The organism is Nitrospirota bacterium (assembly GCA_040757335.1).
In the GTDB taxonomy this organism is placed as follows: Bacteria; Nitrospirota; Nitrospiria; order 2-01-FULL-66-17; family 2-01-FULL-66-17; genus JBFLXB01.
On sequence record JBFLXB010000031.1, the window covers coordinates 1 to 43953 of the forward strand.

Consider the following 43953-nt stretch of genomic DNA (forward strand, 5'->3'; position numbering starts at 1 on the left):
CTTCTGATCCCTGCTCAAGCCCGTTGGCAGAGCCATGCCCCGCAACAAGCCCTCGATGCCCGACGCGTTCAGTCGGACCTGGCCAACCGCTGTTTTGATCACTTGGTGTTGGCTGTGAAGCGCTCTAAGCGCCTCTTGGCTCGGCGCCCCTTGCTCGATGGCACGCGCCAGCCGATCCACGGCTCGTCGGCCCTCTTCCAGCTCGCGGCTGCTCTGGGCAACCGCCTGCTCTAGGCTCTTGAGTAGGCCGGTAAGTTGCGCCTGGAACGCGTCGCCGTCCCGTGCCGATCGGACCTGCTCTTTGATGAATCTCAGATTCTTTTCAAAGCCCTCCGGCGCGCTCGGGGCTTTGGGCTGAGATGCCGTGGCAGAGGTGACGCGCGCGGTCGGCAGGTCCTGCGCCGCCAGGGCGTAGTTCCACGGCTCGATCGAAAACCACGTGAAGAAGACCAGCACAACAGCCGCGATCGGTCGAAGGCGGCGCAAGAACAAGGGGTGCATGGGGCCCCAAAGGAGTAGCCGGGAATATAAATACCTTACCGGAGAATGTCAATCAGGAATTTCACACGGCCGTTGTCCCCCCGGTCACGACCGGGATACTCATCACTAGCCCTCTTGCCGGACTTCGTGAATCCAATATAAAAGTACAAGGACCGTGCCCGAGCCGCCGTGCATCTCCCCGAACGTCCTGTGGCAGAAATTTGCTGTGGATATTTGAGAGGTTCCTTTGCTGAATCAGGGAGATCGATGTGTCGCAATCCCCTTCAGGGAATCAGCGATTTTAAAACGACGATTAACCGATTCAGTCCGTTAGTATCCTGCGGCGACAAATTTGCCCGACAAATTTGTCGCTACCGACGAATTGCGCGCCTACGATTCAGTCCTATAACCAGAAACGCCATTTTCAGTCCCAGCCATATCACCCTCCCTCCCTAACCGTGCGTCGCTCTTCCCCTCATTCTGACGGCACACATGACTCCTGATCGTGGTTTGAAATGAAAACGCGCCTTGATCAGTACGAATGTTCAACCGGAAGGCACGCCCACCCCACCATCCTAACTGCTCACGAACAGCTCGAACCTCGTTCCATGGGCTTTGGATTCGAGTTAGCAGTTGGATTTGCCCTCGACGCCTTCTGGTCCTTTGGTATACGAGCCCCTCATCACTGAGCGTCAGCGACGTGCTCGTAGCTCTGATCATCACCTCTACATAGAGATAGCCAGCCGCACCCAGCACTATAGCGGCCATCATTCCCAATAGAATCGCTGAATAATTCAGGGTTCCCTTGGCCCAGCCGATCCCGACGAATAGAGTTCCAAAAGGGATGGCGATGCCCAAGATGAACGCGATCGCCCAATGCTTAGCCTCCGAGCGCGCTTCTTCTACGCAGCCCAGGAACGGGCGGAACTCACGACGGTCCATAACGCTGAATATAAACCACACCCGGCCGATTCGGAAGCCGGTGGGCCTGCACAGCGTGACGACCGCCGTTGGGTTCCCGCCTTCTTGCTTGATTAGGACGCGACAGAATCAGCGGCTATACTTCTGAAGGGTGCAGGGGGCTGGCCTTGAGAACACCCTTGTGGGTTGTTCTGATCGGCGTGGTTCAGGGCGCGTTGCTCGCCGAGGGGCAACTGCTGGCGGCTCGCAACGTTTGGCCGGTCGAGACCTTTACTGGCTTGATTATCTGGTTCACCCTCGTCGTCGGTCTTGGCTTTAGTCTGCAACTCCTCATCCGCTTTGTCGCCACGATCCGCTTTTGGCTGGTGTTCGGCACGGTCGCCCTGGTCCTCGGCGGACTGGCTTGGTATACGGGGCAGACCATCCCCTCACCGAAGCACGCCTCGCTCATCCTGAGGCCTTTCGCGTTTACGACCGGTATGGGCCTCTTGATCATCTTGACGGTGGCTCGAGCGAGGCTGGCGAGCGACGGTGTTCCGACCCGGTATCATGACCTCTTCGATCATGCGTTGGAGACCCTGTTCCTCGTGGCTTTGGCCGTCTGGTTTATCGCCACGTATGCGATCGGACTCCTCGTAATTGGCGTGTTTGTCCAAGCATGGCTGGTAGCGACAGGCATTTTGTCGTCCGTTTATATGCCGGTCTTGAAGGCCACGTTCCTATACCCCTTTGCCGGTCTGTTCTCAGGAATGGCGATTGCGCTGGGCCAAAGTTCGACGCACCTGATGCCAACGCTGCGCCATGCCCTGCTCAAGTCGTGTACCTGGAGCCTCCCCGTGCTCGCACTGGCCCAATTCGGCGTCGCGATCACTATGCTGGCGGTTTCTCAAGAATGGATGTTCCTTCCGTCGTCATTCAAATATTCGTCATTCAAATACCTTGTGTTCGTATGGGCAGCAGTGGCTCAGGTACTGACTCTTCTTGCAATCAACGGAGTGTATCAGGGTGGCGAAGCGACTGAGCCTCTGCCGCGCGTCACCCGAGGGTCGACTACGATTGTGATTATTCTGGGCCTCTTAAACTGCATGTTGTATCTGCAATGGCTGACGACCACGATCAGGGGGCCGGAATGGACCCTGGGACCCGCATGGATCAGTGTGTTCGAATTCCTCGTTGCACTCACTCTGACCGGATACCTCATTGCTGCTGTCGAGCGGAATCGACCGTGGATGCGGCTGGTGGCGCCGGTCAACGTTGCCGTGGCCTCGGTGATCGTCGTGCTTGCCGGGCTCATCAACACGCCGGTACTTGACCCCAAACGAATCGTGGTAGCCTACCAGCTCCATCGTGTGCTGGATAGCGCCCGTTTTCAGCCGTCGGTGCTCTTCTGGTCCGGCAGCTACGAGTTCTTCTCCCTGGGACAGGCAGGGCTCGATGCCGTGAGCCGACTGGCACGCGTCGAACAGCATCCGCGAGCCGAAACGATCCGGAGCATCGCGGGGAACGCGCTCAAAAATCTCCAGTGCGGCATGAAGCCGCTCCGCGGGTCCGGCGCGCCGGCCTCCACTCCTGAAGGAAACGGCCGCGTATATCTGGCGGCCCTGGACATAGCCTCGATCCCGCGCGTCGCAGAACTAGCTCGGTATTATCAGCAGGACCTCAACCTCTCGGTCGAGACCCTACTGGATGTTCCTCTGTTCGAAATCGCGGACGAGATAGGCGTCGCGTGGGACGACGATAGCGATCAGCTCGTGGCCGAAGAGGCGGTTACGCTCATGACCAGGCAGTTTGCGGTCGTGGCCGATGATCAGGATTCGATCTTGATCGGCCTGACCGTTCTTGACATGTACATTCGCGACTCCGCGTGGCGCTTCGCCTTTTCCTTCCGAGACCAAGACCGGTTCGCGATCGTCTCAAGCCATCGGATGGATCCCGCCACCTTCAGGGATGCCCCGAATGAGGAACTGTTGGTGCGACGCATTCGCAAGATGATAACGAAAAACATCGGCATGCTCTATTATCGGCTTCCCGAAAGCGAGTACCGGAACAGTGTGATGTGCGGACCAATCACGGATATCGAAGATCTAGATTTGATCGGCGAGCGTTTCTAGCGAGTTCTCAAGCCGAAACCAACGATATCTCCATTCTGATCCTGGGCCTCTCTGTCGCCAAATGACGCCCCGCATCGGGTGCGCGCGCTTCGTCTCTCAGCGGCCAGCGAAACGCACGTTGCATATCCCGACGTGAACCCCCGCACCGTTGACTCTCCGATCCACCATCGCGACAATAGAAAAACCTCCTCCGAACAGTGATACTGGGAGCGTACGGAGTGACGTGCAACAGGGCGCCGGAGGCGCGTTTCATGTCGATCAGAACGCTCGCTGCGATCACGCTGCTGGTCGTCGCGCCGTGGGGATGTGCGGGCGCGCCGGAGCCCGCCCCGGTGACGATTCCCCCTGAACGCGTGGAGCAACTCATTCGGGCGCTGTCGACCCCGGTCGATCGGCCCCCGATGCTGAAGGATCCGGTCGCGCACCCCTACTATCCGAAAGAAGTGATCCCCGACAAACGGCCAGGGCTGGTCCTGCTCAAAATCGACGTCGATGCCCAGGGTCGCGTGACTGCGGTCGAGGTGATCGAGTCCACGGCGTTGATCTTCGAGTCGCAAGCACGGCAGGCCGCTCGCCAATGGTCCTTCGAGCCCGCGCAACGGGACGGCGTGGCCGTGCCCGCCACGATCGTCGTACCTGTGGAGTTTAGCGAGAGAGAGTAAGCGTCTGGCGACTCACGAACGAGCCCTATCGCACGATCAGCGTGCCCTTCATCCCCGACTCATGATGGGACACCGGAACCTCCGCATCGCAGCGGAATCCAAATTCCCCCGCTTTCTTGGGTGTAAAGCGCAGCACCACCGTGGCACCCGGTAACACTTCGAGTTCCTCGACGCCATGAACGAGCGCAATCGTGCCCTTGGTTTCCAGATCCACGGTCACGTCCGACAAGACATCGCTCACGAATTCATGGAGGACCTTGCCCGAGTTGACCAGGTGCAGTTCAACCGGCTTGCCGCTTTGGACCTCGACTCGAGCGGGTTCGTACTTGTATTCAGTCAATGTGATCGTAACTTCCTGCGGAGCCGGCGGCGTGGTTCGCTCATCCGCCAGGGCGACGGCAGGAATGACCGCTGTCAGTACTCCAAACAGAATCCAATACTTCATCGCTTCGCTCCCTTTCCCCACATGTCCAACAACGGCACCCCGATCAACACAATCGCGGTGCCCGTCATCACCACCCAGCTCGTGACCTGCAATAAGGCGAACCCTGGCGCCGCGAACCGAATCAGCCACGGCGAAGCCAAGTCGCTGAACGTGCCCGCAAACGCCAGCGCCACAACGGTTCGTTTGAATGAGCGGCCCACCGAGGTCGCGACAAACAGATGCGTCAACACCAACAACATGATCCCTTCGATAAAGGCGTGAAAGTGCATCTCTTCCAACATCTGTCCCACCGGCCGGGGAAACAGATCCCCGTTGTCTGTACCCCGGTAGTGCTCGACAATCTGCTGATACTGCGGACCAACCCTGGTGAGCGCGATGGCGACGAGCGTGAAATAACCGACCGCCGCAAACACCAGGAAGCCGGTGTAAATCGCTTTGACCTCGAAGGGGCTGTTCCGGATCTGGAAACCGTTGCGGGAGAAGTCCTTCACGACGCGGTGGCCCCTGCCCCGTACACGACCGCGACCAGCGCCAAGGCTTTCTTCACCGCGTAGGTCGTCGATCGAGACGACAGGCTCGCGCCGCTGATTCCGTGCACGTCACGACCCAGTTTGAGCGGCGCGGCCAGGGTCTTGCCGGCAAACTGATCGAGAAAACGTTTGGAACGAATTTCCGATCCCTGCGATTCACGGTAGGTCAACACCTGCACGCCCCGCACAGATCCTTCGGGTGCGACGGCGACCATGAACGTGATCGGCTGTTCTTTGCCGATCACGTTCAACACGGTCGCGTAGCCGATCACCCGTCCCTCCCGCTCGCCGACCCAAAACGTCGCCTCGGTATCGCGAATCCGACCGTCCATGAGCGTTTGCATGCGCGCTCGATGCGCGTCCGTCAGCGCGATGGTCTCATCTCTGAATCGATCGGCGTCCGGCATCAGCACCCGTAGAGCTTCCTCGCGGCTAAGGTAGACCACCGCGAACCCGAGGGAAGGACGGATCGCCATGGCCGCAAACATCGCCAGCAGACCGCCGAGCACCCGCCGCCTGCTCACCAGACCGCGCGTTCGTTGTCCCACCACCAGTCCCTTCCACCCCGGCGTCTCGACCATCGATAACTGCCGGGTGTCGCGGGCCACGATGAGACCTTGAACGCCCGCGCGGGTCAGGCACTCGACGCCGGGCTTCGGTCCCAGAACAAAGGCGGCGGTGGACAGAGCGTCCGCTTCCAACGCGCTCCCTGCCACGACCGATGCGCTCAGCGACGCGTCGGCAGGCCACCCACTCCGCGGGTCGAGGATATGGCCATACGGGGTGCCGCCGAGAATCACCGCCTGCTGATCGTTCGCCGACGTCGCAATGGCGCGGTCGCTGAGCTTGACCACTTCGATGAGCCGGTTGGGATCCCGTGGGTTACGGATCCCCACGCGCCATGCCCCTTTTCCCGGTGGACGACCGAGCGCGTAGGTGGTACTTCCGAAATGGACGAGCGCCGACGAAACGCCGTAAAGGCTGAGCAGGTGGACGACCCGGTCCACCGCGTACCCTTTGCCCATGGCCCCGAATTCGAGTTCAACCCCGGGGCACTGATACGCCACCGTGCCCGCGCGGTGATCAACCACGACACGGGTTGTCCCGGTTTTCGACAACGCCTTGCTGAATTCAGCGGCCGGCGGCGGCCCGTTGCGGTCGTCCTGATTCCGCCAAAGTCTTGTCAGCGGCGCGACCGTTGGATCAACCGCCCCTCCGCTGACTTTCGACAAACGCATCGCTTCGTCAATCAGCCGCAGCACGTCCGGCGACACATGCACCGGTCCGTACCCTGCCTCGCGATTGAGCCGAGAGACGTCGCTTTGCGGGTCGAATATGCTGAGCCGCTGCTCAAGGCGCACCGCCTCGTCAAACGCCGCGTCGAGCACCTCCCGGCCTCGCCGCGCGTCAATCCCGACCAACGTAATCTCCAACACGCACCCCATACAGGGGCGCGCGCCTTTGAGCAGCGGCCCACGCACGTTACGCCTCAGAACTGATACGCCACCCCCAAATTGAACCGGCTGCCGTCGTTGTCGGCGCCGTCTTCCCAGCTCTCCACGTCGCCCTTCACCGCAACATCCGGTATCGGGTAATACGCCAGTCCCGCGGTCATGACCTGGCGGTCATTGGCGGGGTCAGCGGTGAACCCGGCCGGAACCGACTCTTGGGTATTGAAGTCTTCGTAGCGGACAAACACCACGACCGCCTGGTTCGTGTCGGAGGCCACCAGCCTGAGGACGTCGTAGGCGGCTTCAAGGTACCACCCCGTCATCTCCTCTCCGATCGTCTCGGTCGTGAAGGCGCTGATCTGGTCGGCGCCGTCGACCTGGATCATCGTGTACACGCCGCGCAGGTCAAGGCCCGCCATGCGCAGCCGCGCATCAGCCTCCCAAATCCCGACTCCCGCATCCGACAACGCTGGATTCTTCGTGGTATTGGCACCGCCCTGGTAGGCCGAGAGTCCCAACTCCACGCCAGGTAGCCCGACGTATTCCAATCGTCCCACCACCGCGAGATCCTCGGAAGGCTGCTCCGCCACGTGTCCGCGCCCGCCGCGAATCCCGTTCGACGCGGAAAAGCCCTCGGCATTCAAGCCTGAAACGACATACACTCGATATTTGAGCCCCGCCGGAACCGAGCCGAAGAGCCCAACGCCACCCTCCTGCCAGGTGGTCGGGATGATGGTCCGCTGCACGTACGGCCGCTCCACGCTGTAGAACAGCGGCGGTTCATGAAATTCGTTCAGAGGACCGACCGGCATGAGCATGCTGCCGGCGCGCACGTTGAACGCCGGCGTGATGAGAAAATCCAAGTACGCGAATTCGAGTTCGATTTCGGTTGCAGCGTGCTCAAAGTCCACCTCGGTGTGCACGCTGATGCGGTCGTTGAACTGGTAGCTCACCCCCCACACCATCCGGTGCAAATCCATGATCGCCGGATCGGCATCGTCGGGAACGCCCGATCCTTCGGGGCTGTTGAAGTGCAACTCGCCGTACCCGTGAAAGCTCAGTTTGCCCCCGCCGGATCCGCCGTGCGACTCCTCTCCACCGCCCGCTATTTGATCGAGCCGTCCCTCGATCCGATCCAGTCGTTCTGTCACCGACTCCTCCGCCAACGCATTCACCGCCAGCGGCCCTGCAAGCCACACACAGATCCCCAGCGCCATCACCATCCTTCGCATCACGTTCCTCCGTGGGTTAATGGTTCATCGGGCGCTGGGTGCTCGTCGTGCGCGGGGTGCTCGGTACCTGAAGACCGCTGGCCGCTGTGATGTGTGTTTCGCCCCTTCGATATCAGGGCGCCTCTGGATCGCGCGGACGCGGCGCGAACCCCGTGATCTGATCCTGCGGGATCAGCATCGTCCGTTTACAGCGACGGCATTTCAGCTCAAGCGCGCCACCCTTCCAGCGCGCCAGCAAGCCCCCGCACAAGCACCGCACCTCCGTGGCGCGGCCTCTCGCCTCCGGTTGGCGGGGAGTCACCGGAGGCGGCCTCCCCTGCCTGACGCACCCGGGAGCGTCGAGAGGTAATTGATATTGGAATTAGATTTCATTTTCACTCACGAGGGACGCATCATAGTCTGGATCTCGCGAGGTTGTCAAGGGGTTAACGGGTTAGGTTGTTACGGATCGGTCTAGTGGTTGTGGTGGTGCGGGACGGGGTGCGCCCGCCGTCCTTTGTCATGACGGCCGGCCTCGCAGGCTTTGCACAATCCGTATAACTCGAGCTTGTGGAACGTGATCCGGAAATCATGCTCACGAGCCACTTGCTCCTGGAACTCCTCGATCTGAAAATTCTCGAATTCGATGATCCGCCCGCACTGCGTGCAGATCAAATGGTCGTGGTGAGATTTCCAGGCGACGTTGTCATAGATGGTTTTACCTTTTCCGAAGTGTCGTTCCTGGGCGAGTTCCCACTGACACAGCAACTTGAGGGTTCGATACACGGTGATAATGCCGATCGAAGGATCTTTCTTGGCGACCTCGTGGTAGAGGTCCTCGACCGTAATATGGTCCTGGTGCAGAAAAAGTTGCGCGATCAACTCACGCTGGTGAGTCAGTTTGAGCCCGTGTTCGCGAAGCCGTTCGTGCAGCAGATCTCGGGAGCGGGCCTTGATGGTGTTTTTCGCCATGAAATGAAATTTCGTTTAGAGACAACACAATACGACGACCCCGAAGAGTCTGTCAAGGTATTGCGGCCACCAGCACTCGTGCCTTGACTTTCACCAGGGTTTCCTTACAATGGCCGTACTTTTCGGGAAACGACCCCAGGGGTGACGAGGAGATCGCATGGCGTCTGGACGGGAACGAGCAAAAGAATTACGACGGCGTCAGAAGCGCCGCCGGGAACGACTACGCGAGCGGATCAAGACTCTGAAAGCCAAAGCACAATCCCAGGCCGCCAAGAAACCGGTCAAGGCCAAGCCCAAGCGAGAGAAACCCGCTCCGGCCGCAACCACGCCCGAGTCGGCCGCGCCGACCGGTCAGCCAAGCTGACGGCACGCGGTTCGGAAAACCGCGTCAGAGCCGATTGCGGGCTGTGACGATCACGGCTTCAGCGACCTGCCGCATCGGCCGGCGGTTGTTCATGCTCTGCCGTTGGAGGACGCGGAACGCTTCTTCTTCGGTCAGACGGCGATCCCGCATCAGGATTCCTTTGGCCTTCTCGACCAGCTTCCGCAACTCCAGCGCATCGTGCATTTGAGCGCTTTCCTGCATCAATCGCGTGTTCTCGATCGCCACCGCCGCTTGATTCGCGATCGCCTGCAAGAGCTCGATCTCATCCGACAGGAAAACGTGCGGAGCGGCGGTGTAACTGTTGATCACGCCCACCGCGCGGTTCTGGTAGAGCATCGGCACCGAGAGTAGCGACCGCAGCCCCTCGCGGCGTGCAAGGTCGGGATAGGCGTAGCCGGGATCGGCGGTCACGTCGAAGACCGCGATCGGGCGTTTTTCCAATACCGCGCGCCCGCTCACGGCTTCGCCGATCTTGAGTGGTGGTTTGCTCCGGTACGCGTCCGACAGACTCTGCGTCGCCGCGATACGAAGCTCCCGGCGTTCGTCGTCGGTGAGCATAATCGAGCAGATTGCCGACCCCATGGTGCGCGCCGTGATGGTCACGATCAGGTGTAACATCTCCTCGAGGTAGCGCGTCGACGTAATGGTGGTGCTCACCTGGAGCAGCGTTTCAAGCTGGAGCGTCTTGCGCCGCATGGCCTCGTAGAGGCTGGCGTTTTCGATGGCCCCGCCGACCTGATGGCCGATCGCGGTCAGCAGCGCGATTTCCGACCCGCTGTGCCGGTGAGAGCGGCGGTGTTGGACGTTGATCACGCCGATGACTTCGTTCTTGGCGATCACCGGCACGGAGAGAAACGCCTGGTAGCGGTCTTCGGGCAGGTTGTGGAAACACTTGAACCGCGGGTCCTCGCTCGCGTTCTTGTCGATGGCCACGGGCGTGCGCTCGCGCGCCACCCACCCGGTGATCCCCTCTCCCATCTCAAGCTTGATCCGCCCGATCAGGCGCGGGTGGGGCTGCTTGGAGGCCCTGAGCACCAGCTCTCTGCGCGCGCCGTCCACCAGGTAGAGAAAGGCCGCGTCACCACCAGTGACCTCCACGACCAGATCGATGATTTGCCGGAGCACCGCTTCCTGGTCGAGGGTCCCACTGATGGTTTCGCTGATCCGGCGCAACACGTCCAACTCGCGGTTGGTCTCGCGGAGCGCTTTCGCCGTGGAGCGAGGGAGGCGGGATCGCGTGGTCATGGCGCGGGCATTCTAGCAGTCCACACCCAAAGTCTCAAACAGGGCTCACTCCGACGTCACCAGAAGGTCGTATGTCCCCAGCTCCCCGGCCGAGGGAGGGGCATCCGGGGACCGCGTGATCCGGATGATATACGGCGTGCCCATCGTGGCCGTGAAGGTCACGCTGGAGGACAACGTGGTGGCGTCGTTCGGAGGGCAGCTCGCCAGGGCACACGATAGGGAGTACGTCTGACCGTTGAGGTTGTCCGCGGCCGTGCCGTCGTCGGAAAGGCTCAGCACATCCAGGACGGTGTCCGCGGCATTGGAGACGCGGGCATCGCACACCACGGGAAAACCCGTACAGCGAGACGTCGCCACCGTAAACGTCCCAACGGCGGGAGCGGTGAACGCGACATAGTCGATGTCGCCCCCCGGATACAACGAGTGGTGCTGGACGGCCGTCGGGTTGTTCCCCACGAAGAGCTCGATCGGCTTGGCCCGCGACGGGTCGTCATCGTTGCCCCCGGCTTCTTGGTCGTCGGCCCACAGGTCGATACTCCGGGCCTCCAGAATCGGCTGCAGGTCGCCGGGATTTGCCGATTGCCACGCGATCCAAAAGTCCTCGAAGCTCACGGGTGAAGTCGCAAGCCCGCTCACCACGCCCCATACCGCAGGAAGGAGCCCGCTCAGAGAACCGGCGCCCTCGTCCGCATCATCGGCGTCGTGCGCATCCCACAACACCGCGGCGACAGCGAGTTCGTTGGTGTCGTACCGGGTCGCCGTGCCGAACGAAGGGCCTTCGATCTCGAACACCAGGCGGACCCCTGTTCCGCTCGTGTCCACGTGCACGGGATCGTTTCGCACCACGCTGGAGAAGAACGTGGCCCAGCCCTCCGACCATGCCAGACGGAGGTCCAGCGTCTCGTCTCCCAAGACGTGGGGACCTCCGGGCGAATCATCGCGGGAATACACGTCGAGAACGTAGTGGCCGTATTCGTGGAGCAACACGGCGTCGTCAAACTCGTCGGGGTCCGCCGTTGTCCCCAGGACTGTGATGGCTTTGGCCGAGGGGTCGTAGCTAGTACCCGACGAGTTACCGGGGAACCAGAACCATACCAGCGGCGATACCGGTGCGGCGCCGGTGAGGTTCTCGACCACCTCTGCACCGCGAACGCCTTGATCCAGAATATTGAACGCCCCGGCTCCGAGGCCGCTTCGCGCCTCCAGCCCCTGAACCGACTGGATCTCCCCGTCACCCGCATCGTCATAGGCCGAGGAAGCCAAGCCGTACAGAAACGGCTCCGCCGCGGAGCGCTGCACGCTGACCCGGTATCGATCGACTGAGGAAAGGACGCGGAGGTACACACCGACTCGGCCCGGGTTGTTGAACGTGATCTGGAATCGTCCGTCGCCATCCGTCTGTCCTGAAGCCAGCACCGCGCCGGTTTGGCAGCTGATCAGTTCGACGTCGGCGTATCGGATCGGTGTGGGCGTCACGGCGCCGGTCGGCCCCTGCGGCGTGATGACCCGCTTGGAATACGTGGCGAGCCCCTCCGCCACGCCGGCTCCTCCCACCTCGGCGCGTCCCTCGAACATGCCACACGACGTACCCAAACTCCGCGGTGATCCGTCCTGGCAGCCCAACACGGCCAGAGCCAGGAGGGCGCCTCCCACGCGAACCGCGGACACGATGTCAGGCTTTTTGCGAGGCCAGCTCGGGCGTCGGCCAGAACAGAATGCGGTGGCAGTAGGTGCAGGTCAGTAACTTGTCGTTCTTGCGAAGGTCGGCGATGAGTTGCGGAGGGAGCGCTAGTCGGCACCCTTGACACGCGCCGTTCTTCAGGGGAACCACGGCGAGCCCTTTGCGCGTCGTCTTGAGATGGTTGTACGTCTGGCGGTTGGAGGGCGAGAGCTGCGCCGCAACGGCCTTCGCATCGGCCGAGAGACGCTCGGTCTCCACCTCCATCGCCCGCTGCTCGGCCTCGATGCGGGCGCGCTCCTGCTCGTAGTCCCGCTTGCGGGCCGCCAAGGCATCTTCCCGCTCTTTGATGGTGCGCCCAAGCGCCTCGGCACGATCCATCATCTCGATCAGGCGCTCCTCGACCGTCCCCTTTTCCTGCTGAGCCAACTCAATTTCAAACAGATGCGCCTGGTATTCCTTATTGGACTTGATCTCTCCGGATCGCCCCTTGAGCTTTTCGATCCGCTCCTCCCGCTCCTTGAGGTCCTGTTCCTTGTCGCGTCGATCCCGGTTCAGCGTGTCGAGGTCGCCTTTGACCTTTGTCAGTTCCGCGGTCGCGTCTTCGACGGGCTTGGTCGCTGCTTCGATCAGGAGGGGCACCTGACGACGCTTCTCCGCGTTGGCGTCGAGCTGCGTGTCGAGATCCTGGAGTCGGATGAGGAGTGCAAGTTGTTCGTTCAATCAGGTCCTTGGATGGTAGGGGCATTCATGTGAACGCTCCTACAGGCGTCGTGGAGTTGGGCCGACCACTTTCGTCGCGGCCGCATGCGTTGTTCCTGTTGTGGGCCCACCAGGACTCGAACCTGGGACCAACCGGTTATGAGCCGGCAGCTCTGACCAACTGAGCTATGGGCCCCACCGAGCTTGCTGGGCCGAACGTAGGCGCCGTCCTCCCGCGCCGAGGCTCGGTGTCTTTTGCCTCTCATCCCTCCACAAAACTCTTCAGCCGCCGACTGCGACTGGGGTGCCTCAACTTACGCAGCGCTTTCGCCTCGATTTGCCGAATGCGCTCGCGGGTCACCTCGAAGTCCTGGCCCACTTCTTCGAGCGTGTGGTCCGTGGTCTCCCCGATGCCGAATCGCTTCCGCAAGACCTTCGCTTCACGGCTGGTCAAGGTGCCGAGCACGTTGCCGATCTGGCGCTGCAGGTCGTAACGAATCGTGGCTTCGAGCGGCGAGGCCACGCGTTTGTCTTCGATGAAGTCCCCGAGGTGGCTGTCCTCCTCTTCCCCGATGGGCGTTTCGAGCGAAATAGGCTCCTTCGCAATTTTGAGAATCTTGCGGACCTTATCCAGCGACAGATCCATCTTCTCCGCAATCTCTTCAGGGAGCGGTTCGCGGCCGAGTTCCTGGACCAACAACCGAGAGGTGCGGATGAGTTTGTTGATCGTCTCGATCATGTGCACGGGAATCCGGATCGTTCGCGCCTGGTCCGCGATCGCCCGGGTGATCGCCTGTCGAATCCACCACGTCGCGTAGGTGGAGAATTTGTACCCGCGCCGGTACTCGAACTTGTCGACGGCCTTCATCAGGCCGATGTTGCCCTCCTGGATCAGATCGAGAAACTGCAACCCACGGTTGGTGTACTTCTTCGCGATACTGACCACCAGTCGGAGGTTTGCCTCGACGAGTTCACCTTTGGCACGCTTGATCTTCTGGTCGCCGGCCTGAAGATGTCGGATCGCATCTTTGAGCTCGGCCGCCGAGACCGCGGCCTCCATTTCCGTCGTGCGGATCAGACGGAGCGCGTTGCGATAACGCTTCTCCTTCTGCGCGAACTCTTCTTCGCTCATCTCGATCTTCTTGAGTAACGCCTTGAGCGCACGGGGATTGTGTTTCACTCGGCGGAAGATCACCAGCGGTTCTTCCTCCGGCGCTCCCATGCGGAGACGGATCTCCGCCATCTCGCGCTCGGAGCGCGCGACGTCGTCCGCCAGGGCCTTGAGGCGCTTGAGGATTTCATCGAGGAACCGCGGCTGCAGATTCAGGGCCTCCATCTTGACCACCAGGCGGTCCTTGGCCTCCTTCACCGCCTGCCTCATCTTGCGCCGTTTCGCCGCATCGCTCCCCGCCCGCTTCCACCGGATCGCCGTATGATTGAGCTCTCGATACAATCCGCGGATGCCGCTCAACATCTGCAGGACCTTGGCCTTCAGTTCGGTGGTGTCGCGTTCGCCCGCGTCTTGGTCGGCGATGTCCTCGTCGAACGCCACCACCAGGGTTTCAACGCCAATCGTGTCTTGTTTGAGCAGCTCTCCGCTGGCCAGGACTTCCCGCACGGTCATGGGCATGCCGAACACGATCGAACTCACCTCGCGTTTGCCCTCTTCGATCCGTTTGGCGATTTCAATCTCGCCCTCACGGCTCAACAGGTGGACGCTGCCGATCTCCTTGAGATACAGCCTGACGGGGTCATCGGTCCGGTTGAGTATCCCCGGCGTGAGGTCGATTTCTTTTTCCTTCTCCTCGCCTTCTTCCAGGAACTCTTCGCCCACTTCTTCGCTGTCTTCGAGCTCCTCGAGCTCCTCTTCCCCCTCTCCCAGCGGCGGAAAGCGGCCCTCTTCTCCGGAGTCGACCACTTCGATGTCCATCTCGCCGAACATGACCATCAGGTTGTCGATCTGCTCGGAAGACAACACGTCGGCGGGAAGCGCGTTGTTCAATTCGTCATACGTCAGGAATCCCTTTTCCTTACCCAAGGAAATGAGGTTCTTGACTTCGTCGAGTTTCTCGTCTTTTGACATGAACGCTACGCTCCCGCCGCCCGCTTGACGCACCGTCTACGAGGCCGCCGCATGTGAGCCTCGATGTTGTTCGATCTCCATGATCTCTCTCTTGAGTCGGTCGAGTTCACGCTGTAATTGCTCTCGTTCTCCCTGATCGCGGCATTGATCAATCGCTCGGGGCAGTTCCCCCACGCGGCGTTCGTGTTGAGTACGGCGGACTCTCACCACGCAGTCGCGGATCTGCTGATCGGGATCATCTCCATCGAACGGGTAGGTCGCCAGTTTGGCGATCGCGCCCGCCACGTCGTCACGTCCCTCGGCCAGGGCGCGATCGCGAAGGGTGATGGCCAGATCGGCGTCACGCGACCCGATCTCTTCCCGCGCCAACTCGACCACCGACCGCAACGTCTCGTCCGTCAGGGCGTCGCTGGAGATACGGGAAAGCAGCGCCGCGGCCAACCGACCCTGGATCAACGCGGCGGCAACGACCTCCTCCGCGTGCGGCCACGCGCGACGCGCTTTCGAGGCGGGGTGGCGCGCACCTCCGGGCGATGGTTGCGACGTCCCCCCGACGGCCGCGTGCCGTCCGCGTTGCAGCTCCGCGCGCAAGGACGACTCCGCCACCCGGATGCGGTCGGCGAGCCATCTCAGGTGGTGGTCGCGGTCGATCGCGTTGACGAGTTTCGCGATGACGGGCAGCGCGCGCGCTGCCGCGGCCTTCTTCGCCTCCGTCGAGCGATAGTCCCCCGGAGGTACCAGATGGTTCAGCACGAATTCGGTAAGGCTGACGGCCTGCTCCAGCACCGCGCGAAACACGTCGGGTCCGTCTTCGTGAAGCACCCGGTCGGGGTCCTTTCCGGTCGGGAGCGACGCCACGTCCACGCGCAGATCCATGGGGGCGAACAGGTCGACGGTCCGGAGCGCGGCGCGCACGCCGGCGGCGTCCGGATCAAACACCAGGCACACGCGACTGACCAAACGGCGGATCGTCTCCAAGTGCGCGGGGGTCAACGCGGTGCCCAGCGTCGCGACCACGTTGCTGAAACCGGCTTGGTGCGCCGCGATCACGTCGAAATAACCCTCGACCACAACCAGCACCCCGCTCGCCGCCAACGACTGGCGCGCGCGATCCAGCGCGAACAGGTGCCGGCCCTTGGTAAAGATCGGCGTATCCGGTGAATTCAAGTATTTGGGGAGCGCGTCGTCCAGCACCCGTCCCCCGAACGCCACGACCTGACCGTGCGCGTCGCGGATCGGACAGATCAGTCGGTGCCGAAAGCGGTCGTACCACCCGCCCCCCTGGCTCCGCGGAACCGCCAGGCCCGCGTCTTCGAGCTGCGCCGGGGTCCACCCTTTGCTGGTCAAGGCCGTCAACGCGTCATCCCAGGACGACGCCGCATAGCCGAGTCCGAAGGCTTCAAGCGCGTCGGCGGTGACGCGGCGCGATTGGATATAGCGACGGGCGATGTCCCCTTCTCGGCCGGCCAGCCGCCGCCGGAAATGGTCGGCGGCCGCGACGTGGATGTCGTACAACAGTTGGCGGCGTCGGTCGGCCCCCGAGGATTCGCTCGTGGGGAGCGGCACGCCGGCTTTGCGGGCCAGCCACTGAACCGCCTCGGGAAAACTCACCGACTCGCGCTGCATGACGAACGCGAAGAGATCACCGCCGGCCCCGCAGCCGAAACAATGGTACAACTGCTTCGAGGCGCTCACCGTAAACGACGGGCGTTTCTCCGCGTGAAAGGGACAGAGCCCGACGGCGTTTTGGCCGGTACGCTTCAGCGAGACGTGAGTGCCGATGAACTCGACGAGGTCCACTCGCTCGCGGATCGCGCGAAGCACCGCGTCGGAAAACCCTCGCACGGGACGACCTACTCGGCCCGGTCCGGGAACCGCCCGCTCAGCAGCGGGAGGATCGTGAGCTGTCAACGCCATTTAGGCTGACGATGGAAGGCGCTCCAAATATCGTTTGACCGCCGCGTTGACGGTCCCACCCTCCGCGCGTCCCGCGACGCGGGACATGGTCGTTTTCATGACCTTTCCCATGTCTTTGACGCCGGACGCACCGATCTCCGCACCGACCTCGCGCACCAGGTCGTCCAGCTCGTGCTCCGAGAGCGGCGGTGGAAGATAGGACTGGAGGATCGCCACTTCTTCTTCCTCTTTGGCGACGAGATCGGATCGGCCGGCCTTTCGGAATTGCTCGATCGAGTCTCGCCGCTGTTTGATGCCGCCGTGAATGACTTCCAGGACGTCGTGGTCGGTGAGGGGACGGTCCTTACCTCGATCGATTTCCCGGTTCTTCAGGGCGGCGCGGATCATGCGAATGGTGGAGACCTTCGCGGTTTGGCCGCTCCGCATCGCCTCCTTCATCTCTTCCACCAACCGTTCCTGGAGAGCCATTATTCCCCGTTCGCGTGAGGGGGTAAAAAGGTCATTATTATACGGAAACGCTTTCAGAAGGGTCAACCGGGCGGCCACGTCATCGGGCGCCCTCCGAGCAAATGCACGTGAAGGTGGAACACGGTTTGGCCGCCGTCGGGTCCCGTGTTGATCACGGCCCGGTAGCCCGACGACGCGACGCCGGTCTGCATTGCCAACCGGTTCACGCACGCGAAGAGGGACGAGATGATCGAGGCATCCGCGTCCGCGAGCGCTTGCAAGCCGTTGACGTGAGTTTTCGGGATGATCAGGAGGTGGACCGGCGCTTTGGGGGCGATGTCCTGAAACGCGAGCACCTCGTCGGTCTCGTAAACGATCGTGGCCGGAAGCTCCCGGCGGACGATCCTGCAGAACAGACACGAGGATGCGCTCATGCCGTCTCCTATTCAGCGGGAAGGCACTGTGTGGATCAGCGGGATCGAGCTCGCGGGGCTCGCTTCGCTCGGCCCGCCGGGCGCTCGGCACCCGCGCGCCGAGGACGCGCTCCCATCCTGCGCTCCAGTTCTTCATAGATCGCGGCGGGCGGGATATCGTGATAGCCGAGCGCCACCAGCGAATGAAACCACAGATCCGCGGTCTCCCAGACGATCTGGCTGCGCTCCCCGTCTTTGGCGGCCAGCAAGACCTCTCCGGTCTCTTCCGCGACCTTCTTGAGGATCTTGTCAAGGCCCGCGGCGAACAGCGCGGCGACGTACGACCCGTCCACGGGATGGGCCTTCCGGTCGCGGATCACGCCGTACACCCGATCCAGGACCGCCCCGGTCGCTCCGGCGGCGGCGTGGACGAGGCGTCGGCCTTCGGCGCGCCTAAAGAAACACGAGGCCTCGCCGGTGTGACAGGCGGGCCCGACCTGCTCCACCTCCACGATCAGCGCGTCTCCATCGCAGTCGAGTCGCAGCGACACGACCGTCTGCCTGTGCCCGGACGTCGCCCCTTTCTTCCATAACGTGCGGCGCGAGCGACTGTAAAAGTGCGTGAAGCCCGTCTTGAGCGTGAGGGCCAATGCCTCGCGGTTCATGTACGCGAGCATGAGGACCCGACCGGAGCCGTGCTCCTGGACGATCGCCGGCACCAGACCCGCCGCGTCGAACCGCACCGCCCGCTGGAGAGCGGTCGTTGCCCGCTGCTTCGCCACCGCCGCTCCTAGGAAGGACGAACCACCACGCCGCGACCGGCCAAAAACGCCTTGACCTGCTTGATCGTCAACCGACGGTCGTGAAACAGCGACGCCGCCAGGACCGCGTCCGCTCGGCCCACCGCGAGCGCATCGTAGAAATGCTCCAACGTGCCCGCGCCCCCCGAGGCCACCACCGGGACGTTGACCGCCGACGACACCGCGCGCAGCAGCTCGACGTCGTACCCCTGCTGCGTCCCGTCTCGGTCGATGCTCGTGAGCAGCACCTCGCCGGCCCCCAGATCCACGGCGCGTTGCGCCCACTCCACCGCGTTCAAGCCGGCGGGGCGACGCCCGCCGTGGGTCAACACGTCCCATCCTGTTGCGCCCGCGCGCGCGTCGATCGCCACCACGATGCATTGACTGCCGAATCGCTCCGCCGACTCACGGATCAACTCGGGCCTGGCGACCGCAGCGGTATTGATCGAGACCTTATCGGCTCCGGCCAACAACAACGCGCGGATGTCGTCCGTCCCGCGAACGCCTCCCCCCACGGTCAGCGGGATGAACGCGCGCTCCGCGGTGCGGCGGACCACGTCGAGCAAGATCGGTCGCTCATCGGACGACGCCGTGATGTCCAAGAAACACAGCTCGTCCGCTCCCTGGGCGTCGTACCACGCGGCGGCCTCGACGGGATCTCCGCTGTCGCGGAGATCGACGAACCGCACGCCCTTCACGACGCGGCCGTCCTTGACGTCGAGGCACGGAATGATCCGCTTTGCAAACGTGGCCGCTTCGACCGCGCTCACGTCGGCCTCGCCGCGGCGATGGCGTCGCGAAGCGCCAACGTGCCCCGATAAAGCGCCTGTCCCACGATCGCCGATTCCACCCCCTTGATCCCGGCCAGCATCCGGACGTGTTCGATCGTCGCGACCCCGCCCGACGCGATCACGGGTGTGGACACGACGTCGGCCACCGCGGTCAGCGCGTCCAGATTCGGGCCTTCCTGCGTGCCGTCGCGCCGGATGTCGGTATACAGCAGCGCCGCCGCCCCCGCTTGGGAAGCCTCAAGCGCCACATCCAGCGCCGGGCGGTCGGTGGCCTCCACCCATCCGCGGATCGCCACGCGACCGTCCCGTGCGTCGATCGCCACCACCACCTTCCCGGGAAACCGGCGGCAGACCTCCAGCAGGAACGCGCGGTCAAGGGCCGCGCGGGTGCCCACCACAATCCGGTCGGCCCCGGCGGACAAGTAGTCTTCGATCGTTGCCACCTCCCGAACGCCTCCACCCACCTGTACGGGAACCTTCACCGCCGCCAGGATCGCGGCGACCGAGTCGCGGTTTCGGGGCGAACCGGCCGCGGCTCCGTCCAAATCAACGACGTGGAGGCGTTCCGCTCCCTGGGACACCCAGCGTTCGGCCATGGCGGCGGGATCGTCGCCGTACACGGTTTCGGCGTCGAACCGTCCCTGCCAAAGCCTGACGCACCGTCCCCCTCGGATATCAACGGCCGGGATGATGGTCACAACACGGACCTGGCGGCTTCGTCGCGGGAAACCGCGAACCGCCGCAGCAGCGCGAGTCCCAGCGCCTGACTTTTCTCGGGATGGAACTGGCACGCCACGACGTTCCTCCAAGCCAGCACGGACGCAAACCGCACGCCGTACGTGGTCTCTCCCGCGATCACTTGGGGATCATCCGGCACCACGTAGTAGGAATGCACGAAATAGAAATAGCCGTGGTCCGGAATCCCCTCCAGCGGCTCGGTCCGCCTCCGGATCGAGACCGCGTTCCATCCCATGTGCGGCACCTTCAGTCCCGCCATGGCCGGGCTCTCCGGAAAACGCACGACGCGGCCGGGAATCACGTTGAGCCCCCGGTGCCGGCCGAACTCCTCGCTCTCCGTCATGAGCAGTTGCATCCCGAGGCAAATCCCCAAAAACGGAGTCCCGGCGTCGATGACTTCGCGGATCACCGGCTCGAGCCCCAGACGCGTGAGTTGCTCCATCCCGGCGCGAAACGCCCCGACGCCCGGCAGCACCACGCGGTCCGCGCGTCGGATCCGATCGGGATCGCTGGTCACTTCGACCGACGCCCCGAACTGCTCGAACGCCTTCTGGATGCTTCGCAGGTTGACGACCTGATAGTCGATAATGGAGATCATGGGTTCAAGGGTTCATGGGTTCAAGGGTTCAATTGAACATTTGAACCGTTGAACGCTTGAACGTGGCTCTTACTCGATCTTTCCTTTACTCGACGGCACGCCCGCCACGCGGGGATCGATGCGCGTCGCCTGTTCCAGCGCGCGGCCGAACGCCTTGAAACTCGCCTCCAGCATGTGGTGCGCGTTCTTGCCGTAGGGCACCTCCACGTGCACGGTGAGCCCGCCGTGGACCGAAAGCGCCTCGAAAAAGTGCTCGACCAATTCGGTGTCGAACGACTGGACCTTGCGGGTCGCGAGGGGTACCCGGTAGACCAGGTACGGGCGCCCCGAGAGATCCACTGTGACCCGCGCCAGCGTCTCGTCCATCGGCACCGCCGCCGACCCGAAGCGCCTGATCCCGGCCTTGTCCCCCAAGGCCTGTTTCAGGGCCTGCCCGAACACGATACCCAGATCCTCCACGGTGTGGTGATCGTCGACCTCCAGATCGCCCGCAGCCTTCACGTCCAGGTCCAACAGGCCGTGCTTGCCCATCACCGTCAGCATGTGGTCCAGAAACGGAATCGATGTGGCCACGCGGGTCCGCCCCATCCCGTCCACGTCGAGCGTCACGTTCACCGCAGTTTCGGCGGTCTTCCGCGACACCGTGGCCCGACGGATCGGGGCGCGGCGTGCCGACGTACGGGCCCGTCCAGGCCTCACCCGTCCCGCCACGTCCTTAATCCTCCGGGCGCATGCGAATGTCCACGGCCTGCGCGTGCGCTTCGAGGCCCTCGACGCGGGCGATCTGAACCACCTTTTCCGCAAACCGCCGCAATGCATCCTGCGAAAACGCGATCACGCCGCTCTTCTTCGTAAAGTCATCGACCGACAGCGGAGAAAAAAACCGCGCCGTGCCGCCGGTCGGCAACACGTGGTTGGGCCCCGCAAAGTAGTCGCCCAAGGCCTGCGGTGTGTGGTGGCCCAGAAAAACCGATCCCGCGTTCCTGACGTATTTGAGGACCTTGTACGGCCGTTCGATCGACAATTCCAGATGTTCCGGCGCCACGTCATTGGCGATCCCGATCGCGTCCAGGACTTCCGGGACCACCATGGCGACGCCGCGGTGTTTCAGCGACGCTTCGGCGATCTTTCGGCGATCCAGCTTGGCGATCTGGATCGCGATCTCCTTTTGCACCTTCTTGACGAACGAATCCGACGTCGCCGCCAAGATCGTCCACGCGTCTTCGTCGTGCTCGGCCTGCGAGAGGATATCCGCCGCGACGTGCGCGGGGTGAGCGGTTTCGTCCGCAATGATGAAGATTTCGCTCGGGCCCGCCACCATATCAATGTCCACCGTCCCGTACACCAGGCGTTTCGCCGTGGCCACGAACGCGTTGCCTGGGCCCACGATCTTGTCCACGCGCCGGATCGTCTTGGTCCCGTACGCCATCGCGCCGATCGCCTGCACCCCGCCGATCCGATACACCTCGTGAATGCCGACCAGGTCCGCGGCGACCAGCACGTAGGGATTCAGTTCGCCGCGGGGCGTGGGCGTGCACATCACGATCCGCTCGACGCCGGCCACCTTGGCGGGAATGCCGTTCATCAATACCGACGACGGATACGCGGCCTTGCCGCCCGGCACGTACAATCCGGCCGAGGCCAGCGGACGAAGCTGTTGCCCGAGGGTGACGCCCGCCTCTTCGAAGCTCCAGGAATGGGATTGCTGTTTGGAGTGGAACGCGTAGATTCGGTCGGCCGCCATCTTGAGCGCTTCCACGACCTTGGGGTCGGTTTTGGTCAGCGCCGCCGCCCGTTCCTCGATGGTCACCAGAAAGCGTTTCGGCGACATCGCGATGCGGTCGAACTGCTTGGTGTACCGCGAGACGGCGACGTCACCCTTGGCGCGCACGTCGTCCAGAATCGCACGGACCTTGTGCTCGATGCGCCGGTCGTCGGGCTCACCGCGGTTGACGAGCTTCGCGAGCTCCCGGCGCCCCGCTCCGGTCTTGAGTTTGATGACCTTCATCGCCATAACTCGTCCTTTCCGCCTCGGTTGTCCCAGGCCGTCACGCGGGCATTGGGCTGGCTGCCGTGACCCGCTCGACCAGTTCGCTGATTCTGGGGTATTTGACCTTCATGCTGGCTCGATTCACGATCAGCCGCGCGGTGGATCGCACGATTTCCTCAACGATCGTCAGCTCGTTCTCTTCCAACGTCTTGCCCGTGGACACCAAGTCCACGATGCTTTCGGCCAGGCCGATCCGCGGAGCCAACTCCACCGCGCCGGACAGCTTCACGAGCTCGACCGACAGACCGTGCTGCGAAAAGTACCGCTCCGCGATGTTGGGGTACTTGGTGGCCACGCGGCGCTTGCCCGTCCGCAGGCCACCCCGCGAGTCCGCGGGCTTCCGCGGCTCGGCCCACACCACCCGGCACAGGCCGTACCCAAGATCCACGGGCTCGTACACCTCTTTGGGATGCTCGAGCAACACGTCCTTGCCCGCCACGCCCACGTCCGCCGCGCCGTACTCCACATAAGTCGGCACGTCGACCGCACGCACGATCATCACCGACACGCCGTCGTGGTCGGTCCGAAACAACAGCTGTCGCGTTTCGCGCGTGAGCCCCTTGGGACGGATGCCGAGGCCGGCAAACAAGTCGAGCGTCGGTTCGAGCAATCGGCCCTTGGGGAACGCGATGACCAACGGTGCGCGAGTCACGCCGCCTCGCGAATGCGCCGAATCATCGCTCCCACTCGACTGAGTTTCTCCTCCATCCGTTCGTACCCCCGGTCAAGATGGTACACGCGGGAGATCGTCGTCTCGCCCTCCGCCGCAAGCCCGGCCACGACCAGGCACGCACTGGCGCGCAGGTCGGACGCCATCACCGGTGCGCCGCTCAGCCGCGGCACGCCTCGCACCACGGCGTGGTTGCCCTCGACGCGGATCGAGGCGCCCATTCGTTTCAATTCCGCGACGTGCGTCATCCGGTTCTCGAACACGGTTTCGGTCACCACGCTCGCGCCATCGGCCACGCTCAGCACCGCCATCATCTGCGCCTGCATATCCGTCGGAAAACCGGGGTAGGGCGCAGTGGTAAAATCCACCCCGCGCAGCGATCGAGTGCGAACCAGCCGCAGCCCGCTCCCATCGACGCTCACATCCGCGCCGGCCTCGCGAAGTTTGGCGAGCACCGCATCGAGGTGCCCGGCTACGGCGCCCCGGAGCATGACGTCGCCTCCCGTGATCGCAGCCGCCGTCAAATACGTCCCGGTTTCGATTCGGTCCGGCATCACCCGGTACCGACCCCCGCCGAGCGCGGTCACCCCTTCGACGGTGATCACGTCCGTCCCCGCGCCGCTGATCTTGGCCCCGCGGGCGACCAACGCGTCGGCCAAGTCGATTACCTCCGGTTCGCGCGCCGCGTGCTCGATCGTGGTCTTTCCCTCCGCCAGCGTCGCGGCCATGAGCAGGTTTTCGGTTCCCGTCACGGTGGGAAGATCCAGCGCGACGCGGGCGCCGCGAAGTTTCCCGGCCTTGACGCGGATGTACCCGTGTTGGATCGACACCTGGGCGCCCATTCGCTCGAGTGCTTCGAGGTGCAAGTTGACCGGACGCGCGCCGATCGCGCAGCCGCCGGGCAACGACACGCTCGCCTCGCCGCACCGCGCAACCAGCGGGCCCAGCGCCAATATCGACGCGCGCATGGTTTTGACCAGGTCGTACGGCGCGTCGGTCGCCGAGAGCGCGGCAGCCGTCACGCTGACGGTGTCTCCTCCGTCATCGTGTGTCCGCGCCCCGAGATGCCTGAGCAGCGAGAGAATCGTGGACACGTCGCGAAGCCGCGGGACGTTGGAGAACACGCATTCCTCGGCGCTGAGCAGCGCCGACGCCAGCAGCGGCAGCGCCGCGTTCTTGGCGCCGCTGATGGGAATCTCCCCGGCCAGCGGGCGTCCTCCTTGCACCGCGATCACGTCCATGGATTCCCCCCAGCCAACGTCATGATCCGGGCAATGCCGTTGAAGTCCGCATCAACGCGTTCCACGCGAAATCCGTGGCGCTCGGCGATCGCCCGGACCGCGTTCGCCTGCCCGAACCCCAGCTCCAACACGACCCGACCGTGTGGCGACAACACGGGCGACACCTCGGCGATGATCCGGCGGTAAAACCACAGTCCGTCGGACCCGCCGCGCAACGCCGTGTCCGGCTCGAACCGAACCTCGGGCTGCAACGTCTCGTACTCGGCATCCGCCACGTACGGCGGGTTCGACACCATGACGTCGGCCCGTATTGCCTGTTGCGCCAACGGAGTCAGCAGGTCCCCGTGAAGCCACCGCACCCGTGGGGCCAATCCGAGTCGTTCCGCATTCTGGCGCGCCACCTGCAGAGCGGCCCCGGACCGATCTACACCGTACACCACGGCGTCCGGTCGCGCCGACGCGATGGCCAGGGCCAGACAGCCGCTGCCCGTTCCCAGGTCCGCGACCACGGGACGATCCAGCGCTGCGATCGCGCCAAGGACGGCGGCCACCGCGCCTTCGGTCTCGGGCCGCGGGATCAACACGTCCGGCGTGACGACCAGCTCCAATCCGCAAAACGTTTCTCGACCGATGACGTACTGAAGCGGTTCCCGGCGCGCCCGGCGTCGCACGACCGCGAGAAACCGCGCCTGCTCCGCGTCCGTCAACGGCGTCTCGGGCTCGATGTACGCGGCATGCCGCGGGCCGCCGATCACTTCCGCCAGCAACGTCTCGGCCTCCACCCGCGGTACAGCGAGCCCCGCGCGCGCAAGCAGGCCGCTGGCCCAGCGGACGGCGGCCCCTCGCGAGAGGACCTTCAGAGTCGCTGCAGTTGAGCGGTCTGAGTCCATGTTTGGAGCGCGTCGATCAGTTCGTCCAACTCACCGCCGAGCACCTGGTCCAATCGGTGAAGCGTCAGGCCGATGCGGTGGTCCGTCACGCGATTCTGGGGAAAGTTGTAGGTGCGGATCTTCTCGCTTCGTTCGCCGCTCCCCACCTGCGCCTTGCGGTCTTTGGCGATCTGCGCTTCCTGGCGTTCGCGCTCCACCTCCACCAGACGCGACCGCAAGATCCGCATGGCCTTCGCCCGGTTCTTGAGTTGTGATCGTTCGTCCTGGCAACTCACCACGGTCCCGGTTGGAATGTGCGTGATCCTGACCGCCGAATAGGTCGTGTTGACGCTCTGACCGCCGGGCCCCGAGGAGCAAAACGTGTCGACGCGCAGGTCCTTCGGATCGATGTGATAGTCGATTTCCTCGGCTTCGGGGATGACCGCCACCGTCACCGTGGACGTGTGAATCCTCCCGCCGGCCTCGGTGACGGGAACCCGTTGCACGCGGTGCACGCCGCTTTCGAACTTGAGGCGGCTGTAAGCCCCCTTGCCTTCGATCAACAGAATCGCCTCCTTCATGCCGCCGATGCCGGTTTCGCTCGTCGAAACCAGTTCCACCCGCCATCGATGCGCTTCCGCGTACTTCGCGTACATGCGCAACAGTTCCGCTGCAAACAGCGCCGCCTCGCTGCCGCCGGTTCCGGCTCGGATTTCGAGGACGATATTCTTTTCGTCACGCGGATCTTTCGGAAGCAGGGCCAGACGAAGGGCCTCCTGCATCGCGACCTTCTTCGCGGCGAGTGCCCGGACCTCCTCGACGGCCAACTCGCGAAAGGTCGGTTCGGTGCGGGGATCCGCGGCCATACGCTCGGCCTGCTCCAACTCGGCGAGCACCGCGCGATATCCGTGGTACAGGCCCACCACGTCGGACAGTTCGGCCCGCTCCCTCGACAGCCGCTGCACCGCCTGGCGGTCGTTGACCACGGAAGGATCGCCGAGGCTCCGCTCGATCTCGGTAAATCGCGAGGCGAGCGCTTCGAGCCTGCCGATGAGCAGATCAGCTTGTTCAGTCACGGAAGACACGGACGCCCAGAGGCCGCAGGATAGGGGTGCGGCTGTGGTTCGTTACTTCTTGTTGTTGCTGTACTTTTTTCGGAACCGCTCGACGCGGCCTTCGGTATCAACGATCTTTTGCATCCCCGTGAAAAACGGATGGCACACCGCGCAAATCTCCACGCGGATGTCCTTAACAGTGGACCGTGTCCGAAGCATACTTCCGCACGCACAGGTAATGGTGGCTTCCTGGTAGGTGGGATGAATATCAGTTTTCACCGCATCACGCTCCGATCTTTTTGAATTTACGATAGAATCTCACCCTATGGTCCTTATACAAACCGGTGTATTATACCGTGTTGATCCGTCCTTTACAAGGACCCGGCCTAGAATCTTCACCAAATCGCCCCGGCGGCCGCTCCGCACCGCTGCTTGCGGACCTTCTGAGGCGTGTGCTACCCTCCGCCCCAATGTGGCGATGTTTCGTCGCGCTGGCTGCGTGGACGGCCCTACTTTCGGCTTGTACGCGCGGCGAACCCACCGTCGTCGCCATCGCGGTCCACCCGACGAACCCCCAGATCGTGTACGTATCGTCGAGCCAAAAGGGCGTCCTGAAAACCCGGGACGGCGCCGCAACGTGGTCTCCCATCAACGAGGGTCTGGAACACTCCCAGGTGCTGGCGTTTGCCATCGATCCGACGGCTCCATCAACGGTGTACGCTGGGACGTTCGCCAACGCCATTTACAAGAGCAGCGACGGCGGCCAATTGTGGCGGCCGGCCAACGTAGGGATGAAAGAGCACGTCTCAGTGGTTAATGCCTTTGCGATCTATCCACGAGACCCCCAGGAAATCTACGCCGCCACCACGGTGGGCGTGTTCCGGACTAGGGATGGCGGAGCCAGTTGGGTGGAAACGGTCCACGGCATGGAAAGTGTGTATACGGTGGCCATCGCCTTCGATCCCCACACGCCCGATACCCTGTATGCGGGCACGAGCGGCGGAATGTACAAGAGCCGCGACCGGGGCTCCCGGTGGGAGATCATCAACCGAGGACTGATCGCGGGAGAGGTCGGCACCGCCATGGCGTTGGGCGTCAACGCCATCTCCGTCGACCCTGACCAGCCCCAGAGTCTGGTGATCGCAACCGGCAAGGGCATCTTCCTCAGCCGCAACGGCGGAGGCTCGTGGGAATCGCGAGCCACGGGTCAGTCGGTGCCGTTCATGACCGCGCTCCAGCGCGACCCCGCTGATCACGCGCGCTTGTACGCCGGCGGAGACAGCGGCGTGTTCGTCAGCATCGATCGCGGTGAGACGTGGCGGCCGGTGAGCACCGAACCGCGGCCCGGCGTGGTGCGCGCGTTGGCCGTTGATCCATCGACCCCCGGCGTGGTGTACGCGGGCACGCAGCGCGGGTTGTTCAAAAGCACCGACAGCGGCGGGACGTGGGTACGGATCGCAGGTTTGCGGTAGCCCTCACGCTCGCCGCGACCGCCTTCTTCGCCGCCACCGCCCCGGCGCATGGCGAGATCGAACGACCCCACTCCTTCGCCTTCAAGCTGGGCTACCACTTCTATCCCAACAGCAGCTACTTCGACGTCTCCGAGGAAAACTTCATCGGAGGTGCTCAGGACTTGTCCGGACAAAGCCTTGAGCTCTTCGATTACACCTACCAGTGGCCCTCGCGTTGGAGTCTGAACATGTCCCTGCTGGGCGGGTACTACCAAGAGTTCGTCCCGACTCAAACCGCGCAGCAGTCCATCTTCGTGCACACCATGACGGTGACGCCGCTGTACCGACTCACGGGATCCGACGCGATCGGGGCGTGGAAGATCTACGGCGGCGTGGGCCTAGGCCGTTACAACATGAACATCCGATTCGATTTCAGCCAGACCGAGAGTACCGAGGTCCACACGTACACGCTGGGTTACCAGGCGTTGATCGGCGCGGAGTACCGGTACAACGAACAGACCGGATTCTTGATCGAGGGGCAGTTTTCCCGCGCACGGATACGATTCGGATCCGACTTGGGAGACTTGGAGATCGACGTGGGCGGCCTGAACATTTTGACCGGCGTCCGACTCCACTTCTGACCGATGGTTTCCGTCGGTCCACCGACGGCTACAGCGCCTCGGCGTGACCGGCTCCGCGGCGGACTTGCCTGAGCGCCCGTCCCGCGTGCGCCAACGCGTCATCCGACCGCCCGCGGTTCGCGGCTTCGACGACCTGTCTCGCGTGGTCCATGGCGCGGCGCACGTGCTCGGCCGCGTCTCGTGCGTGACGGTTGCCGGGGCGCGGCAGGGCGGCCAATGCGCGCTCGCCGGCGTCCACCACCTGTTCCGCCTCGGCGATCATTCGCCCGAGGTCGCGGCGATCGCCGCTGTCGACCATGGCCCGTGCGGCGGTCATCATCTCGCCGATGGCGCGGTTGACCGCAGCGGAGTCCGTTGCTCCCGCGGATCCGGCGACCGCCGACCAGACCGCGATGGCCGAAGCGACCCCGAGCACGGCCCACGAAATCGTTCTGCCCATGGTCACCGCAAGCCGAAGAAACCTTGCTTCGCCGCAAGGTTGACCCCCACAAAAACCCCGTGCTCGTGCGATCCCGCCATGATCAATCCCGTGTCCGCCACCGCAATCGTTTCGAACGGCACCACCGGGAACGCTCCGTGCGTCGGCCTCCACTCGCGGCCGCCGCGACTCCACCACACCCCGGCGCTGGTTGCCGCCAACAGGACGTCGTCGCGGCCGCCATCATCTCGAGCCAACGCCCGAATCAGGACCGATCGAGGGAGGTCCGCGCCGATCGCCTCCCAGCCCTTAGAGGATCCTCCGTGTCGGTACACGGTTCGGTCGGTCCACGCGTAGAGCGAGCGGCCGGCCGCCACTCCCAGCACCTCCTGCGACGCCGCGGGGGTTCCGAGCGACGTCCACCGATCACCGTCATCGCGCGTGAACACCTCGCGCGCGGTCAGGACCACGATCCGATCGTCCGGAGTCAGCGCCACATCCCGCACCGGTCCGGATGACGGATCAAGCGCCACGGCCACCCACGCCGAGGCTCCGAGCGCCCGCGTAAACAGGCCCGAGGATGTCGCCGCGTACAGGAAATTCGCACCCGCCGCCAGTTCGATCGGAGAGCCGGAGAGTCCTTCGATGTCCGGAACCCAACGGCTCTTGGTCCAATCCGCGCGATAAATCACCTCGGGAGTTGCGGCGTACTGGACCCCCTTGGAGTCGACGACCAACGATCGGATCGTCCTGGAGTCGATTCCGTCGTTAAACGGTCCCCAACTCTGGCCCCCGTCCTTGCTCCGATAGAGGCCGTTGGTGTGTGTCCCGGCGAATAAGCCGCGCCGGGCGTCGGCCGCCAGCGTGTTCACGCCCGGAAACAGCAGGCCTCTGTCGATCGTCCGCCACTTCCCGTTGACGTCGCGAACCGCGACGCCGGCCGACGTGCCGGCATACACCGCCCCGTCGCGAGCCAGCAACAAACTCTGAACGTTCCGGTTCGGCATTCCCTCGCTGATCGACTCCCAGCGGCGTCCGCCGTTGACGCTGTGGAACACGCCATCCCCGGTCCCGGCGTACACGGCGTCCGGGCCCACGGCCAAACCCCGGATCGACAGGTTCGTCAACCCCTCATTGGCCGGGATCCAGTGGCGACCTTGGTCGGTGGTCTTGAACACGCCTCCTCCGAAGCTGCCGGCGTAGATCGCGCCCGAACCGTCAATGGCGAGCACGCGAATGAAGTTCTCTCGCAGCCCGCGCTCGTCGAACAATCCCTCGTTGATGGGCCGCCACTTCGCACCTCTGTCCGCGCTGGCGAACAGCCCGTTGCCGCCCGTGCCGGTGTAGAGGGTGCCGTCGGGCCCGAGAGCCAACGATCGTGCCAGCGTAAGCTCCAAACCGCTGTTGGCCGCATCCCACCGACGGCCCCGGTCCGCACTCTTGAACACGCCGGACCCGGTGCCCGCGTAGAGGAGACCGGAGCGCGGGTCGTGAAGGATCGACGCCACCTGCTCGGGGCCAATGCCCTCTCCGCTCGCCACCCAGTGGCGTCCGCCGTCTTCGCTGCGGAACAAGCCGCCTTGAATCGTCCCGGCGAACACCGCGCCGTCCGGCGTCGTCGCCAGGGTCATCAGGAACCGGTCCGTGGGGCCCTGCTCGGCCGGCGTCCACAGGTCCGCGTCGCGGCGTTTGATGTACACCCCGTCCCCGAACGTCCCGGCGTAGATGGTGCCATCCGCACCCTCGGCAAGCGCTTGAACGCTGCCCGCGGTCACTGGGCCGTTGGTCTGGTACAACGTCACGTCTCCCGGCACCGGCGTCTGATACCCCTCCTCACGAGTGAGATATTCGAACGGCTCCAGCATCTTGCCGTTGCCGGTCTGTTCGCACCCCTGCGGCTGGCCGCCCATCGCCACCCCGACCGCCACCACTATTCCCCACAATCGTGTACGCACCACAACCTCCTTCGCTCCCGACACGCCGCTGTTCGACCGCATCATTTGACGCGGACCCAGGTCCACCCGACCACGCAACGCCGGATCTTCCTCGGGTTACCCACTCTGGATGTTTTCGGCCAATTCCACCAGGGTTATGGCTCCCGTCTCCTCACCGATCCCCTTGATTACTGGCGGAGAGCACGCCGGACGCGGCGCGGCCTCCTTCTTGCTACCCGTGATGAGGTTTCCGCTGGCGTATCTGGGCTCATTGTTTAACCCCGTCTGTGGACAGACGGAGAAGGGGAGGCGTGAAATGGAAGACTGGGGTCTGGCGGCGCTGTCATTCGCGGCGATCAGCGGAGGGTTGTCGTGGGTGGCGTACTTTGCGTGGGATCTGTACACGAACGTTCCACCCGGTTCGCAATCACCGCCGCTTAGCAAACCCAAGAAGGACCACCGCCGGGGGAAACGGGCCGCCGCGTAAGGTTTCGGCGAAACCGCTGAATTCCGGATAACCGTGATGGTCAGCATCGGCTTACGTCGCGGCCCCTTCGGCGACCGGTCGGCCTCGACCGGCCGCCGCGGCCGCCACGTAGGCATCCACGGCTTGGGTCAGAGTGCGCTTGATGTGGGCGAGGCGCTCGCTGTCCACGATTTTCCCGCCTCCAGGGTCCTGGACGTAGAACACGTCCACGATCTGGTCGATGCGGGTGGCGATCTTCGATGAATGGATGGAGAGCCCGAGCTCGAACAACGTGCGCGTGATCACGTACAGCAACCCCTGGACGTCGGTCGCAAACACGTCGATGATGGTAAACCCGTCCGAGGTCTCGTTGTCGATCTCCACCTGCGTGGGCTCGGTCCCGTGCGGCAGCAGCCGGACGCGCGGCAGACGGGTCCCCCGCGTGAATAACTCCTCCACCCGCTGCTTCCCCATCACCACGGCGCCGAGCGTGCGCTTGAGCTCGTTGACGCGGCGGGACGGCGGTTCTCCCGCGTAGTCCGGATCTTGGAACCGAAACGTATCCACGACCACGCCGTCCAGCCGGGTAAACACTTGGGCGCCCAGGATCTGAAGCCCCAAGGCCGCCAACGTTCCCGCCAATTTGGAGAAGAGGCCTGGGATGATCGAGTCGAACGTGGCCACGGTCAACTCGGTGGCCTGTTGATCGGCGTCCCAGCGGGTATCGACGAGCACCCCGTCCGGCGGAAGGCGATACACCAACTCCAGATGCCGGACGATCTGCTCCGGCGGCGTCACCAGAAAATAGCGGTCCGGCATGGCTTCGAACTGCCCGTGGAGCCACAACGCGGGCAGCCGGTCTCCGACCAGATCACGCACGGCGGCTTCGGCGCGTCGCCGCGCCGAGGCGTCGCCGGCCACGCGACCGCCCGCCAGCGCGTCCATGGCCCGGGAGTACAGTTCGTGCAGCAGGTCGTGCTTCCACGCGGTCCACGTCCCGGGGCCGACCGCCGTGATATCGGCGTAGGTAAACACGAGAAACATCTGGAGCAGCTCGGGCTGGCCCACCTGTCGGGCAAATCGCACCAGCACTTTGTCGTCGCTGAGGTCTCGCCGAAACGCGATGTGCGACATCAGCAGGTGATGCCGGACCAAAAAAGTCACCACCTCCCGCTCGTGCGCGTTGAACGCCAGGCGGTCCGCAACGCGCACCGCGATGTCCTCCCCGATCTGACTGTGATCCCCGCCTTTGCCCTTCCCGATGTCGTGCAGCAGAAGGGCGAGGTGGAGCAGGTCCTTTCGGTGAATATCGCGGTAGACCGCTGCGAGGGCCCCGTCGCTCTCCGCGAGCGCACACGCGGCCTGGACCGCGCGCAGGCTGTGCACATCAACGGTAAACTTGTGATATTGGTTAAACTGCATCAGACCCCGAGCAGAGGCAAACTCGGGCAAGACCCGCTCCAGGATGCCGACCCGGTGCATCGCCTCCAGCGTCCGGCCGATGCCGGGCGCCCGAAACAACGAAAACACGCGCCGCTGGATCGCGGGGGCGGCGTACGCGTGCTCGGGATGGTCGGACGCCGCGCGATACACCGCGTCCAGCGTGGACTCCGCGATCGGCCGCCCGTGTTCCTGGGCCACGGCGAACAGCCCGATCACCGTGTCGGGGTCCGCCGCCAGCGCCTCCCGGCGTCGTTCCGGCAACAACACCGCGTTTCGCGTGACCACAAACCGGTCCTGAATTTCCCGCGCGGTCACCGCGGTGACCAGCCGGCGCCAGCGCGTGGGGCGCTGCAACCGACGGAGGAAGCGGTTGCTGGTTTGGTGTAAGGAGGTGGATAAGCGATAGTACTGCTGCATGAACCGTTCGACCCCGAGCAGCTGCGGACCGTCCTCGAACCCGAAGAATCCGGCCAACCGGACCTGTTCGTCGAACGTCAACACGTCACCGGCTTTGCCCGCGTAAAAATGCATCTCGTTGCGGACGACCCACAGGAAATCCCGGGCCTCGACCAGGTCGCGGTGCTCCGCGTCGGTCAGCACCCCCGCCTGGACCAATTCCTGCCACGACGACGCGCCGTAGACCGCGCGCGCCAACCAGCCGATGTAGTGCAGGTCGCGCAACCCGCCTTTGCTCTTTTTGAGATCAGGCTCCAGCAGGTACACGGTCGAGCCGTATCGTTCGTACCCTGCTTCGCGCTCGGCCAATTTCTGCGCGATGTAGGGGCGGAGGTCCTTCCGCAGTTGTGAGGCAAACGCGGCCTCGAACTCTTCGAAGAGCCGCCGGTCGCCTGCCAACCAGCGGGCTTCGAGGAGCGCCGTGCGGATCGTCGCGTCACCACGACTCAGGTCCAGGCAGTCACGGATACGGCGGACGCTGTGTCCGACGGCGTACCCCAGATCCCACAACGCGTGGAGAACGCCTTTACTGACCGCCAGACCTTCGCCGTGGGCGGGCGGGTCGAAGAGGAACATCACGTCGACATCGGACGCGGGAAAGAGTTCTCCGCGTCCGTACCCCCCGACCGCAACCACCGCGCACCCGGAACCCGGGCGGTCCACCTCCGACGGCGCCACCACCCCCCGATAGAGCGACGTCACCACCGCGTCCATGAGGGCGGAAAGGCCCGCGACCGTGTCCGGCCCGCACCGGCGACGCTCGTGATCTTCGCGAAGCCGCGCGCGTTGTTCTGCAACGAGCTCGCGCAACCGCCCAGCGTCGTGCCGAACCGCCGCCACGGTTTCCTGATCGATGAGTTTGATCATTGACTTTTGACCGTTCAATCCGGCAGTCTACGGTATTCTGGTTGCGTCAACCTCTGTGAGAAAGGACGATTATGACGGCTTCTCAGGTCACACCCCCGATAACGGCGGAGCCCGTGTCCGGGACATGTTCCACGTGTGAACAGATCGTCGCGCGGTTCGCGGGCGCGGGCATCAGACCCTTGCGCGTGGCCATCAAGTGCCGCCGTTGCGGAGCCGTCCATCGTCATCACGCCTCTCCATCCAGTCCCCCCCTGAAAGCTCGGCGAAGCGCCAAAGCGGCCGCGGCGCTCGCGCACGAGGTCACGTACGAGCGGCTGCTCGCCGTGACGGCCGGCCGCAAGAGCCGACCCTACTCGGTGTCCGGTATCTTCAGGCCCAACGACGTGATCGAACACCCGACGTTCGGGCTGGGGGTGGTGACGCATCTACTCGCCGGGGACAAGATTCAGGTCGTCTTCAAGAACGGCGACAAGCTGCTGGTCTGCCGTCGCTAGCTGATCGGAGACGTCAGCGCCGAGACCGTGCGGTCCGCGCCGATCGCCGTTTGGCCGGCTGAGCGGCCGGGCGCGTCGGCGTGGTCGGCGGCGGAGGCGCCACGTAGGCGGCCAGCGCAGGGTGCGTGTCAGGATCGATGGGGTGACTCCACGTCAATCCCACCAGGAACCCTCGCGGTGACGGCGCCAGCCACGCGACCATCCCCGACAGCTTTTCCTGGGTCGGGGTCCCCGCCTGATCGAGAAACGCCATCGTGACGGTGACCGCCTCGTTCGGCGGGATGGCCTCCGGTACCCGCAACCCGGCGCCCGTCGAGCTCACGTTGGTGACCACCGCCGTCAACGCGCGGCCTCCCGACCCCGGGATAACCAGCGTCGTGCCCGTAAGCGTGACGCGACGCGCCGTTCGTTTTTCCGTAATCATACCTTCCCCCTCATCATGAGAATCGCTGGTCCCGGCGCTTCGCTGAGCGCGAAGGGACCTGCCCGTTCCGCCAACGGGCACTGGTCGGCCTACCGCCGAAGCCCCCACACAATCGTTCGCATCTGCGCGGCGCCCCTTGGGGAGACCACCGCGTCTTGGAGTCGAGGTCGGGCCAGCATATCACAACCCAGCCGCGGGGAGAAGGCTTGTTCCGGCCGGGCAAACCGTGTATCATCCGCCGGTTGGATCAAGGACCACTGTCACGCATACCAACGGATCCCCATGGCAACTACCGACCATTTGACACCAGGACAACACCAAGCGCCCAGCGCTCACCACCGGACCCTGGAACAGCGCGTCGCCGAACAAGAGGCGCTGCTCCAGGAGCTCCATCGCGAATTACAGCGGACCCGTCAGGAACTGGAGTCGCTTCGTGCGACGGTGGAGCGTCTGTTGGATCAGAGCGTCGCGACCTGCAAGAAGTGCGGCGCGACCTACGACGTGTTCCGCCACCATTATAGCATTGGACTGTTCGACAATATCGTCTATGTGAAGTGCCCGCAGTGCCAAACCCCTATGCCGGTGGACCCGCACCTGGGCGTCCGGCCCGAGTGATTCCCCCGGTGGTGCACAGCGACAAGCTGTATACCGGCCTCACCTGGGAGCTCTACAAAGAACACGTCAAGAAGTTTTCTCACGCGGCCATCAAGGGTATGCCCACCGAAAACGAAATGAAAGAGGCCTTGGCGTCATTGGTGGACGCGTCGACTGTCAAGGTGCTCGCCCAGGAGCGGGTCGGAATGGTGGTGACGTTTCATTGGATCGATACGTTCCCGGCGCTCGACGTCTGTGAGGTAACCGACGTCAAGGGCTTCCTGAGCCAACGGTACGGAGGGGGCAAATTCAAGTTGAACCTGTACCACGGTATCAACTTCCTATCCACCAAAAACTGGGAGACCGAAGGGCCACCGCGGTGGAAAACCATGATTCGGGGTCCAGAGGAGGCGTGATCCGTGTCCAAGGCCGTGTACCAACTATTCGTGGTCTTCGTCGTCTTTTCCGCGGTCATCTACCTGTTGTTGTTGATCGGACCGGACCAGCCGGCGTCACGCCCCGGTGAGCGCGACATCACCATCCCACGCGCGCCGGCCGAAGCCAAGAACCTGGTGAATCCCATCCCCGTCAGCGACCAGGTCCTGCTCGAAGGAGAGCGGATCTACCAGACCAAAGGCACGTGCTTCACCTGTCACGGGACAACGGGCCGCGGCGATGGGCCAGCCGGTTTGGAACTCAACCCCAAACCGCGCAATTTCACCAATCCCCAGTTCCACGAACTCCGCACCGACGGGGAAATGTTCTGGGTCATCCGCAACGGAAGCCCGGGCACGCGCATGTTCTCCTACTCCCCATCGGTGATCACCGAGGAAGAGGCGTGGAAGGTCATCCTGTTCATCCGAACGCTCCCTACTAAGAGCGTGGGATAGCCGCCCGCCGGTCCTCCCTTAGTACTGAACATCGCGAGCGGTAAAGGCCCGCGCGGGTTCTCCGCCGAGAATCCGACGCAGGATCGAATTCAGCGTGAAGGGGTCGTTGTCGAACCCTTCGTGGGTGGTGCTGCGCGACATACTGGCTGCTCCCTGTCCGCGCCCGGCGATCACCAGCGCCGGTAGCCCTCCGACCGAACGTTGGACCAATCGATGGACCTCCTCGTCGGCCCCGAGAAACTTCTCCATCCCGAGGATCGGGACTCCGCGTCGCCCTTCGAAGGCGTTACTGACCAGGTACAGCAACGAGTTTCCGTAGGGCCCGACCGAGTCGCTCCGCTCGGCCTCGTCCCCCAGCAGAAACAGGCTCGGGACCGGACACCGGCCCTCCCGGATAAAGGGCAACACCAGTCGCTTGAACAGCGCCACGGTGATCGCGGGCGCCATGAAGTGCACGCTCTTGACCGGCACGCCCAACCCGATCAAGTGGGGCAGGGCGTGCGCGGCAAAAATACTTCCGGCGCTGTGCCCGACCACGTGGAGTTCCCAGCGGCGCCGCTCGGATTCGCCGGCGCGTTTCAACGCGGCCTGGCCGTGACGCGCCAACATCTGCATGCCTCCCCGCTTGGCGGGATGCTCGGAGGCGAGACGCGCGTTTTCCTTCATCTCGTTCCACAGCGCGGTGCCGGGCACGGCTGCGGTCAGCTCCACCGACCGGTCTTTGGCCTCGAGCAGACCGTCGCGCAGGCGGTGCATCCACTCCGCGGCCCCGGCTCGCTCATCGACATCCGTGAACAAATCGCGGATCATTCCGCTGAGGGCCTCCACGATCCCCGACTCCCACATCACGTGGAGCGGATAGATCTCGTTGGCCAGCAGCACGTCCCGAAAGGCCACGATCCGTCTCGCGACCGCCTGCTCGTCGTTGAGCCCGCCGTGGAGGTAGAGCAGCACCCGACGCTTGGACCACGTCCTCGTGGCGCCGGGAATGACCGCCTCGAAGAGGCGCGCGAGGTCCTGTTCAGTGGTCCAGTACGACCCCGAGGTGGACAATTCCCCGTTGTTCCCCACGTCGATGACGAAGGGTCGGATCGTCGCCAACGGAATGGCCTGGCTGGCGCGCTGCATCCCTTCGGTGGTGTCGGTCTCCCCGGCGGCCCACAGATCCACCGCCACCGGAACGCCGAGTTGCGCCACCCACACGTCGGTCGCGTGCAAGAGGTAGTCTTCGTACGGCAGCAGCGCGAATCCGTCGGCGCCCCACTTGCGCCCCCAGGAGTTCTGGACGATGAACCCCTGCCCGGTATACCCGACGATGGCCACCGCATGACCGCTGTCGGCCCGCCCTTTCCGGGCGATCACGGGCAGTTCGCGTTGCCGCACCATCCCGCCCGATCGGTACGAAAGCTTCACCGTGCGCGGGCCCGGCCGGTCCCACCCCCCGTGCACCATGAGGGTCGCGTACAGGATCCCGACTTCGTTCAGCGCCGCGTGCATGTCGCGCACCTGGCGGTGCATCACGCGATAATACGCGCCGCCCGGCGTTGCGAGCGCTTCGGTCGCGATCTCCGGCGTGAAGTGGTGCACGCCGCGCCGGTCTTTGGGCCAGGAGCGCTCGGCGCACACCCCGTGGCGCACCCACCCTTTCATGGTGCCGCGGGCCGACGAGCCTTCGTACTGTTCACCCGGCCACTCGTCGTATCGCCGCGCCAGCTCGTACAACATCCGAGGACTGACGCGCCTGACCACCTTTCGCTGGTGCAGCAGGAAATTGATCACCGCCGCCAGCGCATAGCCGGTGCAAGCGCCTTCGGCGCCTTGATCCAGGATCTCAGGCACGAGGTCGCAATTGATCAATTGGTCGGGAAGCGGAATCAGGCGGGGCTGATAGAACCAGTCACGGACGTCGACGCGATCCGGAAACGCGTCGAGGAGCCGTCCCGTTCGCTGCCCCGAGGACGGCGGGGTCTCCACTCGCGACCTCGCGCCCCGCGCGGCCGCTCGAGCGGGGCGGGAGCGGGATCGAGCCGACGCAGAACGGTGTTTGGCGGCCATGGGACTCCTTTTCCAGGTGGAACGAGCCGGCGATGAGTCGCACACCCACGGCAGGTAGCGGCAAGAGCATTAGCAAAGGCGGATTGCGAAGTCAAGCACGATTATTTCGGCCTGGAATATCTCCAGCGACGGAGGGGTGGCCCTTTCAGGCTGCTCAAAAAGCCCAGATGCAAGGCCGCAGGGAGGAGGAAACCGCAGCGTACTGGGAATTCCCTGGAGGTACGAAGCGTTCCCGGGGGATTGCGGTCGTACGTGAGGCGAGTGGCGCCACGAAGAAGTGGCGCCATGCTACGAGCGCCGCCGAGACGGTGAGGCGGCCGTGGCACCTTAAGGACCGAGAACGCAGCAGATGGGCTTTTTCAGCAGCCTGGCTAGGCGCAGAGCGGGAGCGGAGCCGCGGAGGCACTATCAATCACCTCCTGCAGCCTCGCCTCCACCCCGCAGTCGGTCCACCCCGCTCCGCGGACCGGGATGACCGCGAGCGCGGGACGCGTGAGCCCGGGGAGCCGCCGAAGAAAGGTCGACGAGAAATTCAGCGGCTGGACGGTTCGGTATACGTCGTCGACCTCGGCGGGCGTTCCTGTGCTGACCGCGAGGCGACGGAACGCCCCGGCGAGCACCGGAGCCACTTCCCGCACATACTCCCACAACACGCTGGCGCGAAAGACCATCACGAACGTGTTCCACAGCCCGCCGCGCTCGATCAGTTCCGCGGCCCGAACAGGCCCGGGCTTTTCCACGAACCGCGTCACGCTGCACACGCCGTCCGAGTCCGCAGGTCCGGGCAACACGTACCCGAAGTCCGCCGCGGGACCGATCGGCGGGACCGCTAGCAGTACGATACGAGACGACTGGCGCTCGACCGCCTCGTAGGCGCGATCGACCTGCGCCATAAACGCCTCGTCGTTCGCGATCGCATGGTCCGAGGGAAACACCGCCACCGTCGCGTCTCCGTACACCCGGCAGATACTGACCAGCGGCAAGAGCAGCCCGGGCGCCGTGTCCATGTTTTCGGGCTGCACCACCACGCTCCCGCCCGGACGATCCGCCAGTTGTCGCCACACTTCGGGGAACGCCAAGTGATCGCGACTGACCACGGTGAACAAACGGCGCGACGGGATGAGGCGCTCGGCGCGACGGAAGGTGTGTTCGAGCAGCGAGCCGGTCCCCGTGAAGTCAACGTACTGCTTGGGCAACGCGTCGCCTCGCAACCGTCGCACGAACGCCTGCAATCGCCGCCCGTCTCCCCCCGCCAACACAATTCCGCAGCGCACCGTGGCTCCCTCCGCGTCGCCCATGACTCCTCCCGTCTGATGGATGGAAAACAAAAATGATCGGTTCGACAAAAACAGCGAAGAAGGATAGCCGAGGGAAGAGGTTCTGTAAAACTAGACGATGAGATAATGCCAAACCGGCAGCACGACGACGCTCGCCAGCGTCGAGGCCGTCACGGTCATGGCGTACCTGGCGGTGTCCAACCCGTAGCGATCGCAAATCACTACGCCCAGCACCATGCTCGGCATCGCCGCCTCCAAGACCACGGCGCCCAGCAGGTCACCGTGAAGTCCCACCAACCCGGCCGCACCCCAGACCACCAGCGGCGCGATCAGGAAACGGATCAGCAGGACCGGAACAACCGCCGGCATCCGTTCGGCCCAGTCTTTGGGCCACTCCAGCGCCAAACCGATCGAGATGAGCATGAGCGGCACCACGCCGCCGGCGAGCCGGCCGAGCCCGTCGCCGACCGGATCCGGAATCGGTACGTGGAAGGCGCCGAGCCCGACCGCCGCGAGCGCGCTCCACAGCGCCGGCACCTTGGCCAAGCCCAGCAACGGGTGTTCAGCGTCCTCCGACCGGCCGTGGGCCCGCGCGACCAGGATGCCCACGGTCAACAACAACGGCGTGCACGCAAACAGGTCATACTGGATGGCCACGCTGCGCGCCCAAGGCCCGAACGCGCTCTCCAGCACCGGGAGCCCCAGGTAGGTCACGTTGCCGAACGCGGCGGCCAGCAACAGCGCGCCGGTGCTGCCACGCGGCGACGGTCGCACGCGGTACCACCCCCAACCCGCGGTCAAGCCCGCGACCACGCCGATCGCCGCCACCGTCGCCACACGGAGCGCGTCCGCGCCCAGCGGCGCCCGCCACAACACATCGAGCACCAAGGCGGGGAGGAACAGCACGTAGACCAAGCCGCTCAGCACGCGCCGCGCCGTGTTCGGATCGACTCCCCACGGCTTGAGCGCTCTCCACGCCGCACCGAACGCGATCAGTGCCGCGGTTTGCGCCAACACGCCGAACACGGTCAGCTCGACGCGTCGCGAATCGTTGCAAATATCAAACAACTGTTCACGAGACGCCTTGACGCGGTTGTTTCCCGCGTGCTATGAAACCAACCATACGCAACGAATAAAAGTTCACGGAACGCGGTTCATTCATCGGAAAGGACTCGATCTAAAGCAGACACAGTAGCAAACACCTTCCATCAGGGCAAACTGCCGGCGACGGCAGGACGCAAAGCACCGGATCTTCTGGAAGCGAAGACAGCCGGGCTACCGAGGTGGCAATAGTCGGATTCTAGATTATTGGCCTGTCGGGAGCCCGGCTTTGTTATTTCGGCTCCCGCGGTCGTTGTCGCGGGGAACGATGTACGACTGCTCGGAGATTCACAAGCTCCTGCACCCCTCCCTGGATCGGGAGCTGGACATCAAGGAATCCCTGCGCGTCCAGACCCATCTCAAAGATTGCGCCCCGTGCCGCGAACGGCTCCTCGATGAGCAGGAGCTCTTGACGCTCCTGCCGACGATCCTGGCTCCGAGCCCCGCCCCAACCACGCTGCGTCAGGCCGTCGATGACACGCTGTCCCGCGAGGTCCAACGCCTCGACCAGGCCAGGCGCCGGTGGCGGGCGCTCGCGTCTCCCGCCATGCTCGCGGCCCTTGCGCTCCTGGCGCTGTTTTTCGCCGTTCCCCGCCCGCACGTCCCGCAGGTGGTGAAGATCGCCCTGGCCTCACATCGCCTGTACATGAAAAACCCCTCGTTGTTGCAGATCAAGAGCGCCGACATTCCAGCCCTCACGCTCGCGCTCGAACACCGGCTGCCTTTCCCCATCCACATTCCACCCAATACCGGGGCCGATGTCCGCCTGGACGGCGCCGATGTCCGAACCGCCCCCATTCCGTCCGTGGTGCTCGCGTACCGGGTGAACGGTTCACCCGTGTCGCTGCTCATCACCGCCCCGCGAGAAATTCCGGTATCCAATGCCGAGACCCGTACGTTCAAGAAGACGCTCTTCCACTCCACGTCCCTCGAAGGCCTCCAGGTGCTGCAGTGGTCCGACCACCGCCACACCTACGTCCTGGTGGCCTGCCGCACCACCCCGATCGACGCCCTGCCCTTCGCCATGCTCACGGCGGACGGGTCCTAAACCCGTCCGCCGCCCGCCTTCAGCGCGTTTTACTGTCAGCGCCTAGATCTCTCTGACGGGGCTTGCACGGCCATACAAGAACTTGTATCATTCGAAATACGATGAAACCGGTCGCATTTCTCGGCAGCGCGCTCGATGATCTGCGAGCGTTTCCGCAGAATGCACGTCGGATGGCCGGTTATCAGATCGAACGCGTCCAACCCGGCCTGGATCCGGACGACTGGAAACCGATGACCTCCGTTGGACCCGGAGTACGAGAGATTCGCGTGCGCGACACAAGCGGCGCCTTTCGAGTGCTCTATGTGGCCCAGCGCACGGAGGCGGTGTACGTATTGCACGCGTTTCAGAAGAAAAGCCAGCGCACCAGCCAGCATGACCTGGACCTTGGACGGAAACGCTTTAGGGAATTGAAAGGACTGCGATGAAGAGTAAACGGTTCGCAAGCGTCTGGGACGCGATTGAAGACACCCCGCAGGCGGCCGCCAGCATGCGCGCTCGCTCAGACCTGATGATCGAGCTCGCGGAGATGATCCGACGTTCCGGCTGGACCCAGCGCGAGGCAGCCGAGGAATTCGGCGTCACACAGCCCCGTATCTCCGACCTGATGCGTGGCCGCATCAACCTGTTTTCCCTCGACACGCTCGTAGACATGGCCGCCACTGCGGGACTGAAACCGAGGATCACCGTCAAACGCTCCGCATAGGCAGGTCTACCCGTAGCGACAAATTGACACAACACACCAGTCCGCGATAGAACTGCCCCGTTCACGAGGCCTCGTCCTCAACCGCAGGGTCAAAAACCTCGTCATGCCCTGCGTCTACGCGCGCGGTTCTCAGGCAGTTGGAAGCGTGAAAGAGGCGGGGCCAAAAACAAAACTCTTCGGCACGCATTACAGATGCAGGTGTAGTCGGCCTCGGTCCTTTCCATGGCAAAAATAGGCAGGATAAAAAGGCTTGCTAATCCCGGCGGTGGGACTGGTATCTCTTTTTCCGCGGATCTTCTTTTGGCGGCGAAGCTAATGCTTGAATACTCCTTGGAGGATCGAAAGGACAATGCCACTCCGCCGCTAGACAACCACATGAGTAAGCATTCAATTGGAAGCATAGTTCTTTTGATCGCCGGGCTCGAATCATGGCTGAACGAGGCACTTGCACATCTGTCCACTTATGATCCAACTCTTAGGACAAGAGGTAAAGACACTCTACTCACCAAGTATAAGTATCTTTGTAGCTGGGATGGCGCTGGCCGTATCGCACTTACTGATATTGCGACCCTAGCTCGGGCTCACTGCCTGAACCTATCCCAGATAAATGACGATCTCAAACTCGTGATCGAGGTTCGAAACGAGATAGTCCACCCGATGCCATTTGGAACTGGGAGCCCATGGAACGTTCCGAATGATTTCTTGCGCTTACACCACATGGGCCTCTTAATGACAACAGGAAAGCCGGACGAGGATTATGCGTTCAATGCAAAGTTACGTTCGTATGCTCTTGCATATTGGTGCTGGGAGGTCACCGAGACTGCTGTTAGCCTTCTCGTGAAGCACTTCGAACCTGACCAATTGGTAGCCTGGACGGCCCCGAATTTTTCGCAGTACAAGAGCCTCTGTCCGCCAAAGGATCTGGCGAACTATGGTTTCCCATAGGGTCAGATTGGAGTCGCATCGGTGCGCTGTTCAACTTTAGAGTCATATTTCAGAAGCAGTTCTTTTTGAAGCGGAGTGGACCCGATTGCGGATCGCCAGACAATTCAGCGAGTTGTGACGGCTAAAACCTAGAGAGTTATTGGTCAGGGTAGAACTAGGAGTGTGTCCGAGTAATGGCGGTTAACCTCGATACGCCGGGTGTGGAAGCGCTCATGGGCAGCGATCGAGTGCGAGGCATTGAGAGCGTGTGCCGTCCGGGGGGCCTGAGGGCCTCCACGACG

45 protein-coding genes, 1 tRNA gene and 1 riboswitch are annotated in these 43953 nt (G+C 63.7%); of the genes, 14 read left to right on the forward strand and 32 right to left on the reverse strand.

The genetic code is table 11. The features are described 5' to 3' along the window. Window positions 1–501 (reverse strand): hypothetical protein (locus AB1451_14105; protein ID MEW6684028.1); only part of this gene is annotated, 501 nt, incomplete at its 3' end. A 1079-nt stretch (window positions 502–1580) separates the two neighbouring features. On the opposite strand from AB1451_14105, the gene AB1451_14110 reads away from it, so the two are divergent. Next, the gene (locus AB1451_14110; GenBank protein ID MEW6684029.1) at window positions 1581–3512 is read left to right on the forward strand and encodes a hypothetical protein; all 1932 of its coding nucleotides are present in this window, start codon (window positions 1581–1583) and stop codon (window positions 3510–3512) included. Between the two features lie 251 nt (window positions 3513–3763). Beyond that, window positions 3764–4174 carry an energy transducer TonB gene (locus tag AB1451_14115; GenBank protein MEW6684030.1) on the forward strand — a complete coding sequence of 137 codons (411 nt, stop codon included), beginning with the start codon at window positions 3764–3766 and terminating at the stop codon, window positions 4172–4174. Window positions 4175–4199: 25 nt separating this feature from the next. Here the strand turns inward: AB1451_14115 and AB1451_14120 are convergent, their stop codons facing one another. The 5 genes from AB1451_14120 to AB1451_14140 form a co-directional block, all read right to left on the reverse strand. After that, a complete protein-coding gene (locus AB1451_14120) occupies window positions 4200–4619 on the reverse strand; it encodes a cupredoxin domain-containing protein (protein MEW6684031.1) in 420 nt (139 codons plus the stop codon). Further along, window positions 4616–5110 carry a hypothetical protein gene (locus AB1451_14125; GenBank protein MEW6684032.1) on the reverse strand — a complete coding sequence of 165 codons (495 nt, stop codon included), beginning with the start codon at window positions 5108–5110 and terminating at the stop codon, window positions 4616–4618. Before AB1451_14125 ends, AB1451_14120 begins: the two co-directional genes overlap by 4 nt. Next, window positions 5107–6630 (reverse strand): FAD:protein FMN transferase, encoded by a 1524-nt coding sequence (locus AB1451_14130; GenBank protein ID MEW6684033.1) that lies wholly within the window; start codon window positions 6628–6630, stop codon window positions 5107–5109. Before AB1451_14130 ends, AB1451_14125 begins: the two co-directional genes overlap by 4 nt. 8 nt (window positions 6631–6638) lie before the next feature. Next, window positions 6639–7832, reverse strand: a complete 1194-nt coding sequence (locus AB1451_14135; GenBank protein MEW6684034.1) for a hypothetical protein — start codon at window positions 7830–7832, stop codon at window positions 6639–6641. 453 nt (window positions 7833–8285) lie between these two features. Then, window positions 8286–8783: a Fur family transcriptional regulator gene (locus AB1451_14140; GenBank protein ID MEW6684035.1), complete on the reverse strand. Its 498-nt coding sequence runs from the start codon at window positions 8781–8783 to the stop codon at window positions 8286–8288. 157 nt (window positions 8784–8940) lie between these two features. Here AB1451_14140 and AB1451_14145 point away from each other — a divergent pair, with 157 nt between their 5' ends. Beyond that, window positions 8941–9147, forward strand: coding sequence for a hypothetical protein (locus tag AB1451_14145; GenBank protein MEW6684036.1), 207 nt, complete (start codon window positions 8941–8943; stop codon window positions 9145–9147). Window positions 9148–9171: 24 nt separating this feature from the next. On the opposite strand, the gene AB1451_14150 is transcribed toward AB1451_14145, so the two are convergent. The 19 genes from AB1451_14150 to rpmE all read right to left on the reverse strand — a co-directional run bounded on the left by AB1451_14150 (window position 9172) and on the right by rpmE (window position 26744). Then, window positions 9172–10413: a GAF and ANTAR domain-containing protein gene (locus tag AB1451_14150; GenBank protein MEW6684037.1), complete on the reverse strand. Its 1242-nt coding sequence runs from the start codon at window positions 10411–10413 to the stop codon at window positions 9172–9174. A gap of 45 nt (window positions 10414–10458) precedes the next feature. Next, window positions 10459–12081 carry a hypothetical protein gene (locus tag AB1451_14155; GenBank protein ID MEW6684038.1) on the reverse strand — a complete coding sequence of 541 codons (1623 nt, stop codon included), beginning with the start codon at window positions 12079–12081 and terminating at the stop codon, window positions 10459–10461. A gap of 4 nt (window positions 12082–12085) precedes the next feature. Further along, on the reverse strand, window positions 12086–12814 hold the full coding sequence (locus AB1451_14160; GenBank protein ID MEW6684039.1) for a C4-type zinc ribbon domain-containing protein: 729 nt from the start codon (window positions 12812–12814) through the stop codon (window positions 12086–12088). A 101-nt stretch (window positions 12815–12915) separates the two neighbouring features. Continuing rightward, window positions 12916–12989 (reverse strand) — tRNA-Ile (locus AB1451_14165). A 66-nt stretch (window positions 12990–13055) separates the two neighbouring features. Continuing rightward, the gene (rpoD, locus tag AB1451_14170) at window positions 13056–14876 is read right to left on the reverse strand and encodes an RNA polymerase sigma factor RpoD (GenBank protein ID MEW6684040.1); all 1821 of its coding nucleotides are present in this window, start codon (window positions 14874–14876) and stop codon (window positions 13056–13058) included. 36 nt (window positions 14877–14912) lie between these two features. Then, a complete protein-coding gene (gene dnaG, locus AB1451_14175) occupies window positions 14913–16721 on the reverse strand; it encodes a DNA primase (protein ID MEW6684041.1) in 1809 nt (602 codons plus the stop codon). 72 nt (window positions 16722–16793) lie between these two features. Continuing rightward, window positions 16794–17261 (reverse strand): GatB/YqeY domain-containing protein, encoded by a 468-nt coding sequence (locus tag AB1451_14180; protein MEW6684042.1) that lies wholly within the window; start codon window positions 17259–17261, stop codon window positions 16794–16796. A gap of 62 nt (window positions 17262–17323) precedes the next feature. After that, window positions 17324–17674: a histidine triad nucleotide-binding protein gene (locus AB1451_14185; protein ID MEW6684043.1), complete on the reverse strand. Its 351-nt coding sequence runs from the start codon at window positions 17672–17674 to the stop codon at window positions 17324–17326. Window positions 17675–17709: 35 nt separating this feature from the next. Then, window positions 17710–18435, reverse strand: a complete 726-nt coding sequence (gene hisIE, locus AB1451_14190) for a bifunctional phosphoribosyl-AMP cyclohydrolase/phosphoribosyl-ATP diphosphatase HisIE (protein MEW6684044.1) — start codon at window positions 18433–18435, stop codon at window positions 17710–17712. Between the two features lie 8 nt (window positions 18436–18443). After that, window positions 18444–19223, reverse strand: a complete 780-nt coding sequence (hisF, locus tag AB1451_14195; protein MEW6684045.1) for an imidazole glycerol phosphate synthase subunit HisF — start codon at window positions 19221–19223, stop codon at window positions 18444–18446. Continuing rightward, window positions 19220–19942, reverse strand: a complete 723-nt coding sequence (gene hisA, locus AB1451_14200) for a 1-(5-phosphoribosyl)-5-[(5-phosphoribosylamino)methylideneamino]imidazole-4-carboxamide isomerase (protein ID MEW6684046.1) — start codon at window positions 19940–19942, stop codon at window positions 19220–19222. The genes hisF and hisA overlap by 4 nt, the downstream gene beginning before the upstream one ends. Further along, window positions 19939–20580 (reverse strand): imidazole glycerol phosphate synthase subunit HisH, encoded by a 642-nt coding sequence (hisH, locus tag AB1451_14205; protein MEW6684047.1) that lies wholly within the window; start codon window positions 20578–20580, stop codon window positions 19939–19941. The genes hisA and hisH overlap by 4 nt, the downstream gene beginning before the upstream one ends. Window positions 20581–20649: 69 nt before the next feature. Then, a complete protein-coding gene (gene hisB, locus AB1451_14210; GenBank protein ID MEW6684048.1) occupies window positions 20650–21237 on the reverse strand; it encodes an imidazoleglycerol-phosphate dehydratase HisB in 588 nt (195 codons plus the stop codon). A gap of 58 nt (window positions 21238–21295) precedes the next feature. Beyond that, on the reverse strand, window positions 21296–22588 hold the full coding sequence (gene hisD / locus AB1451_14215) for a histidinol dehydrogenase (GenBank protein ID MEW6684049.1): 1293 nt from the start codon (window positions 22586–22588) through the stop codon (window positions 21296–21298). 40 nt (window positions 22589–22628) lie between these two features. Further along, a complete protein-coding gene (hisG, locus tag AB1451_14220; GenBank protein MEW6684050.1) occupies window positions 22629–23282 on the reverse strand; it encodes an ATP phosphoribosyltransferase in 654 nt (217 codons plus the stop codon). Beyond that, on the reverse strand, window positions 23279–24541 hold the full coding sequence (gene murA, locus AB1451_14225) for a UDP-N-acetylglucosamine 1-carboxyvinyltransferase (protein ID MEW6684051.1): 1263 nt from the start codon (window positions 24539–24541) through the stop codon (window positions 23279–23281). Before murA ends, hisG begins: the two co-directional genes overlap by 4 nt. Next, window positions 24532–25431 carry a peptide chain release factor N(5)-glutamine methyltransferase gene (prmC, locus tag AB1451_14230; protein ID MEW6684052.1) on the reverse strand — a complete coding sequence of 300 codons (900 nt, stop codon included), beginning with the start codon at window positions 25429–25431 and terminating at the stop codon, window positions 24532–24534. Before prmC ends, murA begins: the two co-directional genes overlap by 10 nt. Continuing rightward, complete coding sequence (gene prfA, locus AB1451_14235; protein MEW6684053.1) at window positions 25398–26486, reverse strand: peptide chain release factor 1; 1089 nt, start codon at window positions 26484–26486, stop codon at window positions 25398–25400. The genes prmC and prfA overlap by 34 nt, the downstream gene beginning before the upstream one ends. Before the next feature lie 51 nt (window positions 26487–26537). Continuing rightward, a complete protein-coding gene (gene rpmE, locus AB1451_14240) occupies window positions 26538–26744 on the reverse strand; it encodes a 50S ribosomal protein L31 (GenBank protein MEW6684054.1) in 207 nt (68 codons plus the stop codon). A gap of 191 nt (window positions 26745–26935) precedes the next feature. Between rpmE and AB1451_14245 the strand changes: the two genes are divergently transcribed. Together AB1451_14245 and AB1451_14250 are read left to right on the forward strand one after the other, a co-directional pair. Then, the gene (locus AB1451_14245; GenBank protein ID MEW6684055.1) at window positions 26936–27937 is read left to right on the forward strand and encodes a hypothetical protein; all 1002 of its coding nucleotides are present in this window, start codon (window positions 26936–26938) and stop codon (window positions 27935–27937) included. Beyond that, window positions 27910–28557, forward strand: coding sequence for a hypothetical protein (locus AB1451_14250; protein ID MEW6684056.1), 648 nt, complete (start codon window positions 27910–27912; stop codon window positions 28555–28557). Before AB1451_14245 ends, AB1451_14250 begins: the two co-directional genes overlap by 28 nt. 28 nt (window positions 28558–28585) lie before the next feature. On the opposite strand, the gene AB1451_14255 is transcribed toward AB1451_14250, so the two are convergent. Further along, window positions 28586–29002, reverse strand: a complete 417-nt coding sequence (locus AB1451_14255; GenBank protein ID MEW6684057.1) for a hypothetical protein — start codon at window positions 29000–29002, stop codon at window positions 28586–28588. After that, the gene (locus tag AB1451_14260; protein MEW6684058.1) at window positions 28999–30930 is read right to left on the reverse strand and encodes a hypothetical protein; all 1932 of its coding nucleotides are present in this window, start codon (window positions 30928–30930) and stop codon (window positions 28999–29001) included. The genes AB1451_14255 and AB1451_14260 overlap by 4 nt, the downstream gene beginning before the upstream one ends. A 295-nt stretch (window positions 30931–31225) precedes the next feature. Here AB1451_14260 and AB1451_14265 point away from each other — a divergent pair, with 295 nt between their 5' ends. After that, the gene (locus AB1451_14265) at window positions 31226–31396 is read left to right on the forward strand and encodes a hypothetical protein (protein MEW6684059.1); all 171 of its coding nucleotides are present in this window, start codon (window positions 31226–31228) and stop codon (window positions 31394–31396) included. 51 nt (window positions 31397–31447) lie between these two features. On the opposite strand, the gene glnD is transcribed toward AB1451_14265, so the two are convergent. Beyond that, a complete protein-coding gene (gene glnD / locus AB1451_14270; GenBank protein MEW6684060.1) occupies window positions 31448–34141 on the reverse strand; it encodes a [protein-PII] uridylyltransferase in 2694 nt (897 codons plus the stop codon). A gap of 113 nt (window positions 34142–34254) precedes the next feature. Between glnD and AB1451_14275 the strand changes: the two genes are divergently transcribed. Next, window positions 34255–34635, forward strand: a complete 381-nt coding sequence (locus tag AB1451_14275; GenBank protein ID MEW6684061.1) for a hypothetical protein — start codon at window positions 34255–34257, stop codon at window positions 34633–34635. Between the two features lie 13 nt (window positions 34636–34648). Here the strand turns inward: AB1451_14275 and AB1451_14280 are convergent, their stop codons facing one another. Beyond that, window positions 34649–35059: a PilZ domain-containing protein gene (locus AB1451_14280; protein MEW6684062.1), complete on the reverse strand. Its 411-nt coding sequence runs from the start codon at window positions 35057–35059 to the stop codon at window positions 34649–34651. Window positions 35060–35341: 282 nt separating this feature from the next. Here AB1451_14280 and AB1451_14285 point away from each other — a divergent pair, with 282 nt between their 5' ends. The 3 genes from AB1451_14285 to AB1451_14295 are packed head-to-tail and all read left to right on the forward strand — an operon-like array spanning window position 35342 to window position 36543. Then, window positions 35342–35674 carry a hypothetical protein gene (locus AB1451_14285; protein ID MEW6684063.1) on the forward strand — a complete coding sequence of 111 codons (333 nt, stop codon included), beginning with the start codon at window positions 35342–35344 and terminating at the stop codon, window positions 35672–35674. After that, window positions 35671–36069, forward strand: coding sequence for a hypothetical protein (locus AB1451_14290; protein MEW6684064.1), 399 nt, complete (start codon window positions 35671–35673; stop codon window positions 36067–36069). The genes AB1451_14285 and AB1451_14290 overlap by 4 nt, the downstream gene beginning before the upstream one ends. A gap of 3 nt (window positions 36070–36072) precedes the next feature. Continuing rightward, window positions 36073–36543, forward strand: a complete 471-nt coding sequence (locus AB1451_14295; GenBank protein ID MEW6684065.1) for a c-type cytochrome — start codon at window positions 36073–36075, stop codon at window positions 36541–36543. 18 nt (window positions 36544–36561) lie between these two features. Here the strand turns inward: AB1451_14295 and AB1451_14300 are convergent, their stop codons facing one another. The 3 genes from AB1451_14300 to AB1451_14310 form a co-directional block, all read right to left on the reverse strand. Further along, window positions 36562–38598, reverse strand: a complete 2037-nt coding sequence (locus AB1451_14300) for a C1 family peptidase (protein ID MEW6684066.1) — start codon at window positions 38596–38598, stop codon at window positions 36562–36564. Between the two features lie 371 nt (window positions 38599–38969). Then, window positions 38970–39896 carry a sugar phosphate nucleotidyltransferase gene (locus AB1451_14305; GenBank protein ID MEW6684067.1) on the reverse strand — a complete coding sequence of 309 codons (927 nt, stop codon included), beginning with the start codon at window positions 39894–39896 and terminating at the stop codon, window positions 38970–38972. Between the two features lie 90 nt (window positions 39897–39986). Continuing rightward, window positions 39987–40943: an AEC family transporter gene (locus AB1451_14310; GenBank protein ID MEW6684068.1), complete on the reverse strand. Its 957-nt coding sequence runs from the start codon at window positions 40941–40943 to the stop codon at window positions 39987–39989. 134 nt (window positions 40944–41077) lie between these two features. Continuing rightward, window positions 41078–41158: riboswitch (cyclic di-GMP riboswitch) on the forward strand. Window positions 41159–41205: 47 nt separating this feature from the next. On the opposite strand from AB1451_14310, the gene AB1451_14315 reads away from it, so the two are divergent. From AB1451_14315 to AB1451_14330, 4 genes are all read left to right on the forward strand, one after another. Continuing rightward, a complete protein-coding gene (locus AB1451_14315) occupies window positions 41206–42024 on the forward strand; it encodes a zf-HC2 domain-containing protein (protein MEW6684069.1) in 819 nt (272 codons plus the stop codon). A 101-nt stretch (window positions 42025–42125) separates the two neighbouring features. Further along, window positions 42126–42449: a type II toxin-antitoxin system RelE/ParE family toxin gene (locus AB1451_14320; GenBank protein ID MEW6684070.1), complete on the forward strand. Its 324-nt coding sequence runs from the start codon at window positions 42126–42128 to the stop codon at window positions 42447–42449. Next, a complete protein-coding gene (locus AB1451_14325) occupies window positions 42446–42727 on the forward strand; it encodes an XRE family transcriptional regulator (GenBank protein ID MEW6684071.1) in 282 nt (93 codons plus the stop codon). Before AB1451_14320 ends, AB1451_14325 begins: the two co-directional genes overlap by 4 nt. Before the next feature lie 222 nt (window positions 42728–42949). Continuing rightward, window positions 42950–43672 carry a hypothetical protein gene (locus tag AB1451_14330; GenBank protein ID MEW6684072.1) on the forward strand — a complete coding sequence of 241 codons (723 nt, stop codon included), beginning with the start codon at window positions 42950–42952 and terminating at the stop codon, window positions 43670–43672. Window positions 43673–43953: the final 281 nt, after the last annotated feature.

Coding starts and splice junctions, on each gene's coding strand:
- AB1451_14115 (MEW6684030.1), top strand. CDS start 3,764: ATGTCGATCAGAACGCTCGCTGCGATCACGCTGCTGGTCGTCGCGCCG.
- AB1451_14120 (MEW6684031.1), bottom strand. CDS start 4,619: ATGAAGTATTGGATTCTGTTTGGAGTACTGACAGCGGTCATTCCTGCC.
- AB1451_14135 (MEW6684034.1), bottom strand. CDS start 7,832: ATGCGAAGGATGGTGATGGCGCTGGGGATCTGTGTGTGGCTTGCAGGG.
- AB1451_14140 (MEW6684035.1), bottom strand. CDS start 8,783: ATGGCGAAAAACACCATCAAGGCCCGCTCCCGAGATCTGCTGCACGAA.
- AB1451_14145 (MEW6684036.1), top strand. CDS start 8,941: ATGGCGTCTGGACGGGAACGAGCAAAAGAATTACGACGGCGTCAGAAG.
- AB1451_14150 (MEW6684037.1), bottom strand. CDS start 10,413: ATGACCACGCGATCCCGCCTCCCTCGCTCCACGGCGAAAGCGCTCCGC.
- rpoD (MEW6684040.1), bottom strand. CDS start 14,876: ATGTCAAAAGACGAGAAACTCGACGAAGTCAAGAACCTCATTTCCTTG.
- AB1451_14180 (MEW6684042.1), bottom strand. CDS start 17,261: ATGGCTCTCCAGGAACGGTTGGTGGAAGAGATGAAGGAGGCGATGCGG.
- AB1451_14185 (MEW6684043.1), bottom strand. CDS start 17,674: ATGAGCGCATCCTCGTGTCTGTTCTGCAGGATCGTCCGCCGGGAGCTT.
- hisH (MEW6684047.1), bottom strand. CDS start 20,580: ATGATCTCCATTATCGACTATCAGGTCGTCAACCTGCGAAGCATCCAG.
- hisD (MEW6684049.1), bottom strand. CDS start 22,588: ATGAAGGTCATCAAACTCAAGACCGGAGCGGGGCGCCGGGAGCTCGCG.
- murA (MEW6684051.1), bottom strand. CDS start 24,541: ATGGACGTGATCGCGGTGCAAGGAGGACGCCCGCTGGCCGGGGAGATT.
- prmC (MEW6684052.1), bottom strand. CDS start 25,431: ATGGACTCAGACCGCTCAACTGCAGCGACTCTGAAGGTCCTCTCGCGA.
- AB1451_14245 (MEW6684055.1), top strand. CDS start 26,936: ATGTGGCGATGTTTCGTCGCGCTGGCTGCGTGGACGGCCCTACTTTCG.
- AB1451_14265 (MEW6684059.1), top strand. CDS start 31,226: ATGGAAGACTGGGGTCTGGCGGCGCTGTCATTCGCGGCGATCAGCGGA.
- glnD (MEW6684060.1), bottom strand. CDS start 34,141: ATGATCAAACTCATCGATCAGGAAACCGTGGCGGCGGTTCGGCACGAC.
- AB1451_14280 (MEW6684062.1), bottom strand. CDS start 35,059: ATGATTACGGAAAAACGAACGGCGCGTCGCGTCACGCTTACGGGCACG.
- AB1451_14285 (MEW6684063.1), top strand. CDS start 35,342: ATGGCAACTACCGACCATTTGACACCAGGACAACACCAAGCGCCCAGC.
- AB1451_14300 (MEW6684066.1), bottom strand. CDS start 38,598: ATGGCCGCCAAACACCGTTCTGCGTCGGCTCGATCCCGCTCCCGCCCC.
- AB1451_14305 (MEW6684067.1), bottom strand. CDS start 39,896: ATGGGCGACGCGGAGGGAGCCACGGTGCGCTGCGGAATTGTGTTGGCG.
- AB1451_14320 (MEW6684070.1), top strand. CDS start 42,126: ATGAAACCGGTCGCATTTCTCGGCAGCGCGCTCGATGATCTGCGAGCG.
- AB1451_14325 (MEW6684071.1), top strand. CDS start 42,446: ATGAAGAGTAAACGGTTCGCAAGCGTCTGGGACGCGATTGAAGACACC.
- AB1451_14330 (MEW6684072.1), top strand. CDS start 42,950: ATGGCAAAAATAGGCAGGATAAAAAGGCTTGCTAATCCCGGCGGTGGG.